Origin of the sequence: Phenylobacterium sp. (assembly GCF_044358365.1) — a bacterium.
Lineage (GTDB): Bacteria > Pseudomonadota > Alphaproteobacteria > Caulobacterales > Caulobacteraceae > Phenylobacterium.
Map to the genome: position 1 here is coordinate 1 of NZ_JBIKNZ010000017.1, position 52,778 is coordinate 52,778.

Below are 52,778 nucleotides of genomic sequence, written 5' to 3' on the forward strand. Positions count from 1 at the left end.
AGATCGATCAGGCTTGCCGGGAAACGTGTGCGAAGAACGGCCTCGCCGACGCCTACGTCCGGCCTATCGCCTGGCGCGGTTCGGAGATGATCGGCGTTTCCGCCCAGGATACGAAGATCCACGTGGCTATCGCGGTCTGGGACTGGCCGTCCTATTTCTCGCCTGCGGAGCGGGCCAAGGGCATTCGCATGTGTTGGGCCAAGTACAAGCGCCCGTCGCCGGAAACCGAGCCGGTCCACGCCAAGGCCACCGGCCTGTACATGATCTGCACCATCTCCAAGCACGCTGCCGAAAAGGACGGGTACACCGACGCCATGATGCTCGACTACCGCGGCTATGTGGCGGAGAGCACCGGCTCCAACGTCTTCTTCATCCAGGATGGCGTGATCCACACGCCGACGCCCGACTGTTTCCTGAACGGCATCACCCGGCAAACCGTGATCCGGCTGGCCCGGGAAAAAGGCCTGACGGTCGTGGAGCGCCACATTCGCCCGGAGGAGCTGGCCGGCTTCACCGAATGCTTCGTGGTGGGCACAGCGGCCGAGGTGACGCCGGTGGCCCAGATCGGCGAGTACAGCTTCAGGCCGGACGCCATTTCGCTGGGACTGATGGATGACTACGCCCGGCTGGTGCGGCGCGAGCTGGTGGGGGCCTGAACCCTGGAGCCTGTCCGGTTCAGATGGAATCATCTGAACCGGATAAACAGGCTCGTTATCAAATGTTTAGAGCACGACGGGCGCTTGAACCGCTATCCACTTCAAGCTGTCGTGCTCTAGGCAAGCAGCGCATAGGGGCGGGGGTGCGCCTCGCCCCGGCTGAGGTAGACCAACCCGACGATACAGCGCACGGCGTACCAGATGGTGGCGAACGTCAGGATCAGCCAGGCCAGCCCCATGATCGGGAAACCGATCAGAATGATGCTGAGCAGAGCGCCGACGCCAAAGATCACGCCGCCGACGATCATCATCATCAGGCCGCCCCAGAAGGTGCGGATCAGGTAGGTGAAATGGGATTTCATGCCAGGCGTCGCCGATGATCGCTGGGTGTAGGCAATAACCAACCCGATGACGACCGTGATCCCGGTGGCGAAGGCCAGCAGGTAGAGCGCGTAGCAGACCGCCGGCATGGTCTTGTCTTCAATGCGCGTCTCGGTCGAATAGATCTCGGTCACTGGCGTATCCTTTCACCCCTTGATCCACATGATGTTACGGATCCCCGGACTACGCCAATTAAAGTGGGGTCATGATTGGTCCGGCGCAATCTCAGCGCCCGACGATGATCTCCACGCCGGCGCCTACGGCATCGGGGGCCAGGGCCAGGGGCTTCTCGACACGGACCCGGGCGCGGCTGACCCTGGGGTCGGCCAGGCACAGATGGGCCAGGCGGTGAGCATAGGTTTCCACCAGATCGATATGGCCGCTGGTCGCCACCGTCTTCGCTGCCTTGAGGATGACCTCGTAGTTCAGGGTGTCGGCCAGGCGGTCGGATCCGTCCGTGGGCACGTCCAGCTCCACCTCCAGGACGAGGGGCTGTACGCGGCCGATCTCATGCCTGTAGACGCCGATCTCGGCCTGGACCTTCAGGCCGGTGACGAACACCTTCGAGCTGATGAGGGTGGTCCCGCTCATGCCAGGTGCTGGCCGGAATCGACAGCGATCATCTGGCCGGTCACCGCCGTGGCGTCGATCAGATAGCGCAATGCCGCCGCTATCTGGGCGGGCGGCGCCGGCCGTTGCAGGAGCGTCGATCGCGCCTCGGCCTCGAAGGCGGCGGCGTCCTGATGGATCGAGGCCAGCACGGGACCGGGGCCGATGGCGTTGACACGGATGCGGGGCGCCAGCGCCTGGGCCAGCATGCGGGTCGCGTCCCACAGGGCCGATTTGCTGAGCGAGTAGGAGAAGAAGTCCGGCGCCGGGCGCAGCACCCGCTGGTCCAGCAGATTGACGATCAGGCCCTCGCGGTCTGCCGGCAGGCGACGGGCAAAGACCTGCGCCAGCACCAGCGGCGCGCGCAGGTTGGTCTCCATGTGGAGGTCCCAGGAGTGCCGGTTCATGTCGGCGAAGGCGTCGTTCTCGAAGACGCTGGCGCTGTTGATCAACAGGGTGACCGGTCCCAGTTCGGCCTCGGCCTGACCGATCAGGGCGACGCTTTCGCTCTCCTTGCGAAGGTCACAGGTGAGGATGGTGGCCTTGCGGCCATGGGCGCGGACTTCACCGGCGGCGCTTTCGGCTTCATCGTCCATGGTGCGGACGTGAATGGCGACGTCGTAGCCGGCCTCAGCGGCCGTGGCTACCAGAGCGCGGCCGATCCGCCGCGCGCCGCCCGTCACCAGTGCTGCGCCGCGGCTGGCCATCAGGTCGCTCCGATTAGTCGAGGCGACCGAAATCGATAAAGTTCAGGGCGAGCATTACCGCGAGAAAGGCGCCGATCATGAACAAGCCGCTCATGGGATCTCCGTTCGGTCATTTGAGCGTCCGGCTTTAGCGACGCCTGCGCCTGCGGGCAAGGCCGCTGTCGCGCCTCTGTTGCAGGCCGCGTTCAAGATACACACCTGAGCCGCGCATCAGGGCTTCCAACCTGATCGCTGATCATTGTAAAACGGATGTTTGAAGATCGGGGCTGAGCGCTCCATCCGCGAACAACGAACAGAGCCCGGAGGACGTCATGCGCGAGTACCTGAAGTTTTACATCGATGGTAAGTGGGTCGAGCCGGTCGAGATGAAGACGCTCGACGTCGAGAATCCGGCCACCGAGGAAGTCTGCGGCAAGATCGCGGTTGGTTCCGCCGCCGACGTCGACAAGGCGGTCAAGGCCGCCCGCAAGGCGTTCGCCACCTGGAGCCAGACCAGCCGCGAAGAGCGCCTGGAAGTTCTGGGCCGCATCCTGGCCGAGTACCAGAAGCGCTTCGGCGATCTGGCCACGGCGGTCACCGAGGAAATGGGCGCCCCGGCCTCGCTGGCCCAGCGCGCCCAGGTGCCGATCGGCATGGGCCACCTGGCCACCGCCGTCGAGATCCTCAAGACCTTCAAGTTCGAGGAAGATCGCGGGCCGACGATGATCGTGAAAGAACCGATCGGCGTCTGTAGCTTCATAACCCCCTGGAACTGGCCGCTGAACCAGATCGTCTGCAAGGTGGCGCCTGCCATCGCGACAGGTTGCACGATGGTCCTGAAGCCGTCGGAAGTGGCGCCGTTCTCGGGTCAGATCTTCGCCGAGATCATGCATGCGGCGGGCGTGCCGGCCGGCGTGTTCAACATGATCCACGGTGACGGCATCGGCGTGGGCGTGCCCATGTCCAGCCACCCGGACGTCGACATGGTGTCGTTCACCGGCTCCACCCGCGCCGGCATCGAGGTGGCCAAGAACGCCGCCGCGACCGTCAAGCGCGTAGCCCAGGAACTGGGCGGCAAGAGCCCGAACATCGTCCTCGACGACGATGCCTTCGCCAAGGGCGTGGGCCGTGGCGTGGCCACCATGATGACCAACTCTGGCCAGTCCTGTAACGCACCGACCCGGATGCTGGTGCCGGCGGGCCGGATGGATGAGGCGATTGCGGTGGCCAGGGCGACGGCGGAAACCGTCACCGTCGGCGACCCCAACGGCAACAGCCAGTTGGGACCCGTGGTCTCCCGCGTGCAGTTCGACAAGATCCAGAAGCTGATCCAGGCCGGCATCGACGAGGGCGCGACCCTTGTCATCGGCGGCGTGGGCCGTCCGGAAGGTCTGGACAAGGGCTACTATGTCCAGCCCACCGTGTTCGCCAATGTCACCAATGACATGACCATCGCCAAGGAAGAGATCTTTGGCCCGGTGCTCTCGATCCTGGGCTACGACACGGTCGATCAGGCCATCGAGGTCGGCAACGACACCGAGTACGGCCTGGCCGCCTATGTTCAGGCCGCCGACCTCGACGCTGCCCGCAAGGTGGCCTCGAAGCTGCGCGCCGGTCAGGTCTCGATCAACGGCGGCGGCGGCGACATGATGGCCCCCTTCGGCGGCTACAAGATGAGCGGCAACGGCCGCGAATGGGGCGACTTCGGCTTCCACGAGTTCCTGGAAACCAAGGCTATCCTCGGCTACGCGCCGAAGCCTGCGGCGGAGTAGGGGCTCAGGCCTCTACGAGTTGAAGGGGCCGCCCTCGGGCGGCCCCTTTTTCGTTGGGAGCTACCGCTTCCGGCCGACCGCCAATTCCAGCGCCTCGCGGATATAGCGCTGATAGGGCACACCCTGCGCGGCGGCGCGCTGCTTGACGGTCTGCAGAAGCGACTGGGGCAGACGCATGTTTACGCGGGCGCCCTTCGGCTCGAATTCAAACCGGGTGGGCTTGAACTGGTCGAAGTCGAGATCGGAGAGGTCCTGATCCAGGAAGGCTTCGGCCTCGGCGTCGGTGCGGAGTTCAGGGACGCGGCGGGACATATCGGGCTAGCTCCTTGTCGTGCATGTATCGGGCGCTGATCGGTCGAATCCGACGCACGCCGGACACAGTTCGAAATGTGAAGGCGACGAAGACGGGACGGTCGGTAAGGCCGCGCCCGACGGCTATAAACCTGGCCTCGACGTCGGCGTGTTTGAGGTCCGGCGCCACACCGGGCTGGTTGGCGAATACCGCCTCGATCTCAGCGATCGAAACACCGTGGCGAACACACTTCTCGCGGTTGCCCTCATCCCATTCAAAGCCATCGGCAACTTCATGTATCGAGGGATTTCCATGGCATTTGTACATACAAACGTCAACACATCGACAATGGGCCATCCGGACGGCCAACGCCGGCGGTGCAGATTTTCCGACACCGCCTTGCGCCGGGACTCGTGCGCCGGCAGATCCTCTGCAACAGTGCGGCAAAAGACGGGGGAAACGTCGAATGACTCGGATGCTGCAGTGGGCGGCGGTGCTGTGCATCGCCCTGGGGGTCGCTTCGTGCGGGAAGCCTGGCGTTCGACGCCGCCACCGGCAAGGCGCTCTGGAAGTATGACGTGGGCGCGGGCGCCATCGCGGCAGCCTCGACCTATGCCATCGACGGCCAGCAATATGTGGCGCTGATGGTGGGCTTCGGCGGGGCCGGCGGGATGGGCGGCGAGGAGCCGCGTCGCAAGGGCCGCCTGCTGGTGTTCAAGCTGGACGGCAAGGTGACGCCCAAGCCGTTCCCGGAGCCAGTGGCCCAGCCGCCGCTGGATCTCGCCGCCGCCACACCGTCGAAAGGCAGCGTGGCCAGGGGCCAGGCTCTCAGCGCGCAATTCTGCGGGACTTGCCACAATGCCGGCGGCTATCTGCCGGTGCTGACGCGTTCGCCGGTGATCCTGGACCCGGTGGGTTTCAAGGCCATCGTGCTGGACGGGGCCAAGAAACCGCACGGCATGGCGCCGTTCCGTCGCTTCTTCGATGAGGCCAGCGCCGAGGATCTGCGGGCCTTTCTGCTGGCGGAGGCCCGAAAGCCCGCTCCGCCTGCGAAGGCCAGAATGACGCATGGCACATAGACCTGTACCTGAGGGTCGGATGATGGAGTGGTCGCGATGAAGATGGATCGTAGAGCGATGCTAGCGGCCGGCCTGACGGGCGGATTGGTCGCCGCCCAGGCGGTGGCTCAGACGCCTTCGCTACCGCCGCCGTCGAGCCCGGCGGCAGGTAATCCAGACGCTCCCGCCTGGCCTGCGCGGGAGGTCTACCGGATCTGGCCGGGCAAGCAGCCCGGCGCGCTGGCCACCCTGCCGACGCCCAATCCGACCATGAACGGGCGTTCCGGGCGACCCCAGCTCTGGATCCGCGGCGTGGCCTATGCCGAACTGCACGTTTTCAGACCTGCGGTTCCGGACGGCTCATCGCTGATGTCCATTCCGGGGGGCGGCTATGGTTTCGTCTCGGTCCAGAATGAGGGCCTGGCTGTGGCCCAGCACTTCAACGCCCTGGGGACAACTGTATTCGTGCTGGTCTACCGGCTGCCGCGGGAAGGTTGGGGAACGCCGCATCTGGTGGCCATCCAGGACGCCCAGCGCGCCATGCGGTTCATCCGAGCCAGGGCGACCGAGTTCCGGATCGATCCAGCGCGGCTGGGCGTTCTCGGGTTTTCAGCAGGCGGCCATCTGGCCAGTGATCTGGTGGTGTCCCACGCCGACAACCTCTATGCGCCGATCGACGCCGCCGACCAGCTTTCGGCGAAACCTGCCTTTGCCGGGCTGGTCTATCCCGTCACCAGCCTGATCTCCCCATCGGGAGATCGACGGTTGTCGGGGATGTTGATGCCGGGCCTGCCGGACCCGATCCTCGAGGCCCGCTCGCCGGTGCGCCGCGTGACCGCTGATGCGCCACCCTCTTTCCTGGTACACGCCTTCGACGATCCGCTGGTGCCGATGCAGCATAGTCTGGACTGGATCGCCGCCTGTCAGGCTGTGAAGCGCCCGGTGGAGGCGCATCTGGTGGCGACCGGCGGACACGGATTCGGTCTCGGCTTGCCGAAGGACAGCTCCGGCGCGGCCTAGCCCGACCTGTTCGGCCGCTGGATTCGAAAGAATGGCGGCTGATCGGTCCGGGGGTATTGGTACGGTGAAGCCATGGCAGGTCTGGGCGCCCGGCGCAGTGGTGGCCCTGGGGCCGCGCGTTGCCGCAGCCCAGTCCGCACAGCCTTGGTCGAGCATGTAGCCGGGCTCGACCCATGCCTCCGCCATCGCGGGCGCACGTGCGGCGATCACCGACGTTGATGATCGGCAGTCCTGGCCTGTCCGGGTTGCGCACAAATTGTGGGCCTGGAGGACATGGTCGCCGCCTCGGATGCCCCTACGCCAACCGCGCGGCGAAGGCCTCGACCACGTTGTTGCCGCTGGGGTCGACCACCTTGGGCGCCACGATCTGGCGGGCGAAATCCGATGTGATGTAGCGGAAATCGGGTTCCGGCGTGGTCGCGGCGTTGAGGATGACGTCGCCGATGTCGGCGCCGGTCTGGCCGTAGGTGGCGAAGACATTGCCGGTGGCGCCCATGTACTTGGCGACGATGGCGTCATAGGGCGCGGTGAAGGCGGCCAGATCGCTGGACGCCCGGGTGCTGTTGACGAACTCGGTATTGATGGGGCCGGGCTCGATGAGACTGACCTGGACGCCCAGCAGCTTGGCCAGCGGCGCCATGGCTTCCATCATGCCTTCGACAGCGAACTTGGCCGCGCAGTAGGCGTCGTTGAAGGGCTGACCGATCAGGCCGCCCACGCTGGTCACCGTGATGATGCGGCCAGATCCGCGTTCGCGCATGTGGGGGAAGACCGCCTTGGTCATCCGCCAGACCCCGAAGAAGTTGATCTCCATGGTCCGTTCCAGATCCTTGTCGCTGGTCTGCTCCAGTCCGCCAAGGAAACCGGCGCCGGCGTTGTTCACCAGCACGTCGATGCCGCCATACTTCTTCAGGACCTTGGCGACGCAGCTCTCGATGGATTTCTTCTTCTGGACGTCCAGCCGCTCGACCTTGACCTTGACGCCACTGGCCTTGGCCAGCGCCAGCAGTTCATCCTTCTTCGACGTGTCGCGCATGGTGGCGATGGTCTGGTAGCCGGCCTTGGCGAAGGCGATGGCGGTGTGCTGGCCGACGCCGGTAGAGGTGCCGGTGATCAGGACGACGGGGGCGGTCTTGGATTTGCTCATGGGTGAGTTTCCTGGGTAGATCGGGGCGAGGCTCTCAGACGTTCTAGCAACAGAACATGACGCTAAGCCTCGAACAAAGTGACGACCTTCGCCAGCACTTCTTGCAGCTGATCTGCAGGGAGAACCTCAACCCTGCGCCCGTCCCGAGCCGTGATATCAAGGACGCGCGGCTGATCGCAGCGCACGACACCGGTCGTCTTGATGCCGGAAATCTGGACGGAGAAGCCAATCCTGCGCGCGAATTCGCCGCCGCTTGTGATAGGTAGAACCACGGGAGCCTTTGTCACCAGATTGAATGCCGTCGGCGAAACTATCAAGACCGGTCGGTGGCCCTGTTGCTCACGACCTGCGGTCGGATTGAGCGACACCATGTAGATGTCGCCGCGCTTCACAGAAGTTCTTTGCCTATGCTCGGCCCATCGATCCAAGCCTGATCTTCGGCCGATCCGGGTTCGGAATAATCGGAGGCGGCCAGTAGTTCCTCAAGCGTGTAGCGCGGTCGCGGCGACGCCTCGACCACCAAGCGCCCTCCATCGACGGCCATCCCGACAGAGGCGCCGGCTTTCAGATTGAGCAGATCGAGCAACGCCGGTGGAACGGCCAGCATCACGGAGCCACCGACTTTCCGCAGATTGGTGGTGTGCATGATACATCTCCACTGTTATATGGAAGTATAACTTTAACACTCGATTCGGTCAATTGTCAGCTACTGGTCGCCGACCGCTGGAAGCGCGGCGTGTCGTTCCATCAACATCGCCCGGTTCCACCGGCTTACGACGGGACCGCCGGTCAGGACAAAGCCCGCCTTCTCAAACGCCCGTCGCGCCGGCGAGTTGTCCGGATGAGGGTCGATGCCAACCGCCGGCACGCCGCTCCGGAAGAGCTGGTCTACATGTTGCCGCAGAAGGCGCGATCCGTGACCGAGGCCAAGCAGGGAAGGGTCACCGACGTAAACATCCATCCCGCGGGCGCCCATTGGGAGGTAGTCGAAGTGATGCGGCGACCAATCGTGGACGGCGTAGTCCTGGATGAATGCCAGGGGCTGTTCGGCAAGCTCGACGATCCACAGGGCGAGCCGGGGATCCCTGAGCGTTTCTGAAATCGGCTCCAGAGTTGGATCACCCCACCAGCGCCTTACATGCGGCAGTGCGCGCCACGTATTGATCTGGGCAGCATCCGTTTCATCAACCTCTCGAATACGATAGAGCGGCTGCGCATCCATAACCCGTCGCGGTCCCTCACCCCTTCATGGCCGCCTTCACCGCCTCGGCGCGGATCGGAAGGTCGCGGACCCGGGCGCCGACCGCGCGGAAGATGGCGTTGCCGATGGCGGGTCCGACGACTGTGGTCGCCGGTTCGCCCAGGCCGACAGGCGCCTCGTCGCTGGCGATGAACTCGATGTCCATGTCGGGCACGTCGCCCATCCGCAGCGGGGAATAGCTGTCGAGGTTGAGGTCCTTGACCTGACCGTTCTCGAACGCGGTGCCTTCGAACAGGGCGAGACTCAGTCCCCAGAGCGCCGCGCCCTCCATCTGGGCCAGGGCGCCGTCGGGGCTGACGATGATCCCGGCGTCGGCGACCAGGGTCAGCTTCTCGACTTTCACGGCGCCCGTCGCCGGGTTGACGTTCACCCGGGCGGCGCAGGCCGTCCAGGTAGGCATGTCGCGTTCCTGGCCGAAGCTGGTGGCGATACCGAGCCCGGTGTTCTTCGGCAGCGGCTTGCCCCAGCCGGCCTTGGCGGCCAGCCGGTTCAGGACTGCCGCCTGTCGCTTGGCGCCGCCGACGGAATTGGGGGCGGAGCCCGCGTTTCGGCCGGTGGCGTCCAGCAGCTTGAGGCGGAAGGCCAGCGGATCAACGCCAGCCCTGGCCGCCGCCTCGTCCATGAAGCTCTCAAGCGCCCAGTTGGTCCAGCCGGGGCCGACGGACCGCAGCCAGCCCGGCCGGAAGGTCTGGTTGGCCAGGTCGTTGCCGACCGCCCGCACCCTGTGAGCGCCGACGTTATACCAGTGGTTCGCGCCACTGATCGCAAAGGGGTCGTAGGCGACGCCATTGGCGCCCTTGGGCATGAAGAAGGGGGCCATAGCCTCCGTTGGCCATCCCGCGCAGGCCACGTGCTCCATGGCGGTGACGCGGCCGGCCTCGCCGAAGGCCATCTTCACGGTCTGGACCGAGGCGGAGCGGGGGCTGTCGAAGCGACTGTCGTCGGCCCGGGTCATGACCATCTTCACCGGCTTGCCGCCGATCGCCTTGGAGGCGAGGGCCGCGCCGACCGCATAGTCGCCATTCAGCCGCCGTCCGAAACCGCCACCCAGCAGATAGGTGCGCAGGACAATGGTGTCCTCCTTGCGCCCCAGCGCCTGGGCCAGCCAGGGCAGAACCAGGGATTGCCACTGGTTGCCGGTGTGGACCTCGAACTTCCCGTCCTTCTCGAAGGCCAGCGCATTGACCGGCTCCAGCTGGAAGTGCAGGGCGGTGGCGGTGGTGTAGGTCTGCTCCAGGGTTGATGTCGCGGCCTTGAAGGCTGCGTCGACGCCGGGATCCTCGACGGCCAGACTGCCTTTGGTCTTGTCAGCCACCAGGGCGCGGGCGCGGGCCTGGAGGTCGGCTTCCGACACCTTGATGGCGTCCGGAGATGTCCAGGTCACCTTCAGCGCCTCGGTGGCGCGATCAGCGGCCGCGAAACTGTCGGCATAGACCATCACCCAGCCCGGGACGGTTCCGGAGGGGTCATCCAGGGCGATGGCGCGGATGTAGCCCGGCACCGCCTTTGCGGCGCTTTCGTCGATCGACGCCACCGTGGAGCCATAGCGCGTCGGCGGCAGTTTCGGGCGCGCATAGACCATGCCAGGGACCTTGGCATCGAGGCCGTAGACGCCCTTGCCATTGGTCTTGTCAGGGATGTCCCGCGCCGGCGCCGGCTTGCCGATCAGTTTTCGCTGGGCGGGGGTCTTGATCGGGAGTTTGGCGAGTTCGGCTTCGGTGAACTTCCGGCTGAGATCGCCTCTGACGATGATGTCGCCGTAGGATACCGAGGCCTTGCCGGCGACCACGGCGCTGTTGCGGGCGACGCAGGCGGAGGCGGGCACACCCAGCAGCCGGGCCCCGGCTTCGATCAGGGCGATGCGGCCCGCTGCGGCGGCCTGGCTGTAGAGCGGATAGCTCTGCCAGATCGACCAGCTGCCGCCGGTGGCCATCAGGCCCCATTTGGGATCGGAGTCCACGTGGTCAATCCTGACCTTCGACCAGTCGGCTTCCAGCTCGTCGGCGACGATACGGGCGATGGCGGTGCCCACGTGCTGGCCCATCTCGGCGCGGATAATGTGGACCGTGATCGTCCCCGCCCTGTCGATGTCGTACCAGATGGTGGGTGCAAAGCTGTCGGCGGCGTGTGCCGGTGCGGTGGCGCTGAACATGGCGCCGGCGGCGGTCACCGTGATCAGGAAGCCGCGACGCGAGGGCGCGAGGTCGGCCCCGGGGCCGTTGTCGAGGGAGACGCTCATGCCTTCACTCCAGCGGCCAGCTTGATCGCCTTCTTGATCCGCACATAGGCCATGCAGCGGCAAAGGTTTCCGGCCATGGCGGCGTCAATATCGGCGTCGGTCGGCTTCGGTTTGGACTTCAGCAGGGCGGCGGCCTGCATGATCTGGCCCGACTGGCAGTAGCCGCACTGGGGCGCCTGGGTCTCGATCCAGGCCTTCTGCAGGACATGCTCGCCGCCGAGGCCTTCGATAGTCGTCACGGACTGTCCGGCGACAGACGATACGGGGGTGAGGCATGAGCGCACCGCCTCGCCGTTCACATGCACGGTGCAGGCGCCGCACTGGCCGATGCCGCAGCCGAACTTGGTGCCGGTCAGGCCCGCGTCATCACGGATGGCCCACAGCAGCGGCGCATCGTCCGGGCCTCCCACGGTGACATTCCGTCCGTTCAGTCGAAAGGTGATCATGGCGTTTTCCTGGCCCGTGTCAGGACCGTATCGGACGCCAACCCGCACGATGCCGCAAGTCTGAATCCGGGCCGAAACGAATTCCGGTGGCGCCGGCCCGCGCCCACCTTAAGGTGGGGCCAAGAAATACAGGTGAGGAAACCCAAATGAGACTGACCGCGCCACGCGTCGCACCCTTGCGCGATGAAGATCTATCGTCCGAGCAGGCCGAGGCCCTGCAGCCGGTTCGCAACGGCAAGCTGGGGGTGCTCAACATCTTTCGCACCCTGGCCCATGCGCCCAAGGCCCTGAGCCGGTTCAACCAGTGGGGCGGTTATGTGCTGTCCCGGCGCAACGACCTGCCGGCGCGGGAACGGGAGATCGTCATCCTGCGCGTCGGATACCTCTGCAAGTCAGGCTACGAGTTCACCCAGCACACCCGGATCGGCCTGGACTCGGGCCTGACCGCCGCAGAGATCGAGGCCATCAAGCGCGGCGCCGACGCCGGCTGGAGCCAGGCAGACGCCGTGCTGATCCGGGCGACCGATGAACTCCACACGGATCACTTCATCAGCGACAGCACCTGGAACCTTCTCAAGCAGCACTACACCGAGAAGCAGTGCATGGACCTGGTCTTCACCACGGGCCAGTACACCCAGGTCTCCATGATGCTCAACACCTTCGGCGTGCAGCTGGACGCCGGACAGGTCCTTGATCCAGAGCTCAAGGGCTACTGAGATGGCGGGCCGCCTCGAAGGCAAGACGGCGGTCATCGTTGGCGCAGGCCAATCGCCGGGCGAGACGATTGGCAACGGGCGCGCCATCGCCCTGCTGTTCGCCGCCGAGGGTGCGCGGGTGCTGTGCGTTGACCGGATCGCGGAGCGGGCCGAGGAGACCGCCGCCATGATCCTTGAGGCCGGCGGCGAGGCCAGCGCACTACAGGCCGACGTCACCCGCTCCAGGGAGGTCGCAGAGATCGTGACCCAGGCCATGGGGCGTCTCGGGCGAATCGACATTCTGGTCAACAATGTGGGCATCGGCGGTGGGGACGGGCCGGTTCATCGCGTTGAGGAGGCGGCCTTCGATCGCATCCTTGCTGTCAATCTCAAGGGGATGTGGCTGGTCACCAAGGCGGCGCTGGGTGTCATGCGCGAGCAGAAGGCCGGAGCGATCGTCAATATCTCGTCGCTGGCGGCGCAGGCCGGGGGCATCCAGCTTGCCTACGAGATCTCCAAGGCAGGGGTTAACCGGCTGACCGCCAGCGTGGCCATCTCGCAGGCGCGATACGGAATCCGGTGCAACGCGGTCCAGCCTGGCCTGATCGATACGCCGATGGCGGTGGCGGGGATCGCCGGGGCCAGCGGCCGCAGCCAGGCCGAGGTCCGGGCCGAACGCGACGCCCGTGTGCCGCTGGGCGGCAAGATGGGAACCGCCTGGGACATCGCCCATGCCGCCCTGTTTCTGGCTTCGGACGATGCGCGCTTCATCACGGGGGCGATCCTGCCGGTGGACGGCGGCATGGGCGTCAGAATCGGTTGATCCGGGGCTAATCGGAATGGCCCGGGCGCCTGCGTCGGCTTCCCACGCTTGCCCTCAGGCTACGCCGACGGCTAGGTGCGAGGATGCCTGCTTCAACCGCCTATCGACCTGACCCACAGTTCCCGGCCCTCGGCCCGGAGTACGGCGATCCCGTGGCTGCAGCGGACTTCCCGCAGACGATCCTGCGGTTTCGCAACGATCGGGCGGCGGCAAGTGTCGGCCTCGACGCCCTGAGCGACGCCGAGTGGACCGCCCACTTCGGCCGGTTTCAGCCCCTGCCTGGCAACATCGATCCGCCGCTGGCCCAACGTTATCATGGCCACCAGTTCCGGTCCTACAACCCAGACCTGGGCGACGGGCGCGGGTTCCTCTTCGCCCAAATGCGGGAGGCCGGTTCCGGTCGGCTGCTCGACCTCGGAACGAAGGGATCAGGCCAGACGCCCTGGTCGCGGTCCGGCGACGGCCGGCTGACCTTGAAGGGCGGGGTGCGCGAGGTGCTGGCCACGGCGATGCTGGAAGCGCTGGGCGTTCCCACATCGCGGTCGTTCTCGCTGATCGAGACTGGAGAGGCGCTGGAGCGGGGCGATGAACCCAGCCCCACCCGCGCCGCGGTGCTGGTTCGCCTCTCGCACAGCCACATCCGTTTTGGCAGTTTCCAGCGCCATGCCTACTTCGACAGCGCCGAACGGGTTGGCGCCCTGATCGACCACGTGATCGCGAACTACTATCCCGACCTTGATGGCGCGAACGACCGCCCCTCAGCCTTGCTGCAGGCGGTGGCTGGACGGGCAGCGCGCATGACTGCCGGCTGGATGGCGGCGGGGTTCGTCCACGGCGTGCTCAATACCGACAACATGAACCTGACGGGCGAGAGTTTTGACTACGGCCCCTATCGATTTCTGCCGCACTCCGATCCCAACTTCACGGCCGCCTATTTCGATCATCAGGGGCTCTACAGCTTCGGTCGTCAGCCGGAAGCGGTGTTCTGGAACCTGCAGCAACTGGCCGGGTGTTTCTCACTGGTGAGCAACAGCGACGCCCTGGTCGATGCCTTGAACGGCTTTGGACCGGCCTATCGGCGCGCACTCATGGACGCCATGCTGTCGCGGTTGGGCGTAGGGTCCGAGGGAGATGACGCCGACGCCATACTGGTTCAGTCCGCCTTTCAGGCGATGGCGGAGGGCGGTCCGTCGCTGAGGTGGGAACCCTTCTTTTTCGACTGGTTCTGCGCTGGCGAAGATCGCGCCCTGGCCGGGCCCAGAGGCGGGCTCTACGCCACCCAGCCGTTCCTCACGTTCCGCCAGTGTCTGGCCGCACATGCCCCTCTGCGCCCGGAACGGCTGGCGGATCCCTACTTTTCCGGCCCCGAGCCTGAGGCGTTGTTGATTGACGAGATCGAGGCGATCTGGGCGCCCATAGCCGAGGCGGATGATTGGTCGGCGTTCAGCGCAAAGCTGGTTCGGGTGGAGGCGGCGCGTCGGGCCTGGGGCCTTGTTCCGCCTTCGGGCGAGACGCCCATTGCGCCAGGATAACGGCCAACAGCGTGACCATGGCGCCGGTCGCCTGCAATGGCCCGATGGCCTCGGCGAACAGCACCCACCCCAGTGAAGCCGCCACGACCGGCTGAACCAGCACCACCACCGAGGCGGTCGATGTCGGCAGCCGCCCCATTGCCCAGGCGATGGAACCCTGTCCGCCCACATGCATCAGGCCCAACCCTGCCAACGCGGCCCAGCCGAGGGCGCTGGAAGGCAGTATCGGTTCGCCGGCGAGCAGGGCTGCGACCAACAACAGGGGGGCGCCAACGATGCTCACCCAGAACATCAGCTGGCTGGCGCCGTGGGTCTTTCGGCCCTGCGCCATGCACAGAAAGTAGAATGCGTACCAAAGGGCGGTCAGCACCGACAGCCCGTCGCCCAGGGGCTGGTTGACCAGAGCCCCGCTGCCCTTTTCGAAGGCCATGACCCAGGCGCCGCCGGTGGCCGCAGCCACTGCCAGCAGGAACAGGCCCGTGGGTCGCTGCTTCAGAAAGATCCAGGCAAAGGCGGTGACGACGATCGGCGTCAGGTTCGACAGGACGGTGGCGTTGGTCACCGACGTATAGTGGATGGCGTAGTGCCAGAAGCCGAGGTCCAGGGCGAAGAACAGCCCCGCCCAGAGCGCCATGACCGGGGGGCGCCCGATGCCGCCTGTATTGCGGACCGTCAGGAGTGCGAGCAGGGGAAGCGCCAGAGCCAGTCTCCAGAATCCCGCCGCCGCCGGCCCGGCTTCCGTAAGTCGAACGAAGATCGGCGATAGTCCGATCACACAGGCGCCGAACAGCAGCACACCCACGGCGCGCCAGTCCATGCGCGCTGCCGGTTCCGCCGTCGTCTCAGTCAAAGCCTAGTTCCCCCTTAAGCTCTGCCGCGCTCATACCGCGTTCGCGCAAAGCGCGCAGGCTTTCTGCGCCGGTTCGCTTGGCCAGCCTGCGACCTTCGGCATCCAGCAACAGGGGGTGATGCTGATAGGCGGGTGTCGGCAGATCGAGGAGCGCCTGCAGCAGGCGTTGAACGTGGGCGGCCTCGGCCAGGTCGGCTCCCCGGATAACGTGTGTGATCCCCTGCAGGGCGTCGTCCACCACCACGGCCAGGTGGTAGGCCACCCCCACATCCTTGCGGGCCAGAACGATGTCGCCGCCTGGTTCAGGGTTGGCGGTGAAAGTCTGGCCAGAGTCTGAAAAAGTCAGGCCTTGCCATCCGCCCAGGCGCTGCCTTGCCGTGTCCAGGGAAAGTCTCCAGGCAAAGGGTTCACCGGCGGCCATTCGCCGGGCCTCCTCGCGGGCGGGCAGGGGCGCGCTGCGAAAGGCGTCCACAGCGCCGTGGGGCGCAGATGTCATCGCCTGGACGATCTCTTTCCGGGTGCGGAAGCAGCGATAGAGCAGTCCATCGGCCTCGAGGCGAGTGAGCGCAGATTGGTAGTCCGCCATATGCTCGGACTGACGTCTGATCGGGGTCTCCCAGCTAAGGCCCAGCCAGGTCAGGTCTTCGCAGATCGCCGCCTCGAACGCGGGCCGACATCGCGTCGCGTCAATATCCTCGATGCGGAGCAGGAACCGACCGCCTGCGGCCTGGGCAGCCCGATGCGCCGTCAGCGCCGAGAACGCGTGGCCGCGATGCAGATAGCCGGTGGGCGAGGGGGCGAAGCGGGTGACGAACACCCGCCCAGTTAGCAGTCCAGGTGCGGTTTGGGGAACAGGCCCATATGGCTGAGCACCGCCTCGAAGAACGGCCGCTCGCCGCCGAGCTCGGTCTTCAGGTGGTCGAACTGTTTGAAGCTCGCCATTTCGGCCAGGCCGTGCGCGCCGCACCAGGCTGCTACGCCGGCGAGCTCCAGGTGTCGGTCCTGCTCGGGGTCGGCGCCGTTCTCGATCATGGTGTCGCGCACCATGCAATAGGCGCTGTCCTTGTTGGACTGTATGTCCTCGGGCATCTCGTCCTTGTCGCGAGCAGCGTCGTACATGACGCGATAGAGCGCGGGGTTGTCGCGGGCGAAACAGACGTAGGCGATGCCCAGCGCGGTCAATTGCTGCATCCCGGTGGTGGCGGCCTTGGCGGCGGCCATCTGGGTTCCCAGAATGTCCCAGCCTTCGTTGGCGATGGCGTCCAGCAGTTCGGCCTTGTCCTTGAAGTGGTGATAGGGCGCTGCCGGACTCACCCCGGCTTCACGCGCCACGGCGCGCAAGGACAGCGCGCTGGGACCTTCGGATTCCAGCAGGCGGCGGGCGGCGTCCACGAGGGCGCGCGTGAGATCGCCGTGATGATAAGGGCGTGGTCCGACGCTTTTGGCTTCGCTCATGACATTACCATAAATTCATATGAGCCCGCTGTACACAGATCTTGACGCCGCTCAGATGGGTTCTTATCTGAGCGCTGTTCAAATAAGAAACACCCCCAAATCGATGGGGGTCCATGAAACTGAAAAGGTGTGTGTCATGTCTCTTGAAAAGTTCGAACGGCTCGTTGATCGCGCGGTTCCGGTGTTCCTCCTGTCCCTCGGCCTGATTGCGGCCTTCGGCACGGCGACGCTGAGCGCCTGATGGTCCTTTGGACCGGCGTTGATACCCGTGAGAAGGGGGCCCGCGTGGCCCCCTTTTTCGTTCCTCGCTGAAACGTTGATGTGCAGAAACGCATATCGGATCGGCAAAATCAGTTATCTGTGCAGTGTTCAGATGGTGCTATCTAATCGCTGTCCAGATGGACGAGGGGCTCGGATCAACCGGGCCCGAACCTGAACGGAGACCTGCCATGATCAAGCTCTTGAACCACATTCTCGACCTGAGCGTTTCCTTCGCCGTCCTGGCTCTGACCCTGACCATCGCTGGCGCCACCGCCGGCCTCGGTGTCTGAACTTGCAACGCGGCTGGAGCCTCGTCCGGACGCCGTCCCGGGCGAGGCCACAGGCCCGATCTCAGGCTCGTGTCGTCGTAGAGTTGTCTCCGAATCGAGCCTATAGTTTCTGAAATCGTCCGATCTTCTCCAGAGGGTGTTCGTCTTCAGGTCCACGTTGAACCCCATCATCAGGTCTTTCCACCGCAGCGGGCGCCGCCATGCAGGTGGTTAGCCACGCGCCGACGGGCTGGCCCTGTCTGGTGCTCAACGCCGACTTCCGGCCGCTCAGCTACTATCCGCTTTCACTCTGGCCCTGGCAGGATGTGATCAAGGCGGTGTTCCTGGACCGGGTCGATGTGGTTTCCACCTATGACCAGATGATCCACTCGCCCTCCTTCGCCATGAAGCTGCCGAGCGTAGTGTCTCTCAAGCAGTACGTGACCCAGGATCGGCCCCCGGCGTTCACCCGGTTCAACCTCTTCCTGCGCGACGGCTTCACCTGCCAGTACTGCCCGTCGACCGATGACCTGACCTTCGACCACGTTATCCCGCGATCCCGAGGGGGCCGGACCACGTGGGAGAACATCGTCACGGCCTGCGCGCGCTGCAACCTGACCAAAGGCGGCCGCATGCCGGCGCAGGCGCAGATGCACCCCCGCCAGAAGCCCCGCCGCCCCACCGCCCACGAACTGCAGAACCGCGGTCGCCGCTTCCCGCCGCATCACCTGCACGAGAGCTGGCTGGACTACCTCTACTGGGACATCGAGCTGGAGGCCTAGACGCCGGCGTCGCCGATAACGCGCCGCACCAGGGTTTCGACCACTCTCTGGGCCTGCTCCACGGAAAGACCCTGTTCGCGGCGCAGGCGCGACCAGGCTTCGAAGCTCATCAGGAGATCCAGGGTCTCGACCTTCAGCGGGTCGGCCGCGACCTCCTGCGGCAGGACCTGTTCCAGCTTGGCGCGCAGTTCGGTCGCCAGCCGGTCCGCATCCGCGCCCAGAAACCGGGAGCGGTGGCGGAAGGCGTCGGCGGCGCGCCGGAAGGGACCGATGGTCTCGAAGGCCATGGCGCGGCGACGGACCAGTTCGAGAAGTCGCTCCGGCCAACCTGTCTCAGGCAATGGACGCTCACTGATCGCGCTTACCTGGGTTTGAATGACCAGAGACATCTCCCGATAGAGGCTGTCCATGTCCTGGAAGTGGCGGAAAACGGTGCGCAGGCCGACGTCGGCACGGGCGGCGACCTGCTCGGCGCTGGGTGCAATCTGACCCTCGCGGACGATGTCCATCATGGCCGCCACGATCCGCGCCCTGTTGTCCTGGCCGCGTTGGCGGCGGCCGTCGACGGAGTCTGCAGGGTCCTGTTGCGTCGCAGGGTTCATGACCTCATCTCGCCTGTCGGAGACCAGCTGTCGAGGGGTTCGCTCAAGCCTTGACCCATCCATATAGTGACATTATCCGTGTCATTATATCCGTGATCGAGGGATTCCCAAATGCAGGTTCTCAGAACGCCCGACTCCCGCTTCGAGGGATTGGCCGAATGGCCCTTCGCGCCGCAGTACCACACCCTGACGGACGCTGACGGTACGCAGATGCGCCTGCACTATGTGGACGAGGGCCCGCGAGACGGCGCCCCGGTGTTGCTGATGCACGGCGAGCCGTCGTGGGCTTACCTATATCGCCACGTAATCTCGGGACTTGTCGCCCGTGGGCATAGGGTCATAGCGCCCGATCTGATCGGCTTCGGGCGATCAGACAAACCGGCCAGCCGCACAGACTACACCTATGAACGCCACGTGGCCTGGATGAGCCAATGGCTGACCGCCCTGGATCTCAAGGATCTGCGCCTGTTCTGCCAGGATTGGGGCGGCCTGATCGGGTTGCGGCTGGTGGCGGCGTTTCCGGAGCGGTTTGCTGGACTGGTCATCGCCAACACCGGCATGCCGGTTGGAACCGGCATGTCTGACGCCTTCAAGGCCTGGCTGGACTTCAGCCAGAATGTTCCGATCATGCCGATAGGCATGATCGTGAACGGCGGGACCACGCGCAATCTCTCGGCCTCGGAGGTGGCGGCCTATGACGCGCCATTCCCCGACGAAACGTTCAAGGAGGGCGCCCGACAGTTCCCGACACTGGTGCCGATGACGCCGGAGCATGGCTCGGTGGCGGAAAACATCGCCGCCTGGACGGTGCTGGAACGCTTCGACAAGCCGGTGGTCACCGCCTTCAGCGACAATGATCCGGTCAGCAAGGGCGGCGATCTTCCGATCCAGGCCCGGATCCCCGGCGCGAAGGGCCAGCCGCACGTGACCCTGAGCGGCGGCCACTTCCTGCAGGAAGACTGCCCCAACGACATCGTCGAGATCCTTGACGCCCTTATCCGCCGTAGCTGAGGACAAGATCATGAATGTGACAAACCAGGTAATGCCGTCGCCACAGCAGGCGATGGCTTTCTTCGGCGGTCCGGAGGATGGCCCGTTCGTGATGGTCAATCTGCTGAAGTTCAAGCCAAAGGCCGAGTATGCCGATGGCTCCGAGCCCGACCTCAGCGGCGCGGACGCCTATGCGCGCTATGGTGAGGAGGTCCGCAAACTGGTCGAGGGCCTGGGGGGCAAGGTGCGTTACTCTGGCGAGGTGACCGGCTTGCTACTGGGCGAGGTGGAAGAGCTGTGGGACATGGTGGCCCTGGCCGAGTACCCATCGCTGGCCGCCTTCCGGGCCATGGCCATGTCGCCGGAGATGCATGCCATCGAGCACCACCGTAAAGCCGGGTTGGCGGGTCAACTGAACATCCGCACCTTGCCCGGCGCCGGGTTCTAGACCCGCGCTGGTCTGAGTGACAGGACGAGGAAGATCAGCCCCGCGGTCGTCGCTATTTGTGGACGGCGGCAGCAGGCTCAACTGGCCATCCTTGCGAAAAACAGGTCGGCGATGGCGTCCCCGTGGGTATCCTGAAGGAAGTGACCGGCCTCGAGCAGGACATCGAAGGTGGCCTGCGGGAACCTGCCGGCCCACTCGCGGCCCCAGGCCTCCGTGAAGATGTTGTCGGCGCCGCCCCAGATGAAGTGAACCGGCTTGGTCCACGTCAGAAGTGCGTCATAGTGGCGCTGCTGCGCGGCAGCATTGCCGCCTTCCGGGTTTGTGAAGGGCAGGCTGAGCGGGAAGCGGCGCGGTCCGGCGTGGCCGGCGCGTCCAAGGTCCTCGAAGGGCGCGTCATAGCCCCGCCGCGCGGCGTCTCCTGCCGGTGTCAGGGTGGGATAGACGCCGTCCTCGATAATGGCGAACATTTCCCGGGCCGTCATGTGGCCCAGCGAAACCATCATGAACCAGCCCACGGACAGACGCTCGGGAATGTTGGTCACGAACATGCCGTCCGGCTGCCAGCCCGCGTTCCAGCGATGAATGGCCGGCGAGTAGTCGTAGCCCTCGTGGTGTAGCCAGGTGTTCATGATCACCAGACGCTCGAAGCGCTCGGGCATTTCGGCCGCCTGAGCCAGACCCGTGGGGCCGCCCCAGTCCTGGCAGAACAGGGTCACGCCCTGAAGATCCAGATGTTCGATCAGGGTGCGATGAGCGGCTGTGTGGCGTGCGATGGAGTACCAGGCGTCGTCCACCGGCTTGTCGGATCGGCCAAACCCGAAGTGATCGGCGGCTATGCACCGCCACCCGTCCGCCACCAGCCGGGCGATTATGCCCCGATTGAGGAAGCTCCAGGTGGGCATGCCGTGCATCAACAGCGCGACAGGGCCATCGCGCGGACCCACATCCAGGTAGTGCATGCGCAGGCCATCGATCTCCACGAATGACGGCGGATAGGGATAGCCCGGCAAGCCCTCGAAACTGGAGTTCGGCGTCCTGAGGAAGGCGATCCCGGACAGGGTTTTCATTGTTTCCGCCATGGCGCGATCTCCGGGAGACTGAGTCTGCAGGCTTGGGATACAGGCCGTCCCGTCTGGGTCAACCGACCGGCAGGCTAACCCGGGCGAAGAGGCCGGTCAGACTGGGAATAGGGTCCGCGCGACCGCTTGCCAGCGTGGCGTCGTCGAGCGCAATTTACTGGTCCGATGTGGGCGGTGTGGAAACTGCCGGGCGTCTCTGGCGCTGTTCCGCGACAGAAATGGCATCATGGCATGGCCCTGTATGGCGCACGAAAAGCCCGAACTCTCGCCCTTGGTTTGGGGTACTCGCCGCTCAGGCGAAGCCAGTTGCAACTTCCTGCGGTGACGCTAACAAGGCGATGAAATAAAACACGGTTCTTCGAATCTCCGGTCCGTTGCGGTTCTTGAAGTTCCATTGGCGAATATCAGTACGAGGGCTTCAAATGACTCAGACCGACGAAAAATCGACCGGAACCGGCTTTGGCAAGATGTTTGGATTTGCACTGCCCGCGCTGGCTGCAGCCTTTGTGATCTCGGCTTTGCCGGCGAACGCCGCCACCACCTACATCCTCGATCGTGGCGACATGCCCAACAACCGGGTTCTGAACGTCTCCGGTCTCGGGAATGTCTACGCCGGTCCGATCCTTTTCGACGGATCCTACGGCGTGAACGGCCCGAAGTTCTTCGACATCGTCGCCTTCTGCGTCGACATCTATCACAGCATCACGCTGGGCGATTATTCGCCGGACAAGACCTACACCGACGCCAACGCGCTGACGTACGACTCGAACCCTGGCGGTCAGGCCAACCACTTCTCGGGCCCGTCTGGCTATTCCAATGCTGACCTTACCAAGATTGGTACCCTTGCGACCTACGGAACCTTCGTGGCCAGGGACAACAGCCTGACAGCCGGAATCAAGAACGACCGACTGGCCGCCGTGCAGGGCGCCATCTGGCAGGTTTCATCTGGCCGTGACGTGACCGGCGCCAGCCTGGACGGTCTGATCGACAATCTGTCGGGCGCCAGTTACCAGTCGTTCTTCGTGAACAACAACTATGGGACCATCGGGTCCAGCTTCACGCTCATCACACCGACCTTCTATCCGGCCGCAAGTGGCAATCAGTCGTTTGTGATCGCCGTGCCGGAGCCTGCGACCTGGGCGATGATGATCATGGGTTTTGCCGGCCTGGGCGTGATGCTGCGCCGCCAGCGCAGCCTTGCCGTCGCCTGATACAGGATGAAGCTTTTCAGGAACGCCCGGACCCTCGGCCCGGGCGTTTTTGATTCCCGGCTATCTGAAAATGTGGATGCCCCCGGCGCCGCCTTGGGGCGCCCGGGCGAGACCGCGGATTTCCAGATCTGCGCGCCGCGCGCCGCACTGGCAGCGGAGGCGGTCTTCCAGATCATGCAGTGTCTGGCGGCTCAAACCCTGGGCGATCCAGGGGCGCGGGTTGATCACCGCCTCGCGACCACAGGCGCACCGCGCCCAGAGGCTTGACCGCGCCTGTGTGGCCCAGCCGAGGCGCGCCTCGCCATGGGCCATATTCTGTACAAGCTGCCTGCTTCCGTCCGCCATGGTGCGACTCCCTGAAGTGAACAAAAGCAGAACTTATGAGTTCTGACCACTCCTTATCTGAAGATTTCTTGAGTCGTCCCGATCCCGATTCAGAAGGATCAGATTTTCTCGCTGATCCTGATCGCAGTAAGACAGCCGGTGCGGATCACCGCCGCGAGAAGGGCATAGCCCGGGGCCTCGTGCGCGCCTTCATTCACCGCCTGATCGCGATGAGCCAGTTCCTCGTTCCGGAACTGCGACAGCTCGGCGGCCAGGGCCGGCTCGCGTTCGGCGAGTTCGTCGATCTGGCCCGCATAGTGCGCCTCGATGACGGTCTCGACCGCCTCTGTGCAAGCGTGAGCCGCCTTTTCACCCAGCAAGGCTGTGCCTGCGCCCAGAGCGAAGCCGGCCAGTCGCCAGAGCGGGGCCAATGCTGTCGGCCTAACCCTGTGCTCGGTCAGCAGACTATCAAACCGCGCCAGATGCACGGCTTCATGCGCTTCCATCTCGGCAAGCTGCCCGGCGATACGGCTCTGCGCGGCTGCGCTTCCCAGTACAGCGCGTTGACCACGATAGATCTGGACGGCCGCCAGTTCACCGGCGTGGTCCACGCGCAGGATTTCGGCCAGCCGCGCCCTCTGGGCGCCTCGCCCGGGGCGAGGTGGGATCAGCTTTTCCATTATAGCTTGCCTCGTTCCCGCACAGCCGCAGCGATGCTCAAGCCGGCAAACACCAGGGACAGGGCTGCGTTCCAGCCGGCCATCGAAAGCCCGGCCAGCACCCAGGGCGCCTCATCGCAGGCAGGAGCCTTGACCTTCGCACCGTCCAGGAAAGCCGCCATATCCGCAGCACTTACCCCGCCGCCGCCAGAGGCGCACGCCTGCGGGCCGGGCCAGAACTTCCATTCCGCTCCGGCGTGGTAGGCTGCAACCGCGCTACTCAGGACAAAAAGCGCAGCCAGCACCCAGCAGGTGAGCCCGCGCCATCGTGGCCCGCCCGGCATCCGGACGACGACCATGGCGATCAGTCCGAAGGTCAGGATGGCCCAATAGACCTCCCTCTGCCGCAGGCACAGCGTGCATGGCGCCAGGCCCCCGAAAGTCTCGAAGGCATGGGCGGTCGCCAGCATGCCTGCGGCGATCAGGACGGCGCACAGTCGCCAGCGTTCTAGCAAGGGGTTCAGCATTGGCCGGAATATGGGCTCAAGCGTCGCCTACAGGAAGACCTTCAGAACAAGGATTAGCGCGATCAGCAGGCCCAGCAGAATGATCGAGTAGAAAGTTATCCGCTTTTCAAACTCGGCGAGCATGGCGGCGCCGAAGCGTTTGAGGACGGCCGCCACAGTGCAAAGGGTGGCGTAGACATAGGCCCGCTCCCTGCGCGCCAGCACCATGGGTCCCAGCAGGGCGTCCGGCGGGATTGGAAAGAACGAGCTTTCGGCAAACGAGATGACGGCCAGGGCCGTGGGCGCGTGTCGGGTTGCGGCCAGCCGCATCACCCACTGGTACATCTGTCGGAACATTGGCGATCCAGGCGACTCGCTCGAACGCCCGAGCTAGCAGGCGCCGTGCCACCTGTCTTGGCTCTTTCAGAAATTGGTTGCAAATGATACTAAAGACGAAACACCTGGAGCGTTGCCATGACTGTCCAAACCGCTGGCGCAAGCCGTGACCTGTTTGAAAATCCGCTGGGCACGGACGGCTTCGAGTTTGTCGAATTCACCTCGCCCGCGCCCGAACGCCTGAAGGGCCTGTTCGAGAAGATGGGCTTCACGGCGGTGTCCCGTCACCGTTCAAAGAACGTGCTGCGGTTTCGTCAGGGCGACATCAACTTCATCCTGAACATGGAACCATCAGGGCAGGCGGCGGCGTTTCGCGAGATCCATGGGCCGTCGGCCAACGCCATGGCCTTCCGGGTACGCGACGCGGCGCGGGCGCTGGAGATGGCGGTGGCGCGGGGCGCCAGGGCGGTCGTGGGCCCGGTCGGGCCGATGGAGCTGAACATCCCGGCCATAGAGGGCATCGGCGGGTCGAACCTCTACCTGGTGGATCGCTATGGGGCGCAGGAGATCTACGACGTCGATTTCGTACCCATCCCGGGCGCAGCCGAGGCGGCGCTGGCCAATGCTCTGGGCCTTGGCTATCTGGATCACCTGACTCACAACGTCCGGCGCGGCCAGATGGCGACCTGGGCGGCTTTCTACGAGGACATCTTCAATTTCCGGGAGATCCGCTACTTCGACATCGAGGGCAAACAGACCGCCCTGGTCTCCAAGGCCATGACCAGTCCCTGCGGCAAGATCCGTATCCCGCTGAACGAGAGCCAGGATGAGCACTCCCAGATCGAGGAGTTCCTGCGCGACTACAAGGGCGAGGGCATCCAGCACATCGCGCTGGGCGCCGACGACATCTATACCTCCGTCGAAGCGATGCGGGATCGCGGCGTTACCTTCCAGGACACCATCGACACCTATTTCGACGGGATCGATGCACGTGTGCCCGGCCATGGTGAGGATGTGGCGCGGCTGCGCGCCGACCGGATCCTGATCGACGGCGCGCCGACGGAAGGCCAGGGGCTATTGCTGCAGATCTTCACCGAGAACATGATCGGCCCGATCTTCTTCGAACTGATCCAGCGCAAGGGCAACGAGGGCTTCGGCGAGGGCAACTTCAAGGCCCTGTTCGAGTCCATCGAACTGGATCAGATTCGCCGGGGGGTGCTGCCGGCGCCGTCTCAAGGGTAATCCGCAATGGCCAAGGGTGACTGGATACCGGTTCGGGGCGCACAGGGGTCGCACTCGCGTCAGGCACATGCCGACATGCCTGACGGCACCTATGAGCGCGAGATCTCCAAGGAGGGGTTCTTCGGCCCGGCCGCGTTCCTGCATCACCGCCGGCCACCCACCGGCTGGACGCGGTTCGAGGGGCCGCTGCGCCCGCGTGCTTTTGATCTGAACCGGCTGAAGGGCGCCCAGACCTCGCCATGGGGCGCGGCGGTGGTGCTGCACAACAAGGCCACCGAGGTTCGCTTCTGGAAAATCCTGGAAGCCATGCCTGCTCTGGCCCGCAACGCGGATGGCGATCAGCTTCTGTTTGTTCATCAGGGCGGGGGCGACCTTTTCTGCGACTATGGCCGGATCGCCTACGAGACCGGGGACTACCTCTATCTCCCGCGCGGCACGATGTGGCGACTGGCGCCCTCGGAGCCCTGCGCGATCCTGATGATCGAGGCCACCAACACCCACTACAGGCTGCCCGACCGCGGCCTGATGGGCGGCCATGCCCAGTTCGATCCGGCCATGCTGGACACACCCGAGATGGACACCGGCTTCAGGGTCCACCAGGACGAGCCCGGCGAGGTGCGGGTCGAGATCAAGAAGCGTGGTCAGGTTTCGGTGGCCACCTATCCCTACAACCCGCTGGACGCGGTGGGGTGGCACGGTGACCTGGCGCCGGTGCGCCTGAACGTCCGCCACATCCGCCCGGTGGTGAGCCACCGCTATCACCTGCCGCCCAGCGTGCACTCCACCTTCGTGTCGGATCGCTTCGTGGTGTGCACCTTTGCGCCTCGTCCGTTCGAGACGGATCCCGGCGCGCTGAAGGTGCCGTTCTTCCACAACAACGACGATTTCGACGAGGTGCTGTTCTACCACGCCGGCGACTTCTTCAGCCGTGACCATATTGAGGCCGGCATGCTTACATTTCATCCGAGCGGATTCACCCACGGCCCACACCCGAAAGCGTTGAAGTCGATGCTGGTTCAGCCAAAAGTCGCCACGGACGAGTACGCGGTCATGATCGACACCCGCGATCCGCTCGAGGTCGGCGAGGCCGCGTCTTCGGTCGAGAACCCGGCGTATGTCGATAGCTGGAAGGGCGAATGACCTCACCTGAAGCGATTGACCTGACCCGGAGTTTTGCCACCTTCGAAGAGCACTGGCGGCCGAAGATCGTTGCCCGGATGAATGGGCAGGATATACGGCTGGTGAAGACTCAAGGCGTGTTCCCTTGGCATCGCCATCTGGAGGCCGAGGAGATGTTCCTGGTCTTCAGGGGACAGTTCAGGGTTGAGTTTCGAGACCAGGTCGTGGAACTGTCTGCCGGCCAGATGCTGGTGGTGCCGCGCGGAGTCGAGCATCGCACCGCGTCGGATGAGGAAGCCGAGGTCCTGATCTTCGAGTCATCCGACGTGGTCAACACGGGCGACGCTGAGGTCTCGGTATTCACGGCGCCATCGGGCGTGCGGATCCAGACGTGACGGATTTCGCCGAAGACTTTACCGCCGCCGCGGATGACGAGCTGGACCGGGCCATGACGCTGGGTTGGCGGGAATTGGTCAAGCTCACCCCCTGGGGCGACACCTTCGAGGGCTTCACTCCCGGCGGCCGCGAAGTCTGCTTCGAACGCACTTATCTGTGGGAGCACGAAACTGGCGGTGACATCCGCGTCGAAGTGTCGGTCTATGAGGCGCGCGCATTTGAGGACGGCGTACGGCTGACGCGCGTCATTACGAAAGATACTGGAGGGAGCACCGCATGAAACTGGCGTCGTTGAAGGGGGGCCGGGATGGCCGCCTGGTGGTGGTTTCCAACGATCTTGCATGGTACTCGCCGGCCGACCGCATTGCGTTGACCCTGCAGGCGGCGCTGGACGACTGGGAGCGGTGCGAGCCGGAGCTTCGCGGCCTGGCGGAAAGCCTGGAGCACGGCTCGGTGCCTAAGGCGCGGTTCCACGAACATGAGGCGGCAAGCCCCCTGCCGCGCGCCTACCAGTGGGCCGATGGCTCGGCCTATGTGAACCATGTGGCCCTGGTGCGTCAGGCTCGGGGTGCGGAGATGCCGACGGGTTTCTGGACGGATCCTCTGATGTATCAGGGCGGATCGGACGGGTTCCTGGGTCCGCGCGACCCGATCCCGCTGGGTGACGAGGCCTGGGGCTGCGATCTGGAAGGGGAGGTGGCCGTGATCACCGGCGATGTGCCGCTGGGCGCCACGCGCGAGGAAGCTCTGGCGGCGATCCGGTTGGTCCTGCTGTGCAACGACGTGTCCTTGCGCAACCTGATCCCGGGCGAGATGGCGAAGGGGTTCGGTTTTTTCCAGTCAAAGCCTGCCTCGGCCTTTTCACCGGTCGCCGTGACGCCGGACGCCCTGCCGACCTGGAAAGACGGCAAGCTTGGCGGCAGGCTGGAAGTTGAACTGAATGGAAAGCCCATGGGCGAACCGGACGCGGGCGTCGACATGACTTTCGACTTCGGAACCCTTGTCGCCCACGCCGCCCGCACCCGGGCCCTGAGCGCCGGTACGATCGTGGGTTCGGGGACGGTGTCCAATCGCGGGCCTGACGGAGGACCTGGCAAGCCGATCTCCGAGGGTGGGGCTGGCTATGCCTGCCTGGCCGAGGTGCGCACGGTGGAAACCCTGACCGGCGGTGCGCCTGTAACCCCCTTCCTGAAGGCTGGCGATACGGTGCGGATCGAGATGGTCGATAGCAAGCGGGCGTCCATCTTCGGAGCCATCGAGCAGGTCGTCGCCGGGTCATGAACGCCAATGCGCCGGGAATGGGCGGCGAGACCACGCTGCAGCTGGACAGCTATCTGCCCTATCGGCTGTCGGTCGCGTCCAACGCGGTCTCCGGCCTGATCGCGCGGGCCTATGAAGACCGGTTCGGCCTGTCGATCCCGCAGTGGCGGCTGGTGTGCGTACTGGCCGAGGATAGGGGGCTGACCCAGGTTCAGATTGTGGCCCGCACCATGATGGACAAGGTCACCGTGAGCCGCGCCGCCCAGGGACTGGTCAAACGGCACCTTATCGGGCGCACCCGGAACAAGGCCGATGGTCGCAGCCACATGCTGACGCTGACGGCGGCGGGCCGAAGTCTTTATGCCGAGATCGCGCCGCTGGCTCTGGCCTATGAGGCAACCCTGATCGCCGGACTGGCGCCGGAGGACGTCGCGTTACTGAAGCGGCTGCTGGCGAGGTTGCAGGCGGCGGCGGGCCAGCCGCTTTAGGCGGCGAACACTTTCTCGCGCATGATGCCCCAGCGGTGGGAGCCCTCGCCGAATGGCAGGTGGAAGCCGAAGGCCGCGCGCTTGCGTTCATCGCGCCAGGTCGCCTCGAACGAGACGATCACCTCCTGTTGCAGTTCCTCGGGGATCTGGCGAACATCGTGGCCAAGATTGCGGGCCACGTGTTCGATCACCATCGAACGGTGCGCTTCGCCGCCGAGTGAGAGCAGGGCCTCGCGGACGCGTTTGCAGGTGGCGGGTTTGACGCGGATCGAGCGTTTTGCTGTCGGGGCGTCGGCCTGGATGTTTTGCGGGATCTGCATGGTGCAACAGAGCTTGCGCCCGGTGCATTTATCGGCGGGTTAAGGCGCACGGAAAAGATGACATTAAGACAACCTGGCGTTTCAGGCCTCGCGGGCGTTCACCCCCACCCCAGCGCGACCGCGCCCCGGTAGACGACGAACGAGGCCAGGTAGGCCAGTGCGGTCATGTAGACCAGCATGACGGCGGTCCAGGCCCAGGAGTTGGTTTCGCGCTTCACCACGCCCAGGGTGGCGGCGCACTGAGGCGCGAAGATATACCAGGCGAGGAATGAGAGGCCGGTGGCCAGCGACCACTGCTCGGCCAGGCGCGCGCCGAGCGCGCCCACATTGGCCTCGGCCTCCGCTACGGCATAGACGGTGCCGAGCGCCGCCACCGCCACTTCGCGCGCGGCAAAGCCGGGGATCAGCGCCACCACCATCTGCCAGTTGAAGCCGATGGGGGCGAACAGGGGCTGGATCGCGTGGCCGACGATGCCGGCGAAGCTGTAGTCGATCGGCGGCAGCGTGGCGCCCGGCGGCGGCCCGGGGAAGGTTGACAGGAACCACACCAGCACCATCAGCGGCAGGATGATACGGCCCGCCCGCGACAGGAAAATCTGGGCGCGCAGCAACAGATTGCGGGCCACGCTTTCGGCCGACGGCAGCTTGTAGGTGGGGAGTTCCATCAGGAACGGCTCCACGGCGCCGCGCCAGAATACCCGGCGGATCACAAACGATACCGCCAGTGCGCTGAGGATCCCCGAGGCGTAGAGGCCGAACATCACGAGCCCTTGCAGGTTCAGCCCTGGCCCCACGGCGCGGTCCGGGATGAAGGCTGAGATGATCAGGGTGTAGACCGGGATCCGCGCCGAACAGGTCATCAGCGGGGCCACCAGGATCGTGGTGATCCGGTCGCGCTTCTGGTCGATCACGCGCGCGGCCATGATGCCCGGGATCGCGCAGGCGAAACTGGAGAGCAGGGGGATGAATGCGCGGCCATGCAGCCCGGCGCCCCCCATAAGCTTGTCCATCAGGAAGGCGGCGCGCGCCATATAGCCGAAGTCTTCCAGCAGGATTATGAACAAGAACAGGATCAGGATCTGCGGCAGGAAAATCAGCACGCTGCCCACGCCGGCGATCACGCCGTCGGCGATGAAATCCTTGATCAGCCCATCCGGCAGGGATTGGCCCACAAATACACTGAGCCAGGCAAACCCGGCGTCGATGCCGTCCATCAGCGGCGCCGCCCAGGCGAAAACCGCCTGGAACATCACGAACAACAGACCCAGCAGGATCACCAGGCCGGCCACCGGGTGCAGCAGCACATCATCGATCCGTGCGGTGAGGGTGTCCGGGCGTTCCGGTGGTCGTACATGAGCCTTCAGCAGCCGCTGCGCCTCGCGGTGGGCGTCGCGGATGCCGGCGGCGTCGGGCTCATGCCAGGTGTTGCGCACGGGTAGAGCGCCGCCCGAAATCAGAGCCTCGACCTGGGCGGTCAGTTCCTCAATGCCGCGCTTTCGGGTGGCCACGGTGGTGACGATGGGACAGCCCAGATCGCGCTGCAGGCCCTCGATGTCGATCCGCAGGCCCTGGCGCTGGGCGATGTCATACATGTTGAGCGCCAGCACCATGGGTCGCCCCACGGCCTTGAGTTCCAGGATCAGGCGCAGCACGAGCCGCAGGTTTGTGGCGTCAGCGACTGCAATCACCACATCGGGCTCGATCTCGCCGGGCAGGCGGCCGAGCACCGCGTCACGGGTGACGGCCTCATCGGGGCTGCGGGCGCGCAGGGAGTATGTGCCGGGCAGATCCAGGATCGACAGCGCCCGACCACTGGCGGTGACCAGCTGGCCTTCCTTCCGCTCCACCGTGACGCCGGCGTAGTTGGCGACCTTCTGGCGACCCCCGGTCAGTGCGTTGAAAAGGGCGGTCTTGCCGGTGTTCGGGTTGCCGACCAGCGCCACGCGGGCGGGTTTCAGGATCGCCTGGCTCATTGTGCGTCCAGCTGGATCCAGATGTCCTGGGCATCGCGCCGCCGAAGCGCCACGCGCATGTCGTCCAGCCGGACGGCGATAGGATCGTGACCCAACGCGCCCTCATGAATCAACTCTATGCGGGCGCCCTCGACAAAACCGAACTCCAGCAGGCGGCGCAGCAACTCCGCGTCATCCACGCCGTGGTCGCGGGATCGTGAATCTGATCGCACATCCACGATGATTCCCCGGTCGCCCGGTCGCGCCTTCGAAAGCCGGATCGCGCCAGCCTGCGTTGCGGGGTCTGCAGTACTGGCCTGGGTCTCTCTCATGGATGGGTTCCCACGCCCGCAACACTTGCGAACGATTATCAGGTACAATCGGTGTCGCTGTAACGCAAGGCTCACATTGACGCGGAGCGCCTGGCGCCTATGTTCGCGCCCCGCTGCCCCAGTGGCGAAATGGTAGACGCGGTAGACTCAAAATCTATTGTCGAGAGACGTGCTGGTTCGAGTCCGGCCTGGGGCACCAACACCTTGTTCGCCAGTGGGCGTGAATGGGTGCGTGTTGCGTTGCTCGTGTTTCGCTGCTGCGACTTGACGCCTGTGGATAGTGCGCGCTCGCGGGAACACCTTCTGATCCCGTGGGTTGACCCCCTAGGTGTCCGGTGCGGCAGGCGCAGTGGGGGCAAGGGAAAGACGCATGAAGGGTTTCATCGACGATATCGCCGAGCTGGCGGACGAGAATGCTGCCTTCCGGCGCGTGGTGTACACGGGCCAGCACCTGCAGCTGGTGCTGATGACCCTAAAGCCCGGTGAAGAGATCGGAACCGAGACCCACAAGGGCAATGACCAGTTCTTCCGTGTGGAGAAGGGCAGGGGCGAGGCCTGGATCGACGGCAAGCGGACCCGGATCGGCAAGGAAGACGCCATTTTTGTGCCGGCGGGCGCCTTGCACAACATTGTCAACACCGGGTCCAAGCCCCTGCGGTTCTATACGCTGTACTCGCCGCCGCATCATCAGGACGGGATCGTGCGCGAGACCCGGGCCGAGGCGAGTGCAGACCCTGAGCATTTTGACGGCAGGACGACAGAGACCCCTTCGCCGCTCACCGCCAAGAGACCTGCCGCTGCAGAATCAGCGTTGCCCGCATGACCGCAAGGATTCAGGCCAACCCGTCGGGTGCGCCAGTAGGGGAAGCTCCCCAGATCCCGGAGGCGCTGGACAGATTCGTGCACCATCAGAACATCGCTCACTACGCCCACAGACTTCGGAGCGCCCCGGACGCACGCTGTCGGGCCATGATCAGGTCTCTGCTGGCGGCCGAACAGCGGCGGGCCCGGATGAACGGCTGGGTTTCGAGCCCGGATTAGGGGTCAGGCAAAACTGAAATCGACGACAAGCGGGAGATGGTCCGATGCCTGTCGTGACAGGCGATCCCGTGGTGTGCTGATGGCCTGGATGGCGATGTCGTGGCTGACAAACACATGGTCAATTCCGACGATGGGCAAGGTCGATGGAAAAGTCGGGACGCCACCGGCGCCATCCCGCGTGTCCTTGAGGCCATGTAACAACGCCTGGCAGATCGGGCTGCCGCGATGGCTGTTGAGGTCGCCCAGGAAAATCGTTGGATTACGGCGTTTCGGATCGCCCAGCCAGTGGATGCCGGCCAGTGCGGCCGCCTGGCGTCGCTGCTCCTGAGGCAAAAGGCCCAGGTGGGTGGTGATCACCTGAACGTCACGGTCGCCGACCTGCACCGAGACCCAGAGTGCGCCGCGTGGCTCAAGTCCGCGCAGGCGGGCATATCCCGGCAGCGGACCTGTCTTGACCAGCCGTTCGGGAAGGTGAGTCATGATCGCGTCGCCGTAGGCCTCGTTCTCGAAGGTCATGGCGGCATTGAAGTGGAACCGCATCCCCAGCCGCGTCGCCAGTTCCTGCGCCTGGTCAAGGCCGCCGGTTCGAGCGCGGCCGACATCCAGTTCCTGAAGGGCGATGATGTCGGGCTCCTGGGCTGCAATCACGTCGGCTACGCGACCAACATCGAGCCGCCGATCGGTCCCTATGCATAGGTGGACGTTGTAGGTCATGACCCGGGTCATGCCGCGCGGCGAAGCCCTATCGCGAGTGCGGCTCGGATCGCCCGGGTTCTCTTCCACGGTTTCCAGGAGTCGTCGACGCCTACGGGATCCCCCAGATGCAAGCTGGCAAAGCGGGCGGAGATCGGCCCCAGCGGCCTGGACTCGAGGGGCGAGAGGCGTGTGTAGCCCTGGGCTCTCAGATGCTCGATGCCGCCGCCGACACTGCCGGCCCCAGCAACAGCCGACGCCACATCCGGAACGGAGCAGGCGAGCCAGTGGGCGATCAACTGGTTGCGGCAATGGGCGACTTCGGTCCGGTTGGCATCGTCTGCGGGCTCAATCTCCATTGTGAGGTCGCACTCGGTGTCAAAGCCGCCCGAGCGGTTGTTGAGGTTTGCGGATCCCACGTGCAGCAGGTCGTCATCCATGATCGACAGCTTGGCATGAACCACGACGGGCGTGCCTGCCGCCGTGACAGGAACATAGGCTCTTAGCCGACCGAAGGTGTCCGCCGCCCGCAGCAAACTGATGATCCGGGAGCGCCGACGATCCATTGTCATCTGATCGAACCAGCTGGGTGACAATTGGTTGGAGACCAGAACAACCTCCGGACCATCCGGATCGGCAAGCCGGGCCGCCAACGCAGCACCGACAACAGGCGAAGTGAGATACTGGTTTTCCAGGTAGATGCATCGGCGGGCCGCAGCGATTGAGGCCAGATGCAACGCCTCGATCTCGCGAACTTCCTCGCGCCCCCGCCACCCTGGCTCAGTGCGGGACAGGCCGGTTGTGACGTTGTTGAATTGCGGTTCAAGACGGTCGGGCCAGGCATCGACCTCGATTGCCTTGTCGGGTGTCAGGTCCTCGCCGATGGCGTGGCGCCAACGTCTGGCAAACAGGGAAGCCAGGGACTGCGCTGCGGCGCCATCAACAATCGCCATGACTTCGTGCCGGGGCTCGTGAAACGCCGCTGTACGACCTGAAACCCGCCGTCTCGGATCGGCGTCCATGTGTTCGGGCGTATCCCAGCGGTCGGGGGAGAAGTCGCAACTGCCGACAAAGGCGATCTTTCCATCCACAACGATCACCTTCTGGTGGTGACAGCCGCCCAGCGGAACGGTGGCGTCCAGGTAGAACTGGATCGGCGTATCCTTGAAGCAACGCCTCGCACGGTGCGGAAAGAAGTGTTGGGTCGCGGATACCAGCACCGCAGACTTCCAGCACAGGATGCGGATCTTGAGTTCGGGGCGCTCGGCTGCCAGCTGTATCAGAAAGGCTCCAAGCTCGAACTCCGGCCCCGCGTCATCCTCATCTCGAGGGCAAAGTCTGGTGTCGGGATCGAAAGCCCAGTTGAGCATATGGATTGAAGACGTCGCCGCCTGCAGGGCGGATCTCACAGCGGCAAAGTACGCTGCGGCATCGATCAGCACGGCGGCGCGATTGGCCTGATTGGCGCGCCAGCAGGTTCTTCCAGCCTCAAGCAGCAATGCTGTCACTCCCGTCGCCCCAGCTGCAACGTCGCGGCCTGGATCGCTCCACGTCACTCATGCGTCCGTGCCAGATTCCGGACCGGAAACCGGACTTCGACGGTTCGACTGACACCCTCGTCATTGTCGACGATCAAAGGGCCACCCAATTGTCGCGCAAGCGCCTCGATCATCTCCTGCGCATGATGGGTCAACAGGGGCATCAGCGCATCTCCCGTCGCATTGACCAGGTGAATCCTCAGAAGCGCATCATCTCCTTCGCGCGTGAGGGCCACTGTGGCCGTCGGGCCTGTGGAGTTGGCGTCAGCCTGCAGGGCGGTCGCCAACAATACTTCGATCACCATGAGAGCCACGGGCATCGCATCATCCAGCGGCAGGATGATGTTCTCGGCATTAATCTGGGCCTCGTTTCTGGGCGTCCCGGTGGGTCGGCTATCGGCGACCTGGTCCACCAGATCGCGGAGTGTATCACCCATGTTTACAGAGGCGCGGTGAGGGACATCGTCCAGCGTTCGGTAGACCGCAATCATGGCAGAGATGCGGGCTCGCAGGATGTCCAGAACAGCCAGAGCTGACGGCTCGGTCGCGCTGCGCGCCGTAACATCCACAAGCGACGCAACAACCTGGAGGCTGTTGCGAACCCTGTGGTCGATCTCGCGCCGGAGCTTCGTGTTTTCAGCTATCAGTTGTGTGCGCGTAGGCTGAGGCGGCGGCTCGGACCCCGAGGTTTTCATCCCGACGCGGTGGCGTTGCGAACCAGGCGGTCAGCGTCGCTGATCAGGCCTTGCGCCGCGCCAAGCGCCGAGATCTGGGGGCGCCGATGCGCACGGTTCTCCATCAGCGCAATGAGATTTGCCCGACCCCGGGACACGCGGCTCTTGATCGTGCCGACCGCCACGCCGGCGATCGCCGCAACCTCCTCATAGTTGAAGCCGCCGGCTGCGATCAGGATCAGGGCTTCGCGCTGCTCCAGCGGCAGGTCGAGGATTGCCTCGGATACTTCTGCCAGCTCCAGCGCCGTTTCGGCATTGTCCGTCGCCTTGGCCGTCTTCTCGTAAACCGTGTCATCCAGTTGGGTCAGGCGGGAGTTTTTCCGCCAGTTCGAGTAGAGCGAGTTTCTCAGAATTCGAAATGCCCAGGCTTTGAAATTGGACTCCTCGATGTAGGATTCTCTCGCGCTCCAGGCTTTCAGCATCGTCTCCTGCACCAGATCGTCCGCCTCGACCGCGTTTCGACACAGAGATCTTGCAAACGCACGAAGCGAGGGCAGAACAGTGATGAGAGCCGCCTTGAATTCGGCAAGCCGGGCGTCAGACATCGGCGGGCGCCGGGTTGCCGGCACGGTCACGACCCAACCTCCCGGCGTTCAAGTTCATTCAGCAAATCAAGCAGGTGGTCTGGCAGCGGCTCTGCGACCAGACTCTCGAACTGGTTGCGCAGTTCCTGCCCGATGGCCTGTCCCTGTCTGCGGCGCGACACCGCTTTTTGCAGGTTCCGCAGGTCTCCACCGAACTTTGACGTTCCATTCTCGTCGTTGGTCAAATTCTGCGTCCTACTGGTCACTGAACCGCCACGACGTCGGCGCAACGCACGCAACTCGTTTTCAGGCTCTTTGGAACCCTACGCCTCCGACGGCGTACGGTTCCTGAAGATCGACCTGATCGATCAAATAGTCCGAGGGGCGGATCACAACAATGACAGCCAGACAGGTCGCCGCTGATCTACCCTATCTCCGGCGATATGCCCGATCACTCACCGGTCATCAGGCCCGCGGCGACACATATGTCCGCGCAACGCTGGAAGCGATCCTAGCCGGGGATGCCGTGCTGGAGCCCTCGTACTCTTCACGTGTAGGCCTCTACCGGGTGTTTCAAAGCATATGGGACAGCACCGGCGCGACCCTGGAGCCGGATATCCAACCCACGCTCAAACCCGATGAGACGTTGCAGAGGATGTCACCCGCCAACCGCAAGGCCTTCCTCCTGACCACCATGGAAGGTTTCACAGTCGGGGAAGCGTCAGACATACTGTCGGTTTCGCAGGACACTGTCCTGCGTGACGTCGCCTCCGCCCATGTCGACATCGATGCGGCCCTGAAGACGCGTGTGCTGATCATCGAGGACGAGCCCATCATCGCCATGGATATCGAGGCGTTGGTGATGGACCTGGGCCACGATGTCGTCGCGGTGGCGCGGACGCGCGATCAGGCGGTCGCGATGGCGCAGGCGCACCGACCGGGATTGATCCTCGCCGACATACAGCTGGCTGACGACAGTTCCGGCATCGATGCGGTCCAGGACATTCTGGCAAGCCACACCTTGCCGGTGATCTTCATCACCGCGTTCCCCGAACGACTTTTGTCAGGCGAGAGACCGGAGCCAACCTATCTCATCACAAAGCCCTTCAAGCCCGACACGGTGAAGGCGACGATTGGACAGGCACTGTTCTTCCAATCGTGAGAGCCGTCGCTGATTTCCGGCAACCATACGGGTTCTGAGCGGTTGTCCCCACGCCCCTGACCTGGGCGCTCTCAAGGAGAAGACCGATGAACGAAGACACAATGAAGGGCCAGTGGAAGCAACTGGTCGGCGAGGCCAAGCGTCAGTGGGGCAAGCTCACCGACGACGATCTGCTGCGCGCCGAGGGCGATGTCGAGAAGCTCGCCGGCTCGGTCCAGGAGCGCTACGGCGTGACCCGTGATGAGGCCCACGCCCAGGTCAAGACCTGGCGCGAAAACGCATCAAAGGCCGCCGACAGGGCGGGGATGTGAACCACTCCATGAAACGCCATTCAATCCCGCTGCTCCTGGCGGCCCTGGTGATCGGCCTTGCCGGATGCAACACCGTCGGTGGGGCAGGCAAGGATGTATCATCGGCAGGCAAGGCCGTCACAGGCGCTGCCAAGGACGTCAAGGAAGACATCAAGAACTAGGAGCGGCCGCTCGCGGCTATCCCGTTTGGCTCCGAAGTGATCGGCCTGCGCCGGTGACTTCGGGGCCATTTTTCTACCGCCCCTTCGGCGGCGTGGCCGGGTTGAGGAAGTCCTGGGCCTCGAAGCCCTTGGGGGCGGCGACCTCGACGATGGCTTCGGGCCGGTTGTCGTATTCCATGCGCAGGGCGCGGGTGATCACGGCGTGCATGGCGTAAAGGGTGGTGATGTAGGTGAACTCGAAGATTTCCTCGTCGCTCCAGAACGTCTTGAGCTTGTCGATCACCTCCAGCGGCGTGCGGCCGTCGCCGGCGGTGAGGCAGTCGGCGTAGGCCAGTACGGCGCGCTCCTGATCGTTGAAGACGTCGGAGACGGTCCAGTGGGGCACGGCGGCGATCTTATCGTCGGAGACGCCCAGCGCCCGCAGGGACTTGCAGTGCTGGGAAAAGACAAACTGGCTGGACTTCACCCAGCCGGCGCGGGTCTGGCCCAGCTCGCGCAGAACCGGGTCAATCTTGCGCTCGGGGTGGCGGTAGACGGCGAACCCATCGACGGCGTGCTTGAAAATGTCGGGCGCCAGCGCGAAGACGGTCCACCAGTCGCCGGGTGTGCCGGTGGCGGTGCCGGGCTCGGCGACCGGATCCCGCCCGGCGCCGAACAGGGCGTCATAGTAGCGATGGACCACCTCGGAAGTGACCTCGGCGCGGGGCACCTGACGCAGAACGGGCATGGGAAAATCCGGGGCTGGAGTTTAGGTCTCTGAGGGTAACTGACCACGCCGCGTGGCGCAGGCCAAGCCGGGAGAGACCCTGTGATCGATGACAGCGACCTGATGGCGAAGGTGGAACGGCAGTTCATCGGCCTGCCTTCGCCCACATCGCCGCGCGTCGGGGCGGGCGGGCATCCCTGCCAGGGGGTCTATACGACGCCGCGCGGCCAGCGGCCCCGGACCGCCTTCATCGCCACCCACTACAATGTGGACTTCGCCGAGCACTACATCGCGCCCTGGCTGGCCGCGCGGGGCTATGGGTTTCTGGGCTGGAACACGCGGTTTCGCGGGGCCGAGGACATGTTCCTGCTGGAACATGCGGTGCTGGACATCGGGGTCGGAATGCGCTGGCTGCGCGAGCAGGCGGGCGTCGACACCATCGTCATCCTGGGTAACTCGGGCGGCGGCTCGCTGATGGGCGCCTACCAGGCCGAGGCGATCCGGCCGACGCTGGGCGACCTGTTACGCGGGGCGGGGCTGGAAGCGCTGCATGCGCTGCCCAAGGCTGACCTTTATGTGTCGCTCAACGCGCACCTGGGGCGGCCCGATGTGTTGACCGACTGGATGGACGCTTCGGTGACGGACGAGACCGATCCGGTGGCCACGGACGAAAGCCTCAACCCGTTCAATCCGGACAATGGCCCACCCTACTCGCCGGAATTCATCGCCCGCTACCGGGAGGCGCAGCGGGCGCGGAACCAGCGGATCACTGACTGGGCCAAGAGCGAGCTGGCCCGTCTGAACGCGGCGGGGATTCCGGATCGGCTGTTTCCGCTGTTCCGATGCTGGGGTGACCTGCGGATGATGGACGGGAGCATCGACCCGTCCGAACGGCAAACGCCGATGTGCTACCGCGGCCACCCGGCGGTGGCCAATCGCTCGCCCAGCATCGGCCGCGCCAACACGCTGAAGACCTGGCTGTCGATGTGGAGCCTGGAGACGTCGCGTTGCCGTGGCGCCGATCAGCTGGCGAAGTTTGATACCCCCAGCCTGGTGGTGCAGGGTCTGGCCGACACGGGAGTGTTCCCGAGCGATGCGCACAAGATCTTCGAGGCCCTGGGCGTGGCCGACAAGCAGCTGGCGCTGATCAAGGGCGCCCACTACTTCGAGGACAGTCGTGAGGAGCGCGAGGCGATGGCTGACTTGCTCTGCGCCTGGGTGGCGGCGCGGGTATGACGCTTCCCAGGGCGATGCTGATCGATCTGGACGATACCCCAGCGGCTGGGCCTCACCGGCGTGTGGCTCGATGGCTACGGTTGGGGATTGTCGGCTGGCAGCAGGGTTCGGCCCGATCAGATCATCCGCTCGCTGGTAGAACTGCTGCCGCGCCACGGATAGGCCTTCTGTCGGCGCAGGATGATCGCTATCTCTGTGCGCGAAACCCTGGAGTGACGTTTATGGCTGTGACCTCGAAGATGCTTGCCGCCGCGGCCCTGATGGCTGGATTGAGCGGAAGCGCCTGCGCCCAGCCCGCCAGCGTGGAAGCCCGCCCGCCGATCACAGCCTACAAACCCGCCTTCGCCGGCCAGACCCGGGCGCCGGAACAGAAGCTGGGCGTGGCCTTCCAGACGACGACCGTCGCTCAGGGCCTGAAGTATCCCTGGTCGATCGCCTTCCTTCCCGATGGCCGGATGCTGGTGACCGAGCGGATCGCCGGCGCGCTCAGGATTGTGGGCAAGGATGGCACGCTCTCGGAGCCGGTGACCGGCACGCCTACGGTGATGTCGCGCGGGCAGGGCGGCCTGCTGGACGTGGTGCTGGACCCGGCGTTCAAGACCAACCGGCTGATCTACATGAGCTATGCCGAGCCTCAAGCGGACGGGACCAACAACACCGCCGTGGCGCGGGGCCAGCTGGTCGAGGGTGCGACCCCCAGGATCGAAGGCCTGACCGTGATCTATCGCCAGCGGCCGTCGCTGGCCTCTCCGCTGCACTTCGGATCGCGACTGGTATTTGCGCGCGATGGCAAGCTGTTCGTGACGCAGGGCGAGCGCTCGTTCCCGGCGGGCCAGAAGCAGTCACAGGATCTGGCGAGCGGCCTCGGCAAGATCGTGCGGATCAATCCGGACGGCTCGATCCCCAAGGACAATCCCTTTGTCGGCCAGACCGGCGCGCGGCCGGAGATCTGGACCCGGGGCAATCGTAACGTCCAGGCCGCGACCTTGCACCCGCAGACCGGCGAACTTTGGGAAGTGGAGTTCGGCCCCCAGGCCGGCGACGAGATCAACATCGCCCGCAAGGGCAAGGACTATGGCTGGCCGACCATTTCCTACGGCGTCAACTATGGCCCGGCCAAGGCGCCGATCACCGGCGGCGAGACCCAGCGGCCCGGCATGGAGCAGCCGCTCTACTATTGGGACCCGACGATCGCCCCTTCGGGGATGATCTTCTACACGGGCAACCTGTTCCCGAAGTGGAAAGGCAGCCTGTTCGTTTCGGGCTTCCAGCCCCAGGGGTTGCCTGGCGGCAATGTTCAACGCCTGACCATCAAGGGTGAGCGGGTGGTCGGCGAAGAGCGCCTGGACATGCCGGGCGCCCTATGGCGCGACATCCGCCAGGGCCCGGACGGCGCGATCTACCTGCTGCAGGGCGGGGCCGTGGGCAAGATCGTGAAGCTGACGCCGAAGGGGTAGGGCGCGGCTATGGTGGGAAGTCCGCCTTCTGCGTGCTGACCGACTCTAATCCACAATCGCCACCGCCCGGATCCAGCCAGCGGAGGCGCCGGCGATCTTCACCGGGAAGCAGGAGAGGGTAAAGCCGTTGGCGGGCAACGCCTCCAGGTTCGTCAGTTTTTCGATCTGGTAGTACTCGCGGAAGCGGCCGGCCTTGTGGCCTTCCCAGATGATCTTCGGGTCTCGGGTCTCGGCCCATCGCTTGGCGGTGTGGCTGAAGGGGGCGTCCCAGGACCAGGCGTCGGTGCCCACAACCTTCACGCCGCGTTCAGTGAGGTAGAGGGTGGCCTCCTCACCCATGCCGCAGCCCTTGTGGATGAAGTCCGGGGCGCCATAGGCCGCGCCCGCGGCGGTGTTGACCAGCACGATATCCAGAGGCTGCAGCTTGTGGCCGATCCGCGCGAGTTCGGCCTCTACATCGGCGCCCGTGGCCACATAGCCGTCGGGAAAGTGACGGAAATCCAGTTTCACGCCCGGTTGCAGGAAGTACTCCAGGGGCCCCTCATCAATGGTCGGCGCCGCGCGGGTTGTGGTGGCCTGATCGGTGGTGGAGTGGAAGTGCCAGGGGGCATCCATGTGGGTGCCGTTGTGGGTGGACAGGCTCACGCGTTCCACCGCCCAGCCCTCGCCGTCGGGCATGTCGGCGGCGGTCAGCCCGGGGAATGACGCCGCCATCTGGGGCACGGTGTCAGCATGGACGGAGTAAGTCACCTTGGGACGCATGGTCTCCGGATCAGTGACCACATCGTTGCAGATCGGGATGGACAGATCGATCAGGCGGCGCGGCATTATGACATTCCAAGGGCGGCGGGGATCGTCAAGGTCGAGAGCAACAGCGAGGCGACCGGCTGGAGAATAGGGCTGGGCATAAGTGCGGCTCCCGGCTTCAGGCTTGGCCGACAGTGAAGCCAGACCCGCGCGCCGACGTAAAGGCCCGATGCCGGGCGCCACTCCGGCCCCGGTGGCGCTGGACGCGTCCGATCTGGCCACGTACAGCCGCCATGTGACCGAACCCGCCGTCAGCCATGCCCAGAAGCCGCGGATCCTGCTGGGCATAGCCCTGCGGGTGGGCGCCATGGCGTTTCTGGCCTGTCTCTCGGCGCTGGTGAAGTGGACCGGGTCGCGCGGGATCCCGGTGTTCGAGATCATCCTTTTCCGCAACCTCTTCGCCTTCATTCCACTGGGCCTCTACATCTGGCGCACGACGGGGTTCGAGGTGCTGAAGACCCGGCGGCCGCTTGGGCATCTGACCCGCTCGGTGGTCGGGCTGACCGGGATGGTCTGCGGGTTTTCCGCCGTTCAGCACCTGCCGCTTACCGAAGCCACGGCGCTGCAGTTCACCTCTCCGCTGTTCATGACGGCCCTGTCCGCGCTCCTGCTCCGTGAGGCGGTTGGCCGGCACCGCTGGGCGGCCGTGGTGGTGGGATTCATCGGCGTTCTGATCATGGCGAACCCGATACCTGGCCACCTGAATGTGCCGGGGGTGACGCTGGGCATTCTGAGCGCGCTTGGGGCCGCAGGCGCCATGGTCGCCATCCGCCAGATCGCCGACACCGAACGGGGCCCGACGATCGTCTTCTACTTCACCGTTGGCGGTGTGGTGCTGGGGCTGGCAGGCTCGGCGTTCCACTGGGTGACGCCTGATCCATTGACCATGGCTATGCTGGTCCTTGCCGGGCTCGTCGGCGGCGTAGGCCAGTTGTTGCTGACCGAGGCGTTGCGAAATGCGCCTGTCGGGGTGATTGCGCCATTCGACTATACTCAACTGGTATGGGCCGCTGGACTGGGCCTGGTGATCTGGGGCGAGCTGCCGCATCCCCTGACCCTGGTCGGCGCGGTGATCGTGGCCGGCAGCGGGGTCTACATCCTGCACCGGGAACTGCGCCGCTTCCGCGCCGTCGAGAATTGACAGCGGGGTGATACGGGCGGACTCTCCCCGTCAGTAGGCCGCGCGGGCCGTCCGCGCCCCGTCCGATTTCCGGAGCCGACATCATGTTCAAGATACCCCTTATCGCCGCCGCCGTCCTTGCGCTCGCCGCCACAGCCTCCCAGGCCTCCGTCACGGTGATTGGCGGCGGCATGGCCCAGGCCTGCTCCAAGGCCGCCCTGGGCGGTGAGACGGAAGCCAAGTTCGAGGCCATCTGCACGATGGCGCTGGACAGCGAACTGCTCAGTCTCCGCGACCGCGCCGGCACCTATGTGAACCGCGGTGTGCTGAAGCTTCGGCGCAAGGAGTTCTCGTCTGCCCAGTTTGATTTCAACCGGGCGATCGAGACCAAGCCGGATCTGGGCGAGGCCTATGTGAACCGCGGCGCCGCCTCGGTCGGATCCAGGCGTTTCGCCGATGGCCTGACGGACCTCAACAAGGCGCTGGATCTGGGCGTGGAGGAGCCGGAGAAGGCCTACTACAATCGCGCGCTCGCCTACGAGGGCCTGGACAATGTCAAGGCGGCATATCTCGACTATCAGAAGGCAATCGAATTGAAGCCTGAGTGGGAGCAGCCAAAAAAGGAACTGGCGCGTTTCACGGTCGGGCGACGCTGAGTCTCCCGGTAGGTCGGAGTTTCTAGCCTATGCGCTGGCGAGGCGGACGTGGCGGCGGCGGGGTCGAGGATCGCCGCGGAATGGGCCCGGCCGGCGTCGGCGGCGTGGGCGTCGGCGGCGTGGTTCTGGCGCTGATCGGCTACTTCGTGTTTGGCGTCGATCCGTCGACCACCTTGAGCGTCGTTGGCGGCGCAGCCCCGCCTGCTCAGCAGGAGGGCGTGCGGGGGACGCCGGCGGACGAGGCCGGACGATTTGTCGATGTGGTTTCTGCAAACGTGAACGACGTCTGGACGGTGGTGTTCCGGCAGGCTGGACAGCGTTACCGGCCGCCGGATGCGGTGGTGCTCTACGATGAGGCCACCCGCACCGGCTGTGGCACAGGACAGTCGGCGATGGGCCCATTCTACTGCCCGGCGGATCGTAAGGTCTATCTGGACCTGTCGTTCTGGCAGGAGCTGGAAACCAGGTACGGCGCGGGCGGTGAGGCGGCGCGGGCCTATGTGATCGCCCACGAAATCGGCCACCACGTCCAGAACCTGACCGGCGCCAATGACCAGGCGCAGAAGATGGGCGCCAAAGGAGCCGAAAGCGGCTCGGTGCGGCTGGAACTGCAGGCCGACTGTTACGCCGGGGTGTGGGCGGCGCGCGCCGCTGAGGTCTCGGGCGGCCAGGTGTCGCTCGATCCAGCCGATATCGAAGATGGTCTGCGCGCCGCGGCTGCAGTCGGCGACGACACCCTACAGCGCAAGGCCCAGGGCCGTGTCGTGCCGGACGCCTTCACCCACGGCAGCTCGGAACAGCGCATGCGCTGGTTCCGCAAGGGCTCACAATCGGGCGACCCCGACGCCTGCGACACGTTCAGCACCGGACGGCTTTAGGTTACCTCTGCTCCGGGAGAGCGGTCAGGATTGCCTGAGCGGCAGCGGGTCCCAACCCATGCAGACGCCAACCGCGCGGCGGGCCAGCAAATCGCCAGGATCAATCATCTCCAGACGTGTGTCGCCCTTCGACATCACCAGCGGCGCTTCCGTGCAGCCGGCGATCAGGATGTCGGCTCCGAGGCCTTTCAGTTCGGCGGCGTAGCCCTGCATCTCCAGACGGACTTCCTCGCTCCGGTCACCTGCCTTGATGCGGTAGATCGTCTCCATGAAGGCGTCCTGGCTGTCCTGCGGCAGGGTGACCAGGCCCATGGCGCGGGCGGCGAGGTATTCGCGGTAGAGCTTCAGTGCGCCCTTCGTCCCTAGAACCCCGGCCCGCATGGCGCCGGAGCGTTGGGCGGCTTCGGCGCCCAGGTCGATCATGTCGATCAGCGGCAGGCCACAGGCGCGCTGGATCAGGCTGGCATGGGCGTGGGCAGTATTGCACGGTATGGCCAGCACCTGGGCGCCGGCGCCCTGTAATCCGCCGGCCATCTCGGCCAGCACCACGCCGGCCTGCGTTCCCGGTACATTGCGGTCGGGCGCCTCCGGGTTGATGTCTGCGATCACCCGGATGTGGTCCTGGTCCTTTTTGGCGGGGGTGTAGGCTTGCACCCGGGTGAGGAACTCAAGCGTGGCCGCCGGACCCATCCCGCCCAGCACGCCCAGGATGAGCTTGGTCATAGCTGGCCCTCCATTTCGGATTGATAGGCGAACAGGCCCTGGGCGCCGCCAGTGTGCAGGAAGACGACGGTCTCGCCGTCAAACTTGCCGGCCGTCGCCAGGGCGATCAGACCCTTCATCGCTTTGCCGGTATAGACCGGGTCCAGCAGGATGGCGTCGGAACGCGCGATGGTCTTGAGCGCGTCGATCACGGCGCTGTCGATCAGGCCATAGCCTGCGCCCACGTAGTCACAGTCTGCCACCACCATGTCCCGGGTCACCCGCTCGGCGTGGCCAAACAAGCCGGCCGTCTCCTGAGCAAGGCGGAAGACGTTGGCCTCCTGAACGTCCTTGGGCGCGCGCACGCCAATGCCCAGCACGGGAATATCCGCCCCCATCACCGCCAGCCCGGCGACGAGCCCGGCATGAGTGCCTGCGCTGCCGGTGGCGGTGACGATGCGGTCGATCTCGAGGCCCATTTCATTGGCCTGGGTCACCAGCTCCAGCGCGCACTCCGCGTAGCCCAGCGCCCCGATGGCGTTGGATCCGCCGCCGGGAATGACATAGGGCCGGCCTCCGGCCGCCGAGACCTCTGCGGCCACCCGGGCCAGTTCAGCGTTCATGTCCGAGCCGCCGGCCACCGTGCGGTGTCGTGCGCCCAGCAACTCGTCCAGCAGCACATTGCCCGAGCGGTTGTAATCGACGGCGTTGGAACCGGTACGGGCCTCCAGAATGATCTCGCACTTCAGGCCGAATATCGCGGCGGCGGCGGCCGTCTGGCGTACATGGTTCGACTGGATGGCCCCCTGGGTCACCAGGGTGTCTGCATCCTGGGCCAGCGCATCGCCCAACAGGTACTCCAGCTTGCGGGTCTTGTTGCCGCCACCGGCCAGGCCGGTGCAGTCATCGCGCTTGATCCAGAGAGTGGGTCCGCTCCCGTCCTCCCGGGTCAGCTGCTCGGTAAGGCCGGGCAGCGGCTCGAACGGGGTTGGCAGGTGGGCGAACCGGACGGGATTGAAGCGAGAAAAATGCATATGCCCGGCGTATCACGCCTGCGTCTGCCCGCAAGCTGGGCATTATGACAGTTTTTCTCGTAATGTGTCGGATCAGGTATTCGGTGAGATGTCTGACACATTACTGTTATGCCAACGGTACAGACGCAAATTGGGGGAGATCCATGAAGAATTCTCGGCGCAGGATTGCGCATTCGGCAGCCATCAGCGCGATCCTTGCCGCGACCGCCGGCGCCGCCGCTGCCCAGACCACGGATGTTCAGGAACTGGTGGTCACCGGCACGCGCGGCGCGCCGCGAACCGTAATCGACAGTCCGACGCCCATTGATGTGCTGAACGGGGCGGAACTGGAAAAGACCGGGCGCGCCGGCGCGTTCGCCTCGCTGCAGACCCTGGTGCCCTCGTTCAACCTGCCGGCGCGCGCCGGGGGCGGGATCTCGACCGTGATTTCGACCGGCGGCCTGCGCGGGTTGAATCCCGATCAGACCCTGGTGCTGGTGAACGGCAAGCGCCGCCACAAGACCTCGCTGATCAATTCGGTGTCCTCGCTCTACAACGGTTCGGTGCCCGCCGACCTCGACCTGATCCCCACGTCGGCGATCGGCCGCATCGAGGTGCTGCGCGACGGGGCCGCCGCCCAGTATGGCTCCGACGCCATCGCCGGGGTCATCAACATAATCCTCAAAGAGGGCGACGGCGGCTATATCGGTACGAGCTGGGGCCAGAACTTCGACCGCAGCGACGGTGAGCTCTGGCAGCTCAACGGCACCTACGGCTGGGCTCTTGGCGACAAGGCGCAACTGAATGTCTTCGCCAGTCACAAGAGCCAGCTCCTGTCGAACCGGGCTAGTCCCGTGGCGCCGAACATCCAGATCTATCCGCGCCTGATCCCGTCAGGCCTGCCGGATCCGCGCGAACTGACGGTCGACCGGCTGATCACCCTGAACTCCGGCGTGCTGCCGCAGATCGGCACGAACGCGGGCTATAACATCACCTATTCGCTGAACGACGAGACCGAGCTCTATTCCTTCGGTACGGTCAGCCGCCGGGTGTCGGATCTGCCGTTCACCTTCCGCGCGCCCAACAGCGTCAACAGCCTGCCGCAGATTTACCCGGAGGGCTTCCGGCCCAATCTGGTGATCCGCGAGCGGGACTATGAGTTCGCCGCTGGCGTCCGCGGCAAGGCTGGCGGCTGGGACTGGGATATCTCCTCCACCCTCGGCTACAACCGCGCCACCGAAAACACTTCGAATACGATCAACGCCAGCCTGGGCCCGAGCAGTCCAACGGTGTTCTACGTCGGCGCCCTGCGCTCAACGGAGTGGGTCAATTCGCTGGACCTGACGCGGGCCTTCGAGCTGGAGAGCGCCGGAAATCTGCAGGTTTCGCTCGGTGCGCAGCACAGGCGCGAGACCTACCGGGTCGAAGCCGGTGAATTGGCCAGCTATCAGGCCGGTCTCTATGTGATCCCGGCGGGCCAGCCGTTCGCCGGGCAGCGTCCCGCCACCGGCGCCCAGGCGACGCCCGGTTTCCAGCCGTCGGACGCCAGTTCCTCGTCGCGCAACAACTACGCGGCCTATGGCGAACTGGGGTGGTCGCCGACGGAGCGGCTCTTCCTGGGTGCGGCAGTCCGCTACGAGGATTACAGTGACGCCTCCGGGGATACCCTGGTGGGCAAGGTCAACGGCCGCTTCGAGGTCACTGACTGGCTGGCGGTCCGTGGCGCGGTCTCCACCGGGTTCCGCGCACCGGGGCTGGCCCAGCAGAACTATGCGGCCTCGTCCAGCCAGTTCCGGCTGGTGAGCGGGGTGCTGGACCTGCTGCAGATCAAGACCCTGCCGGTAGGCTCGCGTGAGGCTCGCGCGCTTGGCGCACAGCCGCTCACGCCCGAGGAGTCCACCAACATCAGCCTGGGCTTCACGCTGGAGCCGATGCCGGACCTGGCGATCACGGTGGACGCCTACCGCATTGATATCGACAAACGCATCGCCATCACCAGCACCCTGACCGGCGCTGCGGTGTCGGCGATCCTGGTGGCCAATGGCCTGCCAGGCTCGCTCAGCGGCCAGTACTATACCAACGCCATCGATACCCGGACGGACGGGATCGACATCGTGGCGATCTGGAAGAAGGACCTGGGCGACTGGGGCGCGCTTCGGGCCTCGGCCGGCTACAACCACAATGAAACCGAGATCCGCAGCATCATCGCCAACCCGCCGCAGCTGAGCGCGCTGGGCCCGACGTTCGTGCTGTTCGACCGGTTGAGCCAGGGCAACCTGACCACGGCGATCCCCAAGGACAAGATCGCGCTGAGCGCCGCCTGGACCTGGAATGATGTGAGCGTGAATCTGCGTCAGACCCGCTTCGGCAAGTACACCGTGAGGCAGAATCTTGCGGCAAACGACCGCAGCTATGGCGCTGAATGGATCACGGACCTGGAGGTCAGCTACAAATTCCGTGACAAGGTGACGTTCGCGGTGGGTTCGAACAATCTGTTCAACAACTATCCGGACGCGGTCGGTATCTTCAATGCTAACCTTGGCGCCGGGCAGTACCCCGGCACCTCGCCGATCGGCTTCACAGGCGGGTCCTACTACGCCCGGGTGCAGTGGGATTTCTGATCGGGATTTGAGGGAGCAGGGATCATGAGCCGGGCGATTTCGACAATGTTCGCGGCCCTGGCGGCCATGATCCTGCTGGCTCTGGGAGGTACGGCGGGTGCAGCTCCCGGGCCGCGCGGTGAGATCCTGTGGGACAGCTACGGCGTGCCGCATGTCTACGGAAAGGACGAGGCCGGTGTCTTCTTCGGCTTCGGCTACGCCACCGCGCAGAACCACGGCGACGTTGTGGTCAAGCTGTACGGTCAGGCCCGGGGTCGGGCTGCCGAGTACTGGGGCGCCTCGGAGATTGAGTCTGACAAGTGGGTTCTCGCCAACGGAATCTACGAACGGGCCAGGGCCTGGTACGCCAAGGAGCCGGCCAGCTTCCGGGCCAATCTGGATGCCTTCGCGGCGGGCATGAACGCCTATGCCAAGGCTCACCCCGAGGCGCTGGATCCTTCGGTGCGGCAGGTCTTTCCGATCACCGGCGTCGATGTCATGGCCCACGGCCACCGCCTGATGAACTATGTCTATGTGGCGCCTCAGGCGCGCACCATGGGCAACGCCGACGCGGGCTCAAACGCCTGGGCGGTTGCGCCGAAGAAATCGGCCAGCGGAAACACCCTGCTGCTGGCCAACCCGCACCTGCCCTGGGCGCCCAGCCAGCTCACCTATTTCGAGGCCGACCTCAACGGACCCGGCATCAAGATGTACGGCGCCACCCAGGTGGGCCTGCCGGTGCTGCGCTTCATGTTCAACGAGCGGATGGGCTTCACCAACACCGTCAACGGCATCCTGGGCGCCACCAACTACGAGCTGAAGCTGGCTGACGGCGGCTATCTCTACGATGGCAAGGTGCGCCCGTTTACGACCTCGACGACCACGTTCAAGGTCCGGCAGGCGGATGGGTCCCTCAAGACCGAGACCCTGGAGTTGCGATCCTCGGTGCACGGCCCGGTGTTCACCCGCGCCGACGGCAAGGCGGTGGCCCTGCGTGTGGCAGGTCTCGATCGTCCGGGCGGGCTTCGCCAGTACTGGGACATGGGCAAGTCGAAGAGCTTCGCCGATTACCAGGCGATCATGAACCGGCTGCAGGTGCCTTCGTTCAACATCGTCTACGGCGACCGGGAGGGGCACATCCAGTACCTCTACAACGGCATTCTGCCCAAACATGCGGATGGTGATGTCGCCAGGTGGGGCGGCCTCGTCCCCGGCGACACCTCGAAGACGCTGTGGACCGAGACCCATACCTACGCCGAGCTGCCCAAGGTCATCGATCCGCCCAGCGGCTATGTGCAGAACTCCAATGACCCGCCTTGGGTGGCGACCTATCCGCAGACGATCCAGGCAAAGGACTACCCGGCCTACATGGCCAACAACGGACCGATGTCGCTCCGCGCCCAGCAGGCGTCGCACCTGATGGCCGATCCGCCGAAGATCACCTTCGACGACTTCGTGGTCCGTAAGCTGACCAGTCATGTGTTGATGACCGACCGGGTGCTGGACGATCTGCTCGCTGCGGCGGCCGCAAGCGCCGACCCCGACGTCCAGGCCGCCGTCACCGTCCTCAAGGCCTGGGACCGCACGGTCAACGCCGATGCCCGGGGCGCCCTGCTGTTCGAGGCCTGGGCGCGCAGGTTCGCCGGGCCTAACTATATCAGCGACGCCAACTACAAGGTCCGCTGGGACGCCGCCCGACCCATCGACACGCCCTATGGCCTTAAGGATCCGGACCAGGCCGTCGCCATGCTAAAGGCCGCCGCGACGGAGGCCAGGGCCAGTTACGGCGCCCTTGATCGGCCGTTTGGCGAGGTCTCGCGGTTCGCCCTTGGCAAGGTCGACCTGCCTGGCAACGGCGGCTTCGGCAACCTCGGGGTCTTCCACGTCATGACCTGGAGCCCGCTCAAGGACGGCAAGCGCACGCCCGTTCACGGTGAGACCTGGATGTCGATGGTGGAGTTCTCGACGCCGATCAAGGCGGTCGGGCTCATGAGCTATGGCAACTCGACCCAGCCCGGCTCGCCGCACCGCAGCGACCAGCTTGAGCATCTGTCGCAGAAGACCTTCCGCAATCTCTGGACCACCCGCGCCGAGGTCGAACAGAACCTCAAGGCGACGACCCCGTACTGAGGAGACGAACATGACCAGGCGCTTTCTCCCGGCGACCGCGGCGGTCTGCGCCCTCCTGCTCGTTGCCGCCGCACCGGTCGGAGAGCCGGCGTTTGCGCCGGTGCAGCCTGAACTGCTGGCCATGCCGGGCTCCCTGTCCAACGCCTGGGCCGACTTCGACAATGATGGCGACCTCGACATGGCGGTATCGCTGAAGAGCGGCGAGATCAGGCTCTATCGGAATGAGCGCGGTGTGTTGGCCAGCGCAGGCGCAGGCCTGGGCCTGCCGACGTCGGGCGGTGAATTCCGGGCGATCAGCTGGGGCGACTATGACGGCGACGGCTGGCTGGATCTGCTGGCGGGGTCGAGCCTGCCGGAGAAGCCCACTGCCGTCTTCCGCAACCAGGCCGGAAAGTCTTTCGTCAACGTAGCCGACGGGATCGGCCTGACGCTGATGGGCCGGGCTTCACGCCAGAACAACTGGGTCGACTACGATAATGACGGCGATGTCGACCTTTTCGCCACAGACCGGGTCGGACCGAACAAGCTCTATCGCAACGATGGCGGCAAGTTCAGTCAGGTGTTTGCGGACGCCGGGCCCACCGGGGCGCGATCTACAGTCGGCGCATGCTGGCTGGACTACGACAAGGACGGCGACCTGGATCTCTTCCTGGCCAACCAGTCGGGCAAGACCGATTCGCTATGGCGGAATGATGGGACCGCCTTTGTGGATGTCGCGCCGCAGCTGGGCATGGAGAACGCCGGGCGCAAGAGCAATCAGGGCGGGGTGGGCTGCGCGGTCGGCGACTATGACAACGACGGAAATCTGGACCTCTTCGTCCCCAACTATGGTCGCAACACCCTGTGGCGGGGATCAGGCGACGGTCGGTTCGCCAACACTGCGGCGGCTGTGGGCGTTGATCTGGACAATGAGGCCGTGGGCGCCGCCTGGGGCGACTATGACAACGACGGCTTTCCCGATCTGTCGGTGATGTCCTACGCGGGACCGCCCGGCCAGCAGGTTCCGCGCAACAGCCTGTTCCACAATGAGGGCGGCAAGGGTTTCCGGAATGTGTTGATCCAGGGCGGGCCCCTGGACGTCGGCGATCATGGCGTGGCCTGGGCCGATTTCGACCGCGATGGCGACGTCGATCTGTCTGTGACCAAGGGCTACACGGCGGTAGGCGGGCACTACCTGTTCCGCAACCTGCTGCCGGCCGGCCAGGCGCGGCAGAGCCTGCAGGTGAGCGTGCTCGACGCCAAGGGGCGCTACACCCAGGCCGGGGCCGAGGTGCGGGTCTATGGCGCCGGTGGAAAGCTGCTGGGTACGGGACAGGTCTCGACCGGCGGCGGCTACGGCTCGCAGGGCGCGACGCCGGTCCATTTCGGCCTGCCCGGCGCCCGGCAGGTCACCGTCGAGGTGACGTTCATGAGCGCCACGGGGCGAAAGGTACAGCGCGTCGCCCGCGTGGACGTAGCCGCCTACGCGGGCAAGGTGCTGGTTATCCGGCGCGGGGTCTGACCCCTCTGGTCAGGGCCTGAGCTTCTTCGGCACCATGGCCACCTGCTCCGGGCTGAGCCGGACGATAGACTCAACGATGCAACGGGTCTCGAACCCGTCGCGCGCGATACCGATGTCCAGGTCAATGGGCTTGCAGATGCGGTCAGCGCCCGGCGGGTTGCGGGTGATGATCGGATCCGACTGTGTGGCGCCGGCCAGGCAACCGCCCGCCATCGTCACGCGATAGGTCTGTTTGTCGCCGCCCCTGATCAACAGGGTGTTGCTGTCGGCGATGGTGTGGGCGCGGATATCACGGCTGCGCAGGCACTGG

At 65.1% G+C, this 52,778-nt stretch carries 61 protein-coding genes, 1 tRNA gene and 1 pseudogene (1 of these 63 running past the window's edge); 30 read left to right on the forward strand and 33 right to left on the reverse strand.

The window, feature by feature from the left end; all coding sequences use genetic code 11:
• A partial coding sequence (locus ACIQ3B_RS06755) for an aminotransferase class IV (RefSeq protein WP_397400896.1) occupies positions 1–656 on the forward strand: 656 nt, incomplete at its 5' end.
• Between the two features lie 116 nt (positions 657–772).
• On the opposite strand, the gene ACIQ3B_RS06760 is transcribed toward ACIQ3B_RS06755, so the two are convergent.
• From ACIQ3B_RS06760 to ACIQ3B_RS06770, 3 genes are all read right to left on the reverse strand, one after another.
• Positions 773–1,171: a DUF4870 family protein gene (locus ACIQ3B_RS06760; RefSeq protein ID WP_397400899.1), complete on the reverse strand. Its 399-nt coding sequence runs from the start codon at positions 1,169–1,171 to the stop codon at positions 773–775.
• A 91-nt stretch (positions 1,172–1,262) separates the two neighbouring features.
• Positions 1,263–1,628 (reverse strand): dihydroneopterin aldolase, encoded by a 366-nt coding sequence (gene folB, locus ACIQ3B_RS06765; RefSeq protein WP_397400901.1) that lies wholly within the window; start codon positions 1,626–1,628, stop codon positions 1,263–1,265.
• Complete coding sequence (locus ACIQ3B_RS06770) at positions 1,625–2,353, reverse strand: SDR family oxidoreductase (RefSeq protein ID WP_397400903.1); 729 nt, start codon at positions 2,351–2,353, stop codon at positions 1,625–1,627. The genes folB and ACIQ3B_RS06770 overlap by 4 nt, the downstream gene beginning before the upstream one ends.
• Before the next feature lie 311 nt (positions 2,354–2,664).
• On the opposite strand from ACIQ3B_RS06770, the gene ACIQ3B_RS06775 reads away from it, so the two are divergent.
• Complete coding sequence (locus ACIQ3B_RS06775; RefSeq protein WP_397400905.1) at positions 2,665–4,104, forward strand: aldehyde dehydrogenase family protein; 1,440 nt, start codon at positions 2,665–2,667, stop codon at positions 4,102–4,104.
• 60 nt (positions 4,105–4,164) lie between these two features.
• On the opposite strand, the gene ACIQ3B_RS06780 is transcribed toward ACIQ3B_RS06775, so the two are convergent.
• Together ACIQ3B_RS06780 and ACIQ3B_RS06785 are read right to left on the reverse strand one after the other, a co-directional pair.
• Positions 4,165–4,416: a CopG family antitoxin gene (locus tag ACIQ3B_RS06780; protein WP_397400907.1), complete on the reverse strand. Its 252-nt coding sequence runs from the start codon at positions 4,414–4,416 to the stop codon at positions 4,165–4,167.
• Positions 4,397–4,723, reverse strand: a complete 327-nt coding sequence (locus ACIQ3B_RS06785) for a BrnT family toxin (protein WP_397400909.1) — start codon at positions 4,721–4,723, stop codon at positions 4,397–4,399. The genes ACIQ3B_RS06780 and ACIQ3B_RS06785 overlap by 20 nt, the downstream gene beginning before the upstream one ends.
• A gap of 251 nt (positions 4,724–4,974) precedes the next feature.
• Here ACIQ3B_RS06785 and ACIQ3B_RS06790 point away from each other — a divergent pair, with 251 nt between their 5' ends.
• Both ACIQ3B_RS06790 and ACIQ3B_RS06795 read left to right on the forward strand, forming a co-directional pair.
• Complete coding sequence (locus tag ACIQ3B_RS06790) at positions 4,975–5,475, forward strand: c-type cytochrome (RefSeq protein WP_397400911.1); 501 nt, start codon at positions 4,975–4,977, stop codon at positions 5,473–5,475.
• Between the two features lie 36 nt (positions 5,476–5,511).
• Positions 5,512–6,474: an alpha/beta hydrolase gene (locus ACIQ3B_RS06795; protein ID WP_397400913.1), complete on the forward strand. Its 963-nt coding sequence runs from the start codon at positions 5,512–5,514 to the stop codon at positions 6,472–6,474.
• A gap of 295 nt (positions 6,475–6,769) precedes the next feature.
• On the opposite strand, the gene ACIQ3B_RS06800 is transcribed toward ACIQ3B_RS06795, so the two are convergent.
• The 6 genes from ACIQ3B_RS06800 to ACIQ3B_RS06825 all read right to left on the reverse strand — a co-directional run bounded on the left by ACIQ3B_RS06800 (position 6,770) and on the right by ACIQ3B_RS06825 (position 11,567).
• A complete protein-coding gene (locus ACIQ3B_RS06800) occupies positions 6,770–7,621 on the reverse strand; it encodes an SDR family oxidoreductase (RefSeq protein ID WP_397400915.1) in 852 nt (283 codons plus the stop codon).
• Positions 7,622–7,683: 62 nt separating this feature from the next.
• The gene (locus ACIQ3B_RS06805; protein ID WP_397400917.1) at positions 7,684–8,013 is read right to left on the reverse strand and encodes a type II toxin-antitoxin system PemK/MazF family toxin; all 330 of its coding nucleotides are present in this window, start codon (positions 8,011–8,013) and stop codon (positions 7,684–7,686) included.
• Entirely contained in the window at positions 8,010–8,267 is a 258-nt protein-coding gene (locus tag ACIQ3B_RS06810) for an antitoxin (protein WP_397400919.1), read from the reverse strand. The genes ACIQ3B_RS06805 and ACIQ3B_RS06810 overlap by 4 nt, the downstream gene beginning before the upstream one ends.
• A gap of 60 nt (positions 8,268–8,327) precedes the next feature.
• Positions 8,328–8,843 (reverse strand): GNAT family N-acetyltransferase, encoded by a 516-nt coding sequence (locus ACIQ3B_RS06815; protein ID WP_397400921.1) that lies wholly within the window; start codon positions 8,841–8,843, stop codon positions 8,328–8,330.
• A 16-nt stretch (positions 8,844–8,859) separates the two neighbouring features.
• Positions 8,860–11,121, reverse strand: coding sequence for a molybdopterin cofactor-binding domain-containing protein (locus tag ACIQ3B_RS06820; protein ID WP_397400923.1), 2,262 nt, complete (start codon positions 11,119–11,121; stop codon positions 8,860–8,862).
• Complete coding sequence (locus tag ACIQ3B_RS06825; RefSeq protein ID WP_397400925.1) at positions 11,118–11,567, reverse strand: (2Fe-2S)-binding protein; 450 nt, start codon at positions 11,565–11,567, stop codon at positions 11,118–11,120. Before ACIQ3B_RS06825 ends, ACIQ3B_RS06820 begins: the two co-directional genes overlap by 4 nt.
• Before the next feature lie 146 nt (positions 11,568–11,713).
• On the opposite strand from ACIQ3B_RS06825, the gene ACIQ3B_RS06830 reads away from it, so the two are divergent.
• The 3 genes from ACIQ3B_RS06830 (at position 11,714) to ACIQ3B_RS06840 (ending at position 14,617) form a co-directional block, all read left to right on the forward strand.
• Positions 11,714–12,283, forward strand: a complete 570-nt coding sequence (locus ACIQ3B_RS06830; RefSeq protein ID WP_397400927.1) for a carboxymuconolactone decarboxylase family protein — start codon at positions 11,714–11,716, stop codon at positions 12,281–12,283.
• 1 nt (position 12,284) lies between these two features.
• Entirely contained in the window at positions 12,285–13,085 is an 801-nt protein-coding gene (locus ACIQ3B_RS06835; protein WP_397400929.1) for an SDR family NAD(P)-dependent oxidoreductase, read from the forward strand.
• 83 nt (positions 13,086–13,168) lie between these two features.
• The gene (locus ACIQ3B_RS06840; protein ID WP_397400931.1) at positions 13,169–14,617 is read left to right on the forward strand and encodes a protein adenylyltransferase SelO; all 1,449 of its coding nucleotides are present in this window, start codon (positions 13,169–13,171) and stop codon (positions 14,615–14,617) included.
• On the opposite strand, the gene ACIQ3B_RS06845 is transcribed toward ACIQ3B_RS06840, so the two are convergent.
• Genes ACIQ3B_RS06845 through ACIQ3B_RS06855 form a run of 3 tightly spaced genes read right to left on the reverse strand, consistent with a single transcriptional unit; the run spans position 14,529 to position 16,922 of the window.
• A complete protein-coding gene (locus ACIQ3B_RS06845) occupies positions 14,529–15,467 on the reverse strand; it encodes a DMT family transporter (RefSeq protein WP_397400933.1) in 939 nt (312 codons plus the stop codon). The two genes, ACIQ3B_RS06840 and ACIQ3B_RS06845, sit on opposite strands and share 89 nt — an antisense overlap.
• Positions 15,460–16,284 (reverse strand): tRNA glutamyl-Q(34) synthetase GluQRS, encoded by an 825-nt coding sequence (gluQRS, locus tag ACIQ3B_RS06850; RefSeq protein ID WP_397400935.1) that lies wholly within the window; start codon positions 16,282–16,284, stop codon positions 15,460–15,462. Before gluQRS ends, ACIQ3B_RS06845 begins: the two co-directional genes overlap by 8 nt.
• An 8-nt stretch (positions 16,285–16,292) precedes the next feature.
• The gene (locus tag ACIQ3B_RS06855) at positions 16,293–16,922 is read right to left on the reverse strand and encodes a TetR/AcrR family transcriptional regulator (protein ID WP_397400937.1); all 630 of its coding nucleotides are present in this window, start codon (positions 16,920–16,922) and stop codon (positions 16,293–16,295) included.
• A gap of 751 nt (positions 16,923–17,673) precedes the next feature.
• On the opposite strand from ACIQ3B_RS06855, the gene ACIQ3B_RS06860 reads away from it, so the two are divergent.
• Entirely contained in the window at positions 17,674–18,234 is a 561-nt protein-coding gene (locus tag ACIQ3B_RS06860) for an HNH endonuclease (protein WP_397400938.1), read from the forward strand.
• Here the strand turns inward: ACIQ3B_RS06860 and ACIQ3B_RS06865 are convergent.
• On the reverse strand, positions 18,231–18,836 hold the full coding sequence (locus tag ACIQ3B_RS06865; RefSeq protein ID WP_397400940.1) for a TetR/AcrR family transcriptional regulator: 606 nt from the start codon (positions 18,834–18,836) through the stop codon (positions 18,231–18,233). The two genes, ACIQ3B_RS06860 and ACIQ3B_RS06865, sit on opposite strands and share 4 nt — an antisense overlap.
• A gap of 111 nt (positions 18,837–18,947) precedes the next feature.
• Here ACIQ3B_RS06865 and ACIQ3B_RS06870 point away from each other — a divergent pair, with 111 nt between their 5' ends.
• Together ACIQ3B_RS06870 and ACIQ3B_RS06875 are read left to right on the forward strand one after the other, a co-directional pair.
• Positions 18,948–19,847, forward strand: coding sequence for a haloalkane dehalogenase (locus ACIQ3B_RS06870; RefSeq protein ID WP_397400942.1), 900 nt, complete (start codon positions 18,948–18,950; stop codon positions 19,845–19,847).
• A 10-nt stretch (positions 19,848–19,857) separates the two neighbouring features.
• A complete protein-coding gene (locus tag ACIQ3B_RS06875; protein ID WP_397400944.1) occupies positions 19,858–20,274 on the forward strand; it encodes a DUF1330 domain-containing protein in 417 nt (138 codons plus the stop codon).
• A 77-nt stretch (positions 20,275–20,351) separates the two neighbouring features.
• Here the strand turns inward: ACIQ3B_RS06875 and ACIQ3B_RS06880 are convergent, their stop codons facing one another.
• Entirely contained in the window at positions 20,352–21,353 is a 1,002-nt protein-coding gene (locus ACIQ3B_RS06880; RefSeq protein ID WP_397400946.1) for an alpha/beta fold hydrolase, read from the reverse strand.
• Positions 21,354–21,775: 422 nt separating this feature from the next.
• On the opposite strand from ACIQ3B_RS06880, the gene ACIQ3B_RS06885 reads away from it, so the two are divergent.
• Positions 21,776–22,564, forward strand: coding sequence for a PEPxxWA-CTERM sorting domain-containing protein (locus ACIQ3B_RS06885; RefSeq protein ID WP_397400949.1), 789 nt, complete (start codon positions 21,776–21,778; stop codon positions 22,562–22,564).
• Between the two features lie 60 nt (positions 22,565–22,624).
• On the opposite strand, the gene ACIQ3B_RS06890 is transcribed toward ACIQ3B_RS06885, so the two are convergent.
• The 4 genes and pseudogenes from ACIQ3B_RS06890 to ACIQ3B_RS06905 form a co-directional block, all read right to left on the reverse strand.
• A complete protein-coding gene (locus tag ACIQ3B_RS06890; RefSeq protein WP_397400951.1) occupies positions 22,625–22,909 on the reverse strand; it encodes a hypothetical protein in 285 nt (94 codons plus the stop codon).
• Positions 22,910–23,007: 98 nt separating this feature from the next.
• On the reverse strand, positions 23,008–23,568 hold the full coding sequence (locus tag ACIQ3B_RS06895) for a demethoxyubiquinone hydroxylase family protein (RefSeq protein ID WP_397400953.1): 561 nt from the start codon (positions 23,566–23,568) through the stop codon (positions 23,008–23,010).
• The gene (locus tag ACIQ3B_RS06900; RefSeq protein WP_397400955.1) at positions 23,568–24,074 is read right to left on the reverse strand and encodes a disulfide bond formation protein B; all 507 of its coding nucleotides are present in this window, start codon (positions 24,072–24,074) and stop codon (positions 23,568–23,570) included. The genes ACIQ3B_RS06895 and ACIQ3B_RS06900 overlap by 1 nt, the downstream gene beginning before the upstream one ends.
• A gap of 141 nt (positions 24,075–24,215) precedes the next feature.
• Positions 24,216–24,410 (reverse strand): annotated as a pseudogene (locus tag ACIQ3B_RS06905) (YqaA family protein); the annotation flags it as partial.
• 117 nt (positions 24,411–24,527) lie between these two features.
• Between ACIQ3B_RS06905 and hppD the strand changes: the two are divergent.
• From hppD to ACIQ3B_RS06935, 6 genes are read left to right on the forward strand one after another with little or no spacing between them, the layout of a single operon-like run.
• Positions 24,528–25,631 carry a 4-hydroxyphenylpyruvate dioxygenase gene (hppD, locus tag ACIQ3B_RS06910; RefSeq protein WP_397400957.1) on the forward strand — a complete coding sequence of 368 codons (1,104 nt, stop codon included), beginning with the start codon at positions 24,528–24,530 and terminating at the stop codon, positions 25,629–25,631.
• 6 nt (positions 25,632–25,637) lie between these two features.
• The gene (locus tag ACIQ3B_RS06915; RefSeq protein ID WP_397400958.1) at positions 25,638–26,771 is read left to right on the forward strand and encodes a homogentisate 1,2-dioxygenase; all 1,134 of its coding nucleotides are present in this window, start codon (positions 25,638–25,640) and stop codon (positions 26,769–26,771) included.
• Positions 26,768–27,145: a cupin domain-containing protein gene (locus tag ACIQ3B_RS06920; RefSeq protein WP_397400960.1), complete on the forward strand. Its 378-nt coding sequence runs from the start codon at positions 26,768–26,770 to the stop codon at positions 27,143–27,145. Before ACIQ3B_RS06915 ends, ACIQ3B_RS06920 begins: the two co-directional genes overlap by 4 nt.
• On the forward strand, positions 27,142–27,426 hold the full coding sequence (locus tag ACIQ3B_RS06925) for a hypothetical protein (RefSeq protein WP_397400962.1): 285 nt from the start codon (positions 27,142–27,144) through the stop codon (positions 27,424–27,426). Before ACIQ3B_RS06920 ends, ACIQ3B_RS06925 begins: the two co-directional genes overlap by 4 nt.
• Positions 27,423–28,427 (forward strand): fumarylacetoacetate hydrolase family protein, encoded by a 1,005-nt coding sequence (locus tag ACIQ3B_RS06930; protein ID WP_397400963.1) that lies wholly within the window; start codon positions 27,423–27,425, stop codon positions 28,425–28,427. Before ACIQ3B_RS06925 ends, ACIQ3B_RS06930 begins: the two co-directional genes overlap by 4 nt.
• Positions 28,424–28,894: a MarR family winged helix-turn-helix transcriptional regulator gene (locus tag ACIQ3B_RS06935; protein ID WP_397400965.1), complete on the forward strand. Its 471-nt coding sequence runs from the start codon at positions 28,424–28,426 to the stop codon at positions 28,892–28,894. The genes ACIQ3B_RS06930 and ACIQ3B_RS06935 overlap by 4 nt, the downstream gene beginning before the upstream one ends.
• Here the strand turns inward: ACIQ3B_RS06935 and ACIQ3B_RS06940 are convergent.
• The 3 genes from ACIQ3B_RS06940 to ACIQ3B_RS06950 all read right to left on the reverse strand — a co-directional run bounded on the left by ACIQ3B_RS06940 (position 28,891) and on the right by ACIQ3B_RS06950 (position 31,498).
• Positions 28,891–29,214 carry a hypothetical protein gene (locus tag ACIQ3B_RS06940; RefSeq protein WP_397400967.1) on the reverse strand — a complete coding sequence of 108 codons (324 nt, stop codon included), beginning with the start codon at positions 29,212–29,214 and terminating at the stop codon, positions 28,891–28,893. The genes ACIQ3B_RS06935 and ACIQ3B_RS06940 overlap by 4 nt on opposite strands.
• 98 nt (positions 29,215–29,312) lie before the next feature.
• Entirely contained in the window at positions 29,313–31,187 is a 1,875-nt protein-coding gene (locus ACIQ3B_RS06945; RefSeq protein WP_397400969.1) for a ferrous iron transporter B, read from the reverse strand.
• The gene (locus ACIQ3B_RS06950; protein WP_397400971.1) at positions 31,184–31,498 is read right to left on the reverse strand and encodes a ferrous iron transport protein A; all 315 of its coding nucleotides are present in this window, start codon (positions 31,496–31,498) and stop codon (positions 31,184–31,186) included. Before ACIQ3B_RS06950 ends, ACIQ3B_RS06945 begins: the two co-directional genes overlap by 4 nt.
• A gap of 115 nt (positions 31,499–31,613) precedes the next feature.
• Between ACIQ3B_RS06950 and ACIQ3B_RS06955 the strand changes: the two genes are divergently transcribed.
• Both ACIQ3B_RS06955 and ACIQ3B_RS06960 read left to right on the forward strand, forming a co-directional pair.
• Positions 31,614–31,697, forward strand: a tRNA-Leu gene (locus ACIQ3B_RS06955).
• Positions 31,698–31,868: 171 nt separating this feature from the next.
• On the forward strand, positions 31,869–32,321 hold the full coding sequence (locus ACIQ3B_RS06960; RefSeq protein ID WP_397400973.1) for a cupin domain-containing protein: 453 nt from the start codon (positions 31,869–31,871) through the stop codon (positions 32,319–32,321).
• Positions 32,322–32,542: 221 nt separating this feature from the next.
• Here the strand turns inward: ACIQ3B_RS06960 and ACIQ3B_RS06965 are convergent, their stop codons facing one another.
• Genes ACIQ3B_RS06965 through ACIQ3B_RS06985 form a run of 5 tightly spaced genes read right to left on the reverse strand, consistent with a single transcriptional unit; the run spans position 32,543 to position 36,273 of the window.
• Entirely contained in the window at positions 32,543–33,253 is a 711-nt protein-coding gene (locus tag ACIQ3B_RS06965; RefSeq protein ID WP_397400975.1) for an endonuclease/exonuclease/phosphatase family protein, read from the reverse strand.
• Positions 33,254–33,261: 8 nt separating this feature from the next.
• The gene (locus ACIQ3B_RS06970; protein WP_397400976.1) at positions 33,262–34,740 is read right to left on the reverse strand and encodes a phospholipase; all 1,479 of its coding nucleotides are present in this window, start codon (positions 34,738–34,740) and stop codon (positions 33,262–33,264) included.
• Positions 34,741–34,784: 44 nt separating this feature from the next.
• A complete protein-coding gene (locus tag ACIQ3B_RS06975) occupies positions 34,785–35,465 on the reverse strand; it encodes a sensor histidine kinase (RefSeq protein WP_397400978.1) in 681 nt (226 codons plus the stop codon).
• Positions 35,462–36,079, reverse strand: coding sequence for a sigma-70 family RNA polymerase sigma factor (locus tag ACIQ3B_RS06980; RefSeq protein ID WP_397400980.1), 618 nt, complete (start codon positions 36,077–36,079; stop codon positions 35,462–35,464). The genes ACIQ3B_RS06975 and ACIQ3B_RS06980 overlap by 4 nt, the downstream gene beginning before the upstream one ends.
• Positions 36,076–36,273, reverse strand: coding sequence for a NepR family anti-sigma factor (locus ACIQ3B_RS06985; protein WP_397400982.1), 198 nt, complete (start codon positions 36,271–36,273; stop codon positions 36,076–36,078). The genes ACIQ3B_RS06980 and ACIQ3B_RS06985 overlap by 4 nt, the downstream gene beginning before the upstream one ends.
• Before the next feature lie 152 nt (positions 36,274–36,425).
• On the opposite strand from ACIQ3B_RS06985, the gene ACIQ3B_RS06990 reads away from it, so the two are divergent.
• The 3 genes from ACIQ3B_RS06990 to ACIQ3B_RS07000 all read left to right on the forward strand — a co-directional run bounded on the left by ACIQ3B_RS06990 (position 36,426) and on the right by ACIQ3B_RS07000 (position 37,662).
• Positions 36,426–37,190, forward strand: coding sequence for a response regulator (locus ACIQ3B_RS06990; protein WP_397400984.1), 765 nt, complete (start codon positions 36,426–36,428; stop codon positions 37,188–37,190).
• Positions 37,191–37,276: 86 nt separating this feature from the next.
• On the forward strand, positions 37,277–37,501 hold the full coding sequence (locus tag ACIQ3B_RS06995) for a CsbD family protein (protein WP_397400986.1): 225 nt from the start codon (positions 37,277–37,279) through the stop codon (positions 37,499–37,501).
• Positions 37,502–37,509: 8 nt separating this feature from the next.
• The gene (locus tag ACIQ3B_RS07000; protein WP_397400988.1) at positions 37,510–37,662 is read left to right on the forward strand and encodes an entericidin A/B family lipoprotein; all 153 of its coding nucleotides are present in this window, start codon (positions 37,510–37,512) and stop codon (positions 37,660–37,662) included.
• A gap of 73 nt (positions 37,663–37,735) precedes the next feature.
• On the opposite strand, the gene ACIQ3B_RS07005 is transcribed toward ACIQ3B_RS07000, so the two are convergent.
• Positions 37,736–38,389: a carboxymuconolactone decarboxylase family protein gene (locus ACIQ3B_RS07005; protein ID WP_397400990.1), complete on the reverse strand. Its 654-nt coding sequence runs from the start codon at positions 38,387–38,389 to the stop codon at positions 37,736–37,738.
• Between the two features lie 81 nt (positions 38,390–38,470).
• On the opposite strand from ACIQ3B_RS07005, the gene ACIQ3B_RS07010 reads away from it, so the two are divergent.
• Complete coding sequence (locus ACIQ3B_RS07010; protein WP_397400992.1) at positions 38,471–39,604, forward strand: alpha/beta hydrolase; 1,134 nt, start codon at positions 38,471–38,473, stop codon at positions 39,602–39,604.
• A gap of 221 nt (positions 39,605–39,825) precedes the next feature.
• Positions 39,826–41,061: a PQQ-dependent sugar dehydrogenase gene (locus ACIQ3B_RS07015; protein WP_397400994.1), complete on the forward strand. Its 1,236-nt coding sequence runs from the start codon at positions 39,826–39,828 to the stop codon at positions 41,059–41,061.
• A gap of 45 nt (positions 41,062–41,106) precedes the next feature.
• Here ACIQ3B_RS07015 and ACIQ3B_RS07020 read toward each other — a convergent pair whose 3' ends face one another.
• The gene (locus ACIQ3B_RS07020) at positions 41,107–41,889 is read right to left on the reverse strand and encodes a cyclase family protein (RefSeq protein WP_397400996.1); all 783 of its coding nucleotides are present in this window, start codon (positions 41,887–41,889) and stop codon (positions 41,107–41,109) included.
• A gap of 148 nt (positions 41,890–42,037) precedes the next feature.
• Between ACIQ3B_RS07020 and ACIQ3B_RS07025 the strand changes: the two genes are divergently transcribed.
• The 3 genes from ACIQ3B_RS07025 to ACIQ3B_RS07035 all read left to right on the forward strand — a co-directional run bounded on the left by ACIQ3B_RS07025 (position 42,038) and on the right by ACIQ3B_RS07035 (position 44,522).
• Positions 42,038–43,009 (forward strand): DMT family transporter, encoded by a 972-nt coding sequence (locus ACIQ3B_RS07025; RefSeq protein WP_397400998.1) that lies wholly within the window; start codon positions 42,038–42,040, stop codon positions 43,007–43,009.
• Positions 43,010–43,092: 83 nt separating this feature from the next.
• Positions 43,093–43,644: a tetratricopeptide repeat protein gene (locus ACIQ3B_RS07030; RefSeq protein ID WP_397401000.1), complete on the forward strand. Its 552-nt coding sequence runs from the start codon at positions 43,093–43,095 to the stop codon at positions 43,642–43,644.
• A gap of 29 nt (positions 43,645–43,673) precedes the next feature.
• On the forward strand, positions 43,674–44,522 hold the full coding sequence (locus ACIQ3B_RS07035) for a neutral zinc metallopeptidase (RefSeq protein WP_397401002.1): 849 nt from the start codon (positions 43,674–43,676) through the stop codon (positions 44,520–44,522).
• 24 nt (positions 44,523–44,546) lie between these two features.
• Here the strand turns inward: ACIQ3B_RS07035 and ACIQ3B_RS07040 are convergent, their stop codons facing one another.
• Positions 44,547–45,245 carry an aspartate/glutamate racemase family protein gene (locus ACIQ3B_RS07040; RefSeq protein ID WP_397401004.1) on the reverse strand — a complete coding sequence of 233 codons (699 nt, stop codon included), beginning with the start codon at positions 45,243–45,245 and terminating at the stop codon, positions 44,547–44,549.
• Positions 45,242–46,258 (reverse strand): D-cysteine desulfhydrase, encoded by a 1,017-nt coding sequence (locus ACIQ3B_RS07045; RefSeq protein ID WP_397401006.1) that lies wholly within the window; start codon positions 46,256–46,258, stop codon positions 45,242–45,244. Before ACIQ3B_RS07045 ends, ACIQ3B_RS07040 begins: the two co-directional genes overlap by 4 nt.
• Positions 46,259–46,401: 143 nt before the next feature.
• Here ACIQ3B_RS07045 and ACIQ3B_RS07050 point away from each other — a divergent pair, with 143 nt between their 5' ends.
• From ACIQ3B_RS07050 to ACIQ3B_RS07060, 3 genes are read left to right on the forward strand one after another with little or no spacing between them, the layout of a single operon-like run.
• The gene (locus ACIQ3B_RS07050) at positions 46,402–48,858 is read left to right on the forward strand and encodes a TonB-dependent receptor plug domain-containing protein (protein ID WP_397401008.1); all 2,457 of its coding nucleotides are present in this window, start codon (positions 46,402–46,404) and stop codon (positions 48,856–48,858) included.
• A gap of 24 nt (positions 48,859–48,882) precedes the next feature.
• The gene (locus ACIQ3B_RS07055) at positions 48,883–50,967 is read left to right on the forward strand and encodes a penicillin acylase family protein (RefSeq protein WP_397401010.1); all 2,085 of its coding nucleotides are present in this window, start codon (positions 48,883–48,885) and stop codon (positions 50,965–50,967) included.
• Between the two features lie 10 nt (positions 50,968–50,977).
• The gene (locus ACIQ3B_RS07060; protein ID WP_397401012.1) at positions 50,978–52,468 is read left to right on the forward strand and encodes a CRTAC1 family protein; all 1,491 of its coding nucleotides are present in this window, start codon (positions 50,978–50,980) and stop codon (positions 52,466–52,468) included.
• Between the two features lie 9 nt (positions 52,469–52,477).
• Here ACIQ3B_RS07060 and ACIQ3B_RS07065 read toward each other — a convergent pair whose 3' ends face one another.
• A protein-coding gene (locus ACIQ3B_RS07065) for a DUF6491 family protein (RefSeq protein WP_397401014.1) crosses the window boundary here: on the reverse strand, positions 52,478–52,778 show its 3' portion. It continues 131 nt past the right edge of the window; the window shows 301 of its 432 coding nt (coding positions 132–432); its start codon lies off the right edge, out of view — the gene reads right to left on this strand; the stop codon is at positions 52,478–52,480.

Excerpts from the sequence above, each read along its gene's own strand:
- folB (WP_397400901.1), bottom strand. The coding sequence starts at position 1,628 with ATGAGCGGGACCACCCTCATCAGCTCGAAGGTGTTCGTCACCGGCCTG.
- ACIQ3B_RS06770 (WP_397400903.1), bottom strand. The coding sequence starts at position 2,353 with ATGGCCAGCCGCGGCGCAGCACTGGTGACGGGCGGCGCGCGGCGGATC.
- ACIQ3B_RS06775 (WP_397400905.1), top strand. The coding sequence starts at position 2,665 with ATGCGCGAGTACCTGAAGTTTTACATCGATGGTAAGTGGGTCGAGCCG.
- ACIQ3B_RS06780 (WP_397400907.1), bottom strand. The coding sequence starts at position 4,416 with ATGTCCCGCCGCGTCCCTGAACTCCGCACCGACGCCGAGGCCGAAGCC.
- ACIQ3B_RS06785 (WP_397400909.1), bottom strand. The coding sequence starts at position 4,723 with ATGTACAAATGCCATGGAAATCCCTCGATACATGAAGTTGCCGATGGC.
- ACIQ3B_RS06795 (WP_397400913.1), top strand. The coding sequence starts at position 5,512 with ATGAAGATGGATCGTAGAGCGATGCTAGCGGCCGGCCTGACGGGCGGA.
- ACIQ3B_RS06800 (WP_397400915.1), bottom strand. The coding sequence starts at position 7,621 with ATGAGCAAATCCAAGACCGCCCCCGTCGTCCTGATCACCGGCACCTCT.
- ACIQ3B_RS06810 (WP_397400919.1), bottom strand. The coding sequence starts at position 8,267 with ATGCACACCACCAATCTGCGGAAAGTCGGTGGCTCCGTGATGCTGGCC.
- ACIQ3B_RS06815 (WP_397400921.1), bottom strand. The coding sequence starts at position 8,843 with ATGGATGCGCAGCCGCTCTATCGTATTCGAGAGGTTGATGAAACGGAT.
- ACIQ3B_RS06820 (WP_397400923.1), bottom strand. The coding sequence starts at position 11,121 with ATGAGCGTCTCCCTCGACAACGGCCCCGGGGCCGACCTCGCGCCCTCG.
- ACIQ3B_RS06825 (WP_397400925.1), bottom strand. The coding sequence starts at position 11,567 with ATGATCACCTTTCGACTGAACGGACGGAATGTCACCGTGGGAGGCCCG.
- ACIQ3B_RS06830 (WP_397400927.1), top strand. The coding sequence starts at position 11,714 with ATGAGACTGACCGCGCCACGCGTCGCACCCTTGCGCGATGAAGATCTA.
- ACIQ3B_RS06835 (WP_397400929.1), top strand. The coding sequence starts at position 12,285 with ATGGCGGGCCGCCTCGAAGGCAAGACGGCGGTCATCGTTGGCGCAGGC.
- ACIQ3B_RS06840 (WP_397400931.1), top strand. The coding sequence starts at position 13,169 with ATGCCTGCTTCAACCGCCTATCGACCTGACCCACAGTTCCCGGCCCTC.
- ACIQ3B_RS06855 (WP_397400937.1), bottom strand. The coding sequence starts at position 16,922 with ATGAGCGAAGCCAAAAGCGTCGGACCACGCCCTTATCATCACGGCGAT.
- ACIQ3B_RS06860 (WP_397400938.1), top strand. The coding sequence starts at position 17,674 with ATGCAGGTGGTTAGCCACGCGCCGACGGGCTGGCCCTGTCTGGTGCTC.
- ACIQ3B_RS06865 (WP_397400940.1), bottom strand. The coding sequence starts at position 18,836 with ATGAACCCTGCGACGCAACAGGACCCTGCAGACTCCGTCGACGGCCGC.
- ACIQ3B_RS06870 (WP_397400942.1), top strand. The coding sequence starts at position 18,948 with ATGCAGGTTCTCAGAACGCCCGACTCCCGCTTCGAGGGATTGGCCGAA.
- ACIQ3B_RS06875 (WP_397400944.1), top strand. The coding sequence starts at position 19,858 with ATGAATGTGACAAACCAGGTAATGCCGTCGCCACAGCAGGCGATGGCT.
- ACIQ3B_RS06880 (WP_397400946.1), bottom strand. The coding sequence starts at position 21,353 with ATGGCGGAAACAATGAAAACCCTGTCCGGGATCGCCTTCCTCAGGACG.
- ACIQ3B_RS06885 (WP_397400949.1), top strand. The coding sequence starts at position 21,776 with ATGACTCAGACCGACGAAAAATCGACCGGAACCGGCTTTGGCAAGATG.
- ACIQ3B_RS06890 (WP_397400951.1), bottom strand. The coding sequence starts at position 22,909 with ATGGCGGACGGAAGCAGGCAGCTTGTACAGAATATGGCCCATGGCGAG.
- ACIQ3B_RS06895 (WP_397400953.1), bottom strand. The coding sequence starts at position 23,568 with ATGGAAAAGCTGATCCCACCTCGCCCCGGGCGAGGCGCCCAGAGGGCG.
- ACIQ3B_RS06900 (WP_397400955.1), bottom strand. The coding sequence starts at position 24,074 with ATGCTGAACCCCTTGCTAGAACGCTGGCGACTGTGCGCCGTCCTGATC.
- hppD (WP_397400957.1), top strand. The coding sequence starts at position 24,528 with ATGACTGTCCAAACCGCTGGCGCAAGCCGTGACCTGTTTGAAAATCCG.
- ACIQ3B_RS06915 (WP_397400958.1), top strand. The coding sequence starts at position 25,638 with ATGGCCAAGGGTGACTGGATACCGGTTCGGGGCGCACAGGGGTCGCAC.
- ACIQ3B_RS06920 (WP_397400960.1), top strand. The coding sequence starts at position 26,768 with ATGACCTCACCTGAAGCGATTGACCTGACCCGGAGTTTTGCCACCTTC.
- ACIQ3B_RS06930 (WP_397400963.1), top strand. The coding sequence starts at position 27,423 with ATGAAACTGGCGTCGTTGAAGGGGGGCCGGGATGGCCGCCTGGTGGTG.
- ACIQ3B_RS06935 (WP_397400965.1), top strand. The coding sequence starts at position 28,424 with ATGAACGCCAATGCGCCGGGAATGGGCGGCGAGACCACGCTGCAGCTG.
- ACIQ3B_RS06940 (WP_397400967.1), bottom strand. The coding sequence starts at position 29,214 with ATGCAGATCCCGCAAAACATCCAGGCCGACGCCCCGACAGCAAAACGC.
- ACIQ3B_RS06945 (WP_397400969.1), bottom strand. The coding sequence starts at position 31,187 with ATGAGCCAGGCGATCCTGAAACCCGCCCGCGTGGCGCTGGTCGGCAAC.
- ACIQ3B_RS06950 (WP_397400971.1), bottom strand. The coding sequence starts at position 31,498 with ATGAGAGAGACCCAGGCCAGTACTGCAGACCCCGCAACGCAGGCTGGC.
- ACIQ3B_RS06960 (WP_397400973.1), top strand. The coding sequence starts at position 31,869 with ATGAAGGGTTTCATCGACGATATCGCCGAGCTGGCGGACGAGAATGCT.
- ACIQ3B_RS06965 (WP_397400975.1), bottom strand. The coding sequence starts at position 33,253 with ATGACCTACAACGTCCACCTATGCATAGGGACCGATCGGCGGCTCGAT.
- ACIQ3B_RS06975 (WP_397400978.1), bottom strand. The coding sequence starts at position 35,465 with ATGAAAACCTCGGGGTCCGAGCCGCCGCCTCAGCCTACGCGCACACAA.
- ACIQ3B_RS06990 (WP_397400984.1), top strand. The coding sequence starts at position 36,426 with ATGACAGCCAGACAGGTCGCCGCTGATCTACCCTATCTCCGGCGATAT.
- ACIQ3B_RS06995 (WP_397400986.1), top strand. The coding sequence starts at position 37,277 with ATGAACGAAGACACAATGAAGGGCCAGTGGAAGCAACTGGTCGGCGAG.
- ACIQ3B_RS07000 (WP_397400988.1), top strand. The coding sequence starts at position 37,510 with ATGAAACGCCATTCAATCCCGCTGCTCCTGGCGGCCCTGGTGATCGGC.
- ACIQ3B_RS07005 (WP_397400990.1), bottom strand. The coding sequence starts at position 38,389 with ATGCCCGTTCTGCGTCAGGTGCCCCGCGCCGAGGTCACTTCCGAGGTG.
- ACIQ3B_RS07015 (WP_397400994.1), top strand. The coding sequence starts at position 39,826 with ATGGCTGTGACCTCGAAGATGCTTGCCGCCGCGGCCCTGATGGCTGGA.
- ACIQ3B_RS07020 (WP_397400996.1), bottom strand. The coding sequence starts at position 41,889 with ATGCCGCGCCGCCTGATCGATCTGTCCATCCCGATCTGCAACGATGTG.
- ACIQ3B_RS07025 (WP_397400998.1), top strand. The coding sequence starts at position 42,038 with ATGCCGGGCGCCACTCCGGCCCCGGTGGCGCTGGACGCGTCCGATCTG.
- ACIQ3B_RS07030 (WP_397401000.1), top strand. The coding sequence starts at position 43,093 with ATGTTCAAGATACCCCTTATCGCCGCCGCCGTCCTTGCGCTCGCCGCC.
- ACIQ3B_RS07035 (WP_397401002.1), top strand. The coding sequence starts at position 43,674 with ATGCGCTGGCGAGGCGGACGTGGCGGCGGCGGGGTCGAGGATCGCCGC.
- ACIQ3B_RS07040 (WP_397401004.1), bottom strand. The coding sequence starts at position 45,245 with ATGACCAAGCTCATCCTGGGCGTGCTGGGCGGGATGGGTCCGGCGGCC.
- ACIQ3B_RS07045 (WP_397401006.1), bottom strand. The coding sequence starts at position 46,258 with ATGCATTTTTCTCGCTTCAATCCCGTCCGGTTCGCCCACCTGCCAACC.
- ACIQ3B_RS07050 (WP_397401008.1), top strand. The coding sequence starts at position 46,402 with ATGAAGAATTCTCGGCGCAGGATTGCGCATTCGGCAGCCATCAGCGCG.
- ACIQ3B_RS07055 (WP_397401010.1), top strand. The coding sequence starts at position 48,883 with ATGAGCCGGGCGATTTCGACAATGTTCGCGGCCCTGGCGGCCATGATC.
- ACIQ3B_RS07060 (WP_397401012.1), top strand. The coding sequence starts at position 50,978 with ATGACCAGGCGCTTTCTCCCGGCGACCGCGGCGGTCTGCGCCCTCCTG.